Consider the following 56,602-nt stretch of genomic DNA (forward strand, 5'->3'; position numbering starts at 1 on the left):
GTAGAATGGTTGTCCTGCCGAAAATCGGCAGGTGCAGAAAAGCTAGAGCGCGAAAACACAAGACAAGGGGCTGAACGGTTTCGACTTCGCGCATCGAATCAAGGGAAGCGTGCCGGTGCAGGCAAGAGACCACCGTAAGCGTCGTTGCAACCATATAAGCGCCGATTCTCATCAGCGCGACTACGCTCTCGCTGCCTAAGCGAAGCTAGTCTGTCGGACCGGGAACGCCCTCGCCCCGGACCCCGGCATCAGCTAGAGGGATCCACCGATGAGTCCGGTCGCGGGACTCATCGGGACACCAACAGCGACTGGGATCGTCATCCTGGCTAGTTCGCGTGATCAGGAGATCCGAGTAGAGGCATAGCGGACTGCGCACGGAGAAGCCTTGAGGGAATGCCGTAGGACCCGGGTTCGATTCCCGGCAGCTCCACCGAGAATGTGCTGGTCAGGGCCTCAAGGCTCTGACCAGTTTTCATTTTCATCACTATCTCATCGAACTGAGCTCGCCGGCGACGCTGAGTGCGCGCCCATCTTGAACCACCCGTCGGCAAGCCCGTCGGCGACCATCTGCCAGTGTGGTGAGCATGACTGCAAAGAAGCCTGAGATCGACTTCCCCGGCGGGGAGCCGCCCACCGACCTGGTCATCACCGACGTCGTAGTGGGCGACGGCACCGAGGCCACCTCCGGCAACACGGTGGTCGTGCACTACGTCGGCGTGGCGCACTCCACCGGCGAGGAGTTCGACGCTTCCTACAACCGCGGTGACCCGTTGACGTTCCAACTCGGCGTCGGCCAGGTCATCCAGGGCTGGGACCAAGGCGTGCAGGGCATGAAGGTCGGCGGCCGCCGACAGCTGCTTATCCCCGCCCACCTCGCCTACGGCGACCGTGGCGCCGGTGGCGTCATCAAGCCCGGCGAGTCGCTGATCTTCGTGGTGGATCTGCTCGAGGTCAGGTAGCTCGACCCGGGCTAGATAGGCGGTTCGGCCACTTCGCCAAGGCTTCCGGACCAGCCCTCCGTTGCCGGCTGCGGTTTGGCGGGTCGCGGCGGGCCAGGCACGAACCAATGTCCCCGACCACTGCGCACAGGTGGTTTGTACGAGTGCGAGGAGCGCCCGTGGGCGGCAATCGCTTGCTTCTGCTGATCGCGATCGCGGGCGTCGCTGGTTTGGCCGCATGTAGTACAAAGAGCACCACGCCCGCGGAGCCGCCGTCGATCGCCAGCGAGCCGTTCGGTCAGGCGGACGGGACCCCGGTGACCCGTTACACGCTCAACAACGGGCACGGCATGCGCGTGCGAATCCTGACCTATGGCGGCATCATTCAGACAATCGAGGTTCCCGATCGCACCGGCCGTGTCGGCAATGTGGTGCTGGGTTTTCCGACGCTTGACGGCTACCTCAACAACTCCGGAACCGCCAAGACTTATTTCGGCGCGATCATCGGCCGCTATGGCAACCGGATCGCCAAGGGGGCATTCTCGTTGAACGGCAACGAGTATCACGTGCCGATCAACAATAACGGCAACAGCCTGCATGGCGGCAGCGCGGGCTTCGATACGAAGGTGTGGCAGGCCAGTCCGCAGCACACTAGCGACAGCGTGAGCCTGAAGCTCCAATATGTCAGCCCCGCAGGCGAAATGGGCTACCCCGGAACACTGACGACCACGGTCACCTACACCTTGAACCAGAAGAACGAACTGCGCATCAACTACCACGCGACCACCGATGCGCCGACCGTGATCAACCTGACCAATCACAGCTACTTCAACCTGGCAGGTGAGGACACCCTCGACATCTACGGCCACCGGGTGACCATCCATGCCGACGACTACACGCCAACCGACTCCGCGCAGATCCCTACCGGTCAGATCGCCCGGGTGCAGGGCACACCGTTCGATTTCACCTCAGCGACTGCGGTCGGTGCGCACATCGCCGCGAACGACCCACAGCTGTTGTCGGCCCACGGTTACGACCACAACTGGGTGATCAACCGCGGCAACAACACTGGGCTGGTGGAGGCGGCCAGGGCCAAGGATCCGCAGACGGGGCGCACCCTGACCGTCTCCACAACCGAGCCCGGTGTGCAGTTCTATACGTCGAACTTCATCGACGGGGCGTTCACGGGCACCAGCGGGCGCATCTACCGGCAGGGCGCAGGATTCACGATGGAGACCCAGCACTACCCGGATTCGCCGAATCACGCGAACTTCCCGACCACCACGCTCAACCCGGGCCAGACCTACGACTCGACAACGGTTTTCGCCTTCGGCACGGAATGAGGGCCGGTGCGGCGCTCAATAAATGCCGTCGGATTCAGGAGTTGCGAATTCCTTGATGGGCGAGATCAAAGGCCATCTGATCACTCATCAGCTCCTGGCGCCATTGCCATACATTGGACACCCCAGTTCCGCAGCGCTTCGTGACTCTAATCCACGAAGCCAGTAACGCATTTTGGGTAGTTCGAGTTCGACCTCCCCATTATCTCGCAGCCGACCTACCTGATTCAAAGGATTATCCAGTGCTACTGTGCATTTATTCAACCGGCCGTCTGCACGCACCACAAAGGAATTCCCTTGAGCTGCGTAGCAAATCGTTGTGATATCCTCAGTCGTTATATGCGAGACGCTACGAGTAGCGGCACGATGGCTTAGTGATTGCATAATTTTCTTGCCTTCGTGGTACTCAAGAATTGGCAGAGTAGCATCTTTTGCACCGCCCATGCGGGAAAGTTGCCGAAAAAAGATCTTGAACCTACAGTCCGATCCGAACTCCTCGGTAAACTTCCCGACGAGTTCCTCGACTGACGTCAGATTATCACTGGCTACGTGGACCCGAACGAAGACCGTGAAATTTCCGGAAATTTGGCTTACGGCGACTAGGTTGTTCCAAATCCGGTCGAACGTCCCTCGTCCGCTGGCTAGAATCCGCTTTCGGTCGTGTGCGTCCTGTGCTCCATCGAAGGAAACTTGATACTGGGAAACGCCCAATTCTAGGAGCTTGGAAAATAATCCAGGAGATAGCAGGTATCCATTAGTTGACATGTCAGAAAATAGACGCAATGACGGGAATGTGTTGCGCAGCCGAGCGACGTGCTCCAGAATTTTCTCGACAATGTCATGAGCCAACAGTGGTTCGCCGCCAAACCATGAAAGGTGGAGCGCCCGCAGATGTGGAGCGCGTCTGCTGAGCAGGTTGAGCACGCCGGTAACGACGTCGGAATCCATCCGTTGGTACGCGAAGTCTTCGTAGCAGTATATGCAACGAAAATTGCAGGCCTCGGTGGGAAGTAGGATGAGTTGTAACGTGCGATCGTCCATGCACTTCAGAATGTCGCGTCCCGCTATTTGCAACGTTGTCCTCCCTTGACAAGAAACGACAATGCGAGGCGAACTATGGTTGGACCGAGTGGTTAACCGCCGGAGCAGGGCTGGGATACGACAACACAGTAATTCCCAGAATTAGCGAGCGTGACGAATACGTGCCTACCCTTGCGCACATCCTCCTTGACCAGCGTCGCCAACTCAGGATTTGAGATAATTATTCGACCCTCTCCATCAAACGAGATATCGTCGATTGATACCGGCCAGTGAATGGTGCTGCTCTCGCCTTCGGCTCGTACCTCGACATTCTCTGGGTTCTCTGTGGCCATGATGTCTCCTTTAACTTACGAACAGGACCGGAAAGCTGCTGTGGGCCTAGCTTTATTGACAGAGGTTGCTTTGGCTCTACCTGTCTGAAGACGAACGGCGTGACGTCGATAAGTGCCTGCGAAACATCCTTTTTGCCTGCACAAGTGGCTGGACCGCGACTATTACCAGGTATGTCCTGACGTGCATTGGTGACTTCCGGGGTGTCCTGCGTTACACCGGCATGAGGCACCGTGTGCCTTTCCGTTCACCATCTTCGGACAACGGCTGCTGCAATAGCCTGGCAAGTCTTTGCTGTCCTCGGCTTCCTGGCGCGTGGTTCTCATTAGGATCACTCCCTTCGCAACTTGTAGGAACCTCGCAACCGCGATTTTGTGGCTCGCGCGTTCGGTAGAGCTAGTGCCAAAAGTCCTTTTCACACCACACGGGTGGGTCACGCGACCGCCACCAGATCGGTCGTAGCTAGGCTCAAGTCGTCTGTGCCTGGACGTACGAGGCCGCCGCAGGAGTTCTGTGCGCCCGACACCGCATCACGAGGAGCTTTCATGACTTACCGCCGTCTAGCTTGCGCGCTCGGCGCGGTGGTGGTGGCGGTGCTGGCGGCCCTCATTCCGGTCCAGGCCCATGGCCAACCGCCGACGAAGTGTCTGACCAACACTCAGACCGGAAAGCAGGTCTACGTGCCTTGCGATCTGCTCAATGCCGGCGCCAATTTCCCGCCGGGGCAGCGCTGTCCGCCACCGCTCGAGCAGTACCCGAAAGACGTGGCCGACTGGTGTGGCGTAGGCCCCGGCCTGGCGACTCCAACCTCCACCACGCCTACGACTCCGACAACCCCGACGAGCCCGACCGGGACTACCAGCCCCACGAGTCCGACGCGGCCGACGACGTCCGTAAGCCCAACGAGTTCCGTGAGCCCTACGAGTTCCGTGACGAGCTCTGCGACTCCAACGACAACGATCCCTGCGACTCCAACGACTCCCACCAGCCCGGCGAACTCGACCGAGTAAGCGAACTGCCGCCCCGCGGTGCGCAACTCGCAGCGTGCGGTACCCGACGCGCCGGTGGTTCTTCACGCTATCGAGCGAAACGTGCAGCCGCGCAACGATTTCCGTTCGCGATAACCGGGTCTGCAGCCGACGAAGAACCTCCTAGCTTCACCGTGGGCATCCTTCGTTGCGCGAAGTCACCGCGACGCCAGTGCGGCGCTCGCGCTCGGACCAGGATTCTTTCGCGCTCGATTTTCTCCAGACCGAGGCGGCCGTCAGGAGGTCGATGGTGTGGCGGTCGTCACTGCCGAAGGTCCCGCCCGCGCTGGCAGTCCCTCGGCCGCGAGGTGAAAACTGCTGTCGCAATGTGCCACCCCGGGAATCATCCCGGCCGCTGTGGCGTTTGCGCTGCGGTGGCGAGGTCGACGATTTGTCTTAATATCAGCCCATCGGGCATTCGGGGGCGGGGGGCATTCAATTGCTGACACTTCTCAAGCGAGGCTGGGTTGCGGTGGTCGTGGTCGTGGCGCTGATCATCGGCGGCATCGCAGTCGACCGACTCCACGACGTCTTCCCAGGACCCGGCCTGGCCAAGCCCGATCCCCGGGATGCGACGCCGCCGTATGCGGCTAAGACCGCCGTCTACGAAATCTTTGGACCGCCCGGAACGACCGGCGTCGTCAACTGGATGGACGCGGAGTCGCTACCGCAAAAGGCGGACTTCACCACCTTGCCGTGGTCGACGACGATCGTCGCGGAGATGCCCGGTATCTTCGCCTACGTTGTCGCCCAGGGTGACAGCCCCACCATTGGCTGCCGGATCACCGTCGACGGCAAATTGGTCGATCAACAGCAGGTCAACACCCGCGACGCTCAGGTTTCCTGCTTGGACAAGTCCGCATGACGAGCGACGCGCGCGACGCTGACGACACCGCCGATATCCCCGTCGCCGAGCCCTACGAGCTTGAGCATCGACCGCGCCTGGCCCGCACCATCCGCGTCCTGGCGCTGCCGATCGTCGTGGTCTGGGTGCTGATCGCGATCGGGGTGAACGTCTTCGTCCCGCAGTTGGAGAAGGTCGCCGAGGAGATCTCGGTCCCGCTCTCGCCGTCGGACGCACCATCGGTAACCGGGATGAAACACATCGGCGAGAAGTTCAAGGAGTACGACTCCGACAACCTCGTCCTGGTCACCCTGGTCGGTGACAAACCGCTCGGCCCGGACGCCCACCGGTTCTACGACGACCTGGTCAAAAAGATCCAGGCCGACCACGAACACGTCGAGCATGCGCTGAACTTCTGGGGCCAGCGATTCACGTCCTCAGGTGTGGAGAGCTACGACCATAAGGCCGCCTACGTCCAGGTCAACCTCAAAGGCGATCAGGGTGGGGCGATCGGCGACGCATCCGTTGCCGCGGTGCGCAAGATCGTCGCGGACTCCAAGCCGCCCGCCGGCGTCAAGGCCTACGTCGCGGGCCAGGGAGCGCTGACCGCCGACGTAATCGTTGTCGGTGACAAGAGCCTGGCCAAGATCACGCTCATCACGGTCGTCATCATCGCGCTCATGCTGATGTTCGTTTACCGGTCCATCAGCACCGTGTTGCTGACCATGTTCATCCTCTTCATTGGGCTGCTGTCCGGCCGTGGCGTGGTTTCGCTGCTGGGCGAAACCGGCGTCATGGGGTTGTCGACCTTCGCCGTGAACCTGCTGACCTCACTCGCGATCGCAGCGGGTACCGACTACGCGATTTTCATGGTCGGCCGCTACCAGGAGGGCCGTGAACGCGGTCTGGACCGTGAGGCCGCCTATTACGACACCTTCGCCGGTGTCAGCAAGGTGGTCCTGGGCTCCGGTCTGACCATCGTCGGGGCGCTGGCCTGCTTGAAGTTCACCCGGCTGCCCTACTTCAGTTCGCTGGCGTTCCCGTGCGCGGTGGGACTGCTGGTGGTGGTGGCGGCTGGGGTCACGCTGACGCCCGCTCTCATTGCGGTCGCCAGTGGCTTCGGCCTTTTGGACCCCAAGCGCAAGTTCAACTACACCCGCTGGCGCCGCCTGGCGACGGCCATCGTGCGCTGGCCGGCGCCCATCCTCGCGACCTCCGTCATCCTGGCGATCGTCGGCGCCCTTGGTCTAGCGGGCTTCACCCCGCGTTACAACGACCTGTACTACTTGCCGAAGAGCGCGGCCTCGGTGCAGGCGTACGACGCGGCCGATCGGCACTTCACCCAGGCCCGCCTGAACCCGGACCTGCTGATGATCGAATCGGACCACGATCTGCGCAATCCCCGAGACATGCTGGTGTTGGACAAGGTTGCCAGTGCCATTTTCCGGGTGCCGGGCATCGAACGGGTGCAGAGCATCACCAGACCGCTCGGCCCACCAATCGAAGACGGGTCCATTCCATTCCAGCTGAGTGTGCAAACCGCGCCGATCCGCGACAACCTCAATTATTTGAGGGACCGCGTCGGCGACATCAAGAAGATCACCGGGTTCCTCGACACCCAGATCTCTCTGCTGGAACGCCAGTACGCGATCACCCAGAAGCTCGCCGACGCCGCCGACGACAGCTCGAAAACCACCGCGGAGACGGCAAAGATCACGGACGAGATCCGGGACCACATCGCGGATTTCGACGACTTCTGGAGGCCGATTCGCAGCTACTTCTACTGGGAGAAGCACTGCTACGACATCCCGATCTGCTGGTCGTTACGGTCGCTGTTCGACGCGCTGGACGGATTCGATCAGCTGGCCGAAAAGTTCCACGCCCTGACCGGCGACCTGACCAACACGGCCAGCGCCACCCGCGAATTGCTGGCGATCATTCCGGAGAACATCGCCGTCTCGAAGTCGATCCGGGATACGACGCTGACCATCTACAGCTCGTTCAACAGTCTGATCGACCAGTTCGACCGGCTCACCGACACCAATGCCGTGATGGGTAAATCGTTCAACGACGCTCGGGTGGAAAGCCTGTTTTACCTGCCGCCCGAGATCTTCCAGAACCCGGACTTCCAATTCGGGCTGAGCCTGATGGTGTCGCCCGACGGAAAGGCCGCGCGCTTCATCATCACTCACGCCGTGGACCCGGCGACCGCGGAAGGCATCAAGTCCGTCGAGCAAGAGCGCAACGCGGCCAAGGAGGCGCTGAAGCTCACCTCGCTAGAGAACGCCGACATCTACCTCGGCGGCACCGCCGCAACATTCCACGACATCGCCACTGGCGCCTGGTATGACCTGCTGATCGCCGCGGCGGCGTCGATCGTGCTGATCTTCATCATCATGGTGATCGTCACCCGCGCACTGGTAGCAGCGGGGGTCATCGTCGGCACGATCGTGCTGTCGCTAGGCGCAGCGTTCGGATTCTCGACATTGATTTGGCAGCACTTGGGCCACTTCCAGTTGCACTGGGTGGCAACGGAATTCGCGTTGATCGTGCTCTTAGCGGTGGGGTCCGATTACAACCTGATGCTGGTGTCCCGAATCGAGGAGGAAATCGGGGCCGGCCTGAACACCGGGCTCATCCGCGGCGTCGGCGTGACGGGCCCGGTGGTGTCCGCTGCCGGTGTGGTTTTCGCCGTCACGATGGCCGCGATGCTCTCCAGCGATCTGCGGGCGATCGGCCAGTTCGGGTCCACGATCGGTATCGGTCTGATGTTCGACACGTTCGTCGTTCGTACGCTCATCACGCCGTCGATCATGACGGTGATGGGACGCTGGTTCTGGTGGCCGAAACGGGTACGCGTGCGCCCAGCCAGCCAGATGCTTCGCTCCCTGGGGCCACGTCCGTTGGTCCGCGCACTGTTGCACCAACCGCGGCACACGGCTCCGCGGACGCATTCGGAATAGTCCACCCCGTCAATTTGGAAATGTGCCGCGCTGACAACAACCCTTTTACATAGCTTGGTTAACGAATTCGAGAACGGCGCCAACGAATTCGGGTTGTATTGCACGTCACAGAGTGGGGTTTCGCGCGTACTCTGACCGTTATGGTCAAGACCAAGGCCTGCGTGCACTGCGGGCACACGTTTCATCCAGCCGAGCGGCCGCGCGACGTTTCTGATCCGGAATGGCTTCCGACGGCTTCCGCCTATTGTTCGCATGAATGCAGTGACCGGTACCATTGCGAAATGGTGCATAGCTGCTCCACCCATGTGAAAGAGAAGGCTGAGCGCGAGGCCGCCAAAGCGGCACAGGCTCGGCAAGAAGCAATGAGTCGTTGACCGGCCGTCGAACCGTCTGGGCACCCTGAATCTGTTGTGCTGCTCTGGCATTGGGGCCAACACTCTGGATGTGGTTCGGTATCGCCGCACTTAGCTTAGTCGTTCATCGCACGTGTTCATTGCGGCACAGAATTTTTCGCCCTTCATGCTGTCGGCCGTCCATGCGTGGGTCCATGGCGAGCCACGATCACAGAGGACTTGGCACGGTTGACCACCGCAGCGCCGACCGATCCCAGCAACCTGCCACTGAACCAGCCGCAACCGTGGCTGCCGACCACAACCAATTGCGCGCGTTCGGATGCGGCGATCAACCAACGTGCCGGATCGCCAATCTCTATTCTGCGACGGATGCCCACCTCGGGGTAGCGCTCGTGCCAGCCCGCCAGCCGTTCAGCGAGAGTCTCCTCTTCCCGGGACAGCTCGGCGTCCCATTTGGCGTCCTGGATCAACTCCCTGGAACGGGCAGAACGGGGATCCATCCACGCGTGTAGCGCCGTCAGGCCGACACCTCGCCGGGAGGCCTGCTCGAACGCGATAGCAGTCGCCGCTTCCGAGGCCGGTGAGCCGTCGATGCCCACCAGCACGGGCGCCGGTGCGACGTTGGCCGCGATGGCGTGGTCGTCACGGATTACCGCGACGGGGCAATGCGCGTGGTGGACCAATGCCGAACTCACGGAGCCCAGGAAACCGTGTGACACCACGCCGCTATGCCCCCGCCAACCAACCACGACCATCTCGGCGTCTTTGGATAGGTCGACGAGCGTGGGGACGGCGGCCGAATGACACAACGTGCTATCGATCTGTAATGAACCACCGGCGCTCTCCGCGGCGACATTGATCGCCGAATCGATGACGCTGTGCGCCCGCTGTTTTTGCGAATGCCGAGAGCCTGCGAGCCCGGCGAACTCGAACCACTCCGGTAACGGCGTGTCGAAGGCGTGGACCAGCGTGAGGGGCACATTCCGTAGTGCCGCATCGTGGGCCGCCCACCGAACAGCACCGAGTGCCGCTGCGGAGCCGTCAACACCTACGAGGGTCGCGCCATGTGGTGATTGCCGCATTTCGGTTCTTCTCTCTCGGCCCCACCGACAGGATCACTTGCGGAGGCGGTGATCGTCAGGGCCGAAAAGATCCAAGCCGCAGGACTAAAGGCACCCACGCCGTGGACACTGAGATCGTGCGTCCTTCACCCCAGGCCCGCAGTTGACGAATCGTGCCGGCAAATCCATCCGACAGGCCACCGGTCTCGGAATCGTCGCGCTGGCATTCGTTGCGGCGTGCTCGCATGGCGAGGCAGCACACCACCCGTTGAGTCGCGCAGGGCAGGCAACGCAGACACCAGAAGCGGCCCCCGCGGCTGATTTCTCAAATATCTCCGAGCTGATCAACGATTCGATCGCGGCAAACAGACTGCCCGGGGCGGTAGCGGTGATCGGGCACGACGGCAAGGTCGCCTTTCATCAGGCTTACGGCTCGCGCAAGCTTGCGGACGAACCCGGGCTGGACGGGTTGCCCGCACCCGCGGAGCCGATGACTGAGGACACGATCTTCGACTTGGCGTCGCTGACGAAGAGCCTGGCAACGGCGACTGCCGTCATGCAGCTTTACGAACAAGGCCAGATTGCGTTCGACGATCCGGTGCAGCATTACTTGCCTGACTTCAATACCGCGAGCAATCCTCGGCGCGCTCAGGTGACCGTGCGCATGTTGCTCACACACACGTCGGGCCTACCGGGCGATGTCAATCTGGGAGATCCATGGGGACTGGATGGAGCCGATAAAGCAGAGGGCATTCACCGCGCGCTTACCACACCGCTGGAGTCTGGCCCCGGCGACGGCTTTGCTTATTCAGACATCAACTTCGTTCTGCTGGGGGCGCTGGTCGAGAAGGTCACAGGTGAAGACCTGGATGTCTACGTCCAGCGCCGTGTGTTCGCGCCGCTCGGCATGACAGATACCCGCTACCTTCCGCCGGCGAAAGCATGCGGTCCGCACCAGACCATCGGATCGGCCGTCAGTTGGGCTCCGTCGCCTCACGGGTCGGCGCGGGACGCCTGCCCTGCCGGTACCTGGGACGTCGGTCTGCTGCCGCGCATCGCACCGACAGCCCGTGACGAAGAAGGGCGAGCCGATCCCGGCAGAAATCCCGATCTCGATCACCTGCTTCGGGGCACCGTGCAGGACACAACAGCGCGGCGCATGGGTGGAGTGGCGGGGCATGCCGGTGTGTTCTCGACGGCACACGATGTGAGTGTCTTTGCGCAGGCCCTGCTCGATCGGCTCGCGGGCCGTCCGAGTGAATTTCCTTTGCTGCAAACGACTTTGGAGATGATGACAAGTCCGCAGCAGCCGGGGCGCAGCCCGCGACAACTCGAAGCTGCCAATGCCGCCGCCCGGGAAGCTGGACCGAATACGACGAATCCGCTTCTGGCTGACCACTATCCGGCGATCGCGGGTGAAAACCTGCGCGGTTTCGGCTGGGATATCGATACGACCGACTCCACGGCGCGCGGCGCGATCTTCCCGATCGGAAGCTTTGGTCATACCGGCTTTACCGGAACCTCGGTTTGGATGGACCCCGGCTCCGATACCTACATCGTTCTGCTGTCGAATTCGATCCATGTGCGAGGCAGTCCGCCCATGTCGAAGCTGCGGGGCGAGGTTGCGACGGCAGCGGCGCGCGCCCTACATCTTTGAGGGCGTTCGCAGCGGTTCGCCGTCACGCTATTGGCGTCAGATCGACTCAGTCCAGTAGACCGCTGGTCAACATCGTCTGCAGCGCCTTTCGGTTGAGCTTGCCGCTGGGCAACGTGGGAATTTGGTCGCTGGTTGCGATGGCCCAGCGCGTCGGTACTTTGTAGCTGGACAACTGCTTTCGTGCGCGCTCGGCTAGGGATGCAACATCGATCGTCGCGTTCGCCGCTACGACGACTGCGCACACCTCTTCGCCGCGCTCGGGGTCGTCGACGCCGACGACGACGCATTGTGCGACGTCGTCGAAATCCTCGATGACCGCCTCGACCTCGAGCGGAGAGACGTTGGCGCCCGCCGATTTGATCAGCTCACTGGTTCGTCCGACGTAGAACAAGCGCGGGTCGTTTTCTCGGCGATAGACGCGGTCCCCGGTGTGATACCAGCCGTCCGCGTCGAAGGTTTCCCATCTCTCGCGCTTGTTATAGCCGGCCATTGTGCCAATCCCACGGACCAGGAGTTCGCCGGTGGACCCTGGCGGGACGGGTGCACCCTGCTCGTCCACGATGCTCATCTCGGTGCAGACGAAACCGCCGGCGGTCTCAGACATGGTGCGGTGTATGGGAAATCCGTCCGGTGCGTCGATCATCGCCAAGTCCAGCGGACCATCCCGCAGCATCGGCGCGCTGCTCAGGTCGCGACTGGCGAAGGTCGGGTGCTCGCGCAAGCGCTGGGTGAACGCGGGCCATCCGACGATCCCGGTCGCGCGTTCGCGTTCCACCAGATCCAACGCCGTGCCAGCGTCGAGCCGCGCCATCACCAGAAGCGTCACCGGTTCGTGCAAAGCCCCCGTCGCAGCGAGCAAGCCGCCGATCCAGAAGAACGGCATCGCGCAGAGGATTTTGGTCGGGGACGCCGGCCCGGTGAGCGCTCGAATGGCGCTCGGCCACGTCGAGGTCTGCCGGACCACGGTGCCGTGGGTGTGCAGAACACCCTTGGGATCCGCGGTGGACCCCGAGGTGTGCACCATGATGGCCAGATCGGCGGGTGACACTTCGGCCTCCGCTGCGGCCAACACCTCGTCTGTGACTCCCGAGGCGGTATTCCCATCCCAGCGGGTCGCCCATGCCCGTTCGGGCTCGCCGGTGATCACGATGCGACGCAGGTACGGCGCCACCGGTAGGGCCAGACGTCCGGCCTGCTGATCGGACAGCTGAGGCAGCGCGGCTTCCAACTGTGCGGCGACATTGATGTCGAGGACCTGGCTGGGGGCGACCAATAGCCCAATATCAGCCAGCCGCAATACTTTTGCGATCTCCGCCGGGGTGTACATGGTGCTCATCGGGACGGCCACAGCGCCGATTCGTGAGACAGCAATCCACCAAATGATCCACTCCACGCCGTTGGGGAAGAACAGTCCCACCCGGCTGCCCTTGCCGACGCCTTCTTGTAGCAGCCGGCGCGCGATATGCGCCGAGCGCTGTTCTGCCTGCTCGTATGTGAGTCGCTCCGTCGGTGTGACCACGTACGTCTCCCGGCCGAACAGGCGAACACTCTCCGCGAGGAGCGTGCGGATGGTGAGTGGTCGTGGTTGGGTCACACCGGGTCCTATCCAGCAGCGGGGGCAACCCAATTAAAGGCGATCGATCGCTGAGTCCAAAGACGGCTTCCAGGGGTTAGCTTCGCGGTGGCGACCCCCGGCAGCCCCTGAGCTTCGTATGGTGTTCATCGTGGACACCGACATACCTGGCCGCTGCGACGGCGGCGGTGCGCCGGTCAACCGTCGTCGGCTGCTCAAGCTGGCCGGTGGGGCGGGAGCACTGGCGATCGTGAGCGGGTGCTCTCGATCGGTCGTTGAGCCCGTCGTCCCGCTTAGCGCGACTTCTGCCGTCATGTTGTGTCGCGATGCATGGGGTGCCCGGCCCGCCCTGGCCGGCGGCAGGCCTCACACCATCATGCGAATGACGCTTCACCACGAGGCTGTCGTCCTGGGAGACAACCGCAACGCCCCCGGACGTCTCCGTCAGGACCAGCGCTATCACCAAGACAAGGGATGGGTCGACATCGCTTATCACGTCGGGATCGACCGCGACGGCAACATCTACGAACTGCGGACGCCGCAGATCGCCGGGGACACCGCAACGGATTACGACACGACGGGTCACTTTCTGGTCCTCTGCGAGGGAGACTTCGACAAAGAAGCCGTCTCCGAAGCCCAACTCCACGGAGCCGCATTGGCTTTCGCGTGGGCCACGCAAACCTTTCACATCGCCAGCAACACTCTTGCCGGCCACCGCGACCTGGCCCAAACCTCATGCCCGGGTGCAAGCCTGTACGCCCATCTTTCGTCGGGGGACCTCAAGCACCGCATCGACGATCTCGTGGCAGCGGGACCCGTGAATCTCCAACGCATCTGTGGGCCGGACGCGGCGGCAACTGTTGCCGCGATCGAGGCGGGCTGATCGCTTTCAGCGCGACGTACCAGGGATCGCTGCAGCGCTCAGCATTCCCGCCATCGGACGTCGAGGACGAAAGCACGCGAAAAAGGCCGTAGTCTTCCCCCGTGAATGCGATAGACCCGGACAAGCTCGACATTTGCCTGCAGGTGCTGGCCGATGTCGAGTCACTACCGCCCGAGCACCCCGATGCCGTTGCGGTGCGCCGGGCCACCGCGGGCATATTCAAGTCAGTCAGGAAGGCCCGCCGTGCCGCCAAGCGCGACGCAGTGGCAGCCGCCGACGATGCCGTGACCGCGGCTACCGCCACCGGCGCGCCCGGCCGCATCGACGACGAGACCCGGGGCCTGCCGCTCGTGTCGACCGCGGTGGGTGCCAGCGCCGGCACGTTGCTGCGGCCGCGCTCCTGCTACGTGTGCAAGCACCGCTACACGGTGGTCGACGCCTTCTACCATCAGCTCTGCCCCGAGTGCGCCGCGCTCAACCGCTCCAAGCGCGATGCCCGCACCGACCTCACCGGTAGGACGGCCCTGCTCACCGGCGGCCGCGCGAAGATCGGAATGTACATCGCGCTGCGACTGCTCCGCGACGGCGCCCACACGACCATCACCACCCGTTTTCCCAACGACGCCGTGCGCCGGTTCGCGGGGATGCCCGACAGTGCCGACTGGCTGCACCGGCTGCGCATCGTGGGCATCGACCTGCGCGACCCAGCCCAGGTCGTCGCGCTCGCCGACACCGTGGCCGCGCAGGGCCCGCTGGACATCCTGATCAACAACGCGGCCCAGACGGTGCGCCGCGCTCCCGGCTCCTACGCGGCGCTCATCGCGGCAGAGCGTAGCCCGGCGCCCGAACTCGTCGACGTGATCACGTTCGACCGCGTCAGCGACGCCCATCCCGCCGCGCTTGCCGGAAGCCTCGCCGAGCACCAAACTCCGCATGCTGTAACCGAATTGGCCCTTACCGCCCGAAGCGCGTCGCCGGACCGCATCGTCGCCGGCACCGCCATCGACGCCGGTGGCTTGTTGCCCGACACCGCGCCGATCAACAGTTGGACGCAACGCGTGCACGAGGTCGATGCGATGGAATTGCTCGAGGTTCAACTCTGCAATCAGACCGCGCCGTTCATTCTGGTGAGCCGCCTGCGCCCGGCGATGGCCGCGTCACCCGCGCGCCGCAAGTACGTGGTGAATGTGTCTGCGATGGAGGGACAGTTCAGCCGTGCCTACAAGGGCCCGGGGCATCCACACACCAACATGGCGAAGGCCGCACTCAACATGCTTACCCGCACCAGCGCCAAAGAGATGCTGGAGCAGGACCGCATTCTCATGACGGCCGTGGATACGGGCTGGATCACCGACGAGCGCCCGCACCCGACGAAGCTGCGGCTTGCCGACGAGGGTTTCCATGCCCCGCTCGACCTGGTCGACGGCGCCGCCCGCGTCTACGACCCGATCGTCCGCGGTGAGTCCGGCGAAGACCTGCACGGCTGCTTCCTCAAGGACTACTCGCCCAGCAATTGGTAGCTGCGGACACAGCGGCGCCGCTCAGCGCCACGGGCTTCGAACGTCCATGGTCACAAGTCGGTAACGCTGGCATGCCTGGGATCGATGAACAATACGTGGCAACAGGCAACGCGATGGGGAAAATCAAAACTGTCGCCGTGGTCTCGATCGGTGTTTTGCTCATCACGGCTCCCGGGACGGTTGCTGAGTTTGCGGCGCGCGCCGACGGTGCAGGGGCCGCGTTGTACGGCGGCGTCAACCGGGTGCGCGACGCATGCGGGGCAATCGGCGCCGACCCGCGGTTGACAGAAGCGGCCCAGCGGCACGCGGACGACATGCTGCGCAACGGTGTGAACGGCCATATCGGTTCGGACGGTTCGTCACCGCAGGTGCGTATCACCGACGCGGGCTACCGGACCCCCTACAGCGGTGAGGTCGTCTTCTGGGGCACCGGATCCGCGGCGAATCCGAGTCAAGCTCTCGACTTGTGGATGCAAAGTCCTCCGCACCGCGCGATCATCCTGAACTGCGCATACACGGCAGCGGGCTTCGCCACCGCCTCCGACGGCAACAAGATGACCATCGTCGGCGACTTCGCCGCTTGATACCCTCGGTGGCCATACCAAAACGCCTGGTGGAGAATCAGATTCGAATTTCGGCGCAAATCTGAGCCCAGAACGTCAGTTACGCAACACTTTTCCAGTGGGCGCGGGGACCCAGCTTTGCAACGCCCGGCGGCCAATCAGCTGACAACCGTGTGTGTAGGCCAACTGCTTTGCAGCAGTAGTGAACTCCTGATTGCTCACCACGATGCTGCGCGTGCACCCGTGATGGCGCGCACCCGCCACCACCTGCTGGACAGCGGCGACTCCAATCGTCTTACCGTGCCGCTTGCACTGGACCGCCGCATACTGGCCGTCCTTCTGCGCGATCAGGTCGACGCCGTAGTCACCCACGGCAGGGGTGAAGCTGACCTGCCAGCCCGCGCGCTGCATGCGTGCCGCGACGTAATCTTCAAACTCCACGCCGTCCATCGCGTCGATTTCCCCGATGCCCGCATAGGTCCGTAATCGCCGCCGCGACCGACGGTAGGCCGGCTGAATCAAGCCGGCGAAAAGCAGTCCACAACAAGCTCCCACCACACCCAGCGCGACGCGGTGGGTGAAGAATCCAAACAGCAGCCCGAAGTAGAGCGGTAGAAAAGCGAAGGCCGTCCTCATGCCGTCGAGACGTCTCGCAGGCCCCGCGTGCCGGTCGCGGAAGCGACGATCGTTGACGCCCTATTCATGAGCCGATGATAAAGATGAGCGACGACATACAACGTCGTCCGACGACGGGGATGTCGCGCGCTTGAAGTACGTGTCCCGCAACGGGCCGAAAATAAAGGGGAGGACGTGAACTTTCGCTACCGCACGGCGTTGGTTTTGGTGTCGCTGGCGTTGGTCGCGGCCTGCGGGTCAAGCAAGACCGGCGGTTCTCCCGGGTCATCTACGGCGCCCGTGGTCACCGCGCCCGCGACGTCAAAGGTGACATTGTGGGAAACCGGTTCCAAAGATCTCTACCCGCTGATCGATGCCTGGGCCGCGGCGTATCACGTGAAATATCCAAACGTCACGATCACAACGGACGGCACTGTGTCCGCGTTCGGGATCTCGCAAGCGGCCGCCGGAGCAGTCAATATCGGTGCCTCGGGCGCCTACCTGTCCGCTGCCGACGTCGCCGCGCACCCAGGGCTGATGAACATCGCGGTAGCCATTTCGGCGCTGCACATCAGCTACAACCTGCCCGGCATCACCGAGCACCTCAAGCTGGACGGCAAAGTCCTTGCGGCGATGTACCAGGGCACGGTCAAAACCTGGAACGACCCGCAGATCGCTGCGCTCAACCCGGGCGTGAATTTGCCCGCTACCGCGGTGATTCCGCTACATCGTTCCGACGGATCCGGCGACACATTCTTGTTCACCGAGTATTTGTCGAAGCAAGACCCCGACGGCTGGGGCAAGTCACCCGGCGCCGGCACCACCGTCGATTTTCCCGCGGTCCCGGGTGCACGGGTTGAGGACGATGCCGAGGGCAAGGCGGGCATGCTGAACGACTGCGCCGCGAACCCCGGCTGTGTCACGTACCACGGTAGCGGCTACCTCGACGTGGCCCACCAGAAGGGACTGGGTGAAGCCCAATTGGGTAACGCTGCAGGCAATTTCCTGCTCGCCGACCCCCAGAGCATTGGGGCCGCGGCGGCCAGCCTGGCCGCACAGACCCCGCCGAACCAGTCGATCTCGCTGGTCAACGCGCCCGCCGCGGACGGATATCCGATCGTGAGCTATCTGTACGCCGTCGTCTACGGCAACCAGAAGGATCCCGCCACGGCGCAGACGCTGCAGGCGTTTCTGCACTGGGCGGTGACCGACGGGAGCAGTGCCTCGTTCTTGGAATCCGTTCATGCCTACGTTTGGCCCCTGCCCGGCGGGGTTGCGAAGTTGTCGGACGCCCAGATTGCCAAGATCGCCGGCTAGGCGTACGTGCGCCGAATGCCGAAACCCTAAGACACCTACGCGGAGTCCTTGCCCAACCCACGTTCCATGAAGCGCCCCATGGCCATGACGGCGCGGCGGCGTGGCATCAACCGGGTGCTAAGCAAGGTGACGAAGCGGTTCGGGCGTCCGGGCATGACGAGATGCTTACGGCCAATGGCTTTTAGCGTTTCCGCCGCGGCGTCGCGCGGATCGGCGATCTGCCAGCGGGGATACTGCGACAACGCGTCGCCCTGCGTGTCCATCAGTCCGGCGGACATGACGAGTACGTCAACGCCGCTACCGCGGGTTTCGTACCACAGCACCTCACCGAACACGATCTGAAACGCCTTGTTGGCCGCGTACGCGCCGGTGTACGGCGCGGGAATCAGTCCCGCACCTGACGCAACGATCACGATGGCTCCTCGGCCCCGCCGCGTCATCAAATGCGCGAAGCGGTAGATGAGGTTGACGTACGCGCGCGCGTTGATGTCGATCATGGCGTTGTGGACGTCTAACGACATGTCCAGTATTTTCGGCGTGTCCTTCGGGGTGTACATGTGGTTGCAGATAAGGACGTCGACGGTGAGGTCGGCGAGCTGGTCGAGGATCTTCGGATAGACCAACAAGTCGCCGAGATCGGCCGCGATAGTGCGGACTTCGACGCCGTACTCCGTCCGAAGCGCCGTGGCTCGCGCTTCCAGCTCCTCTGCCAGGATGTCAACAAGCACGAGATTGAGACGGCGACTGGCGATTTCGCGCGCATAAGCAAACCCGAGTCCTCGTTCCCCGGCGCTGCCGGTGACCAGTGCCCAGGAACCCGCGTACCGATCAAGCGGATGGTGTTGACTCACGAAACCTCCAAAAACGTGTTCCCGTCCAAGCGTGCGAATCGTACGGCCCAGCTGCCGTGCAAGGTCGGCGACTTGTACAACCCGCCATTGAGGGCGTCGCGGTCGCCTCGGTAAGCGAGGGTGAGGGGCGTCGCCTCGCAAAACCAGCTAAGCTTCACGGCGCGGTGCCGGGGATCGAAGGGGGGGCCATCGTGGCTGATGAATTGGAATCCGATCTCGTCGCGCTGCACGTTGGTAGCAATCACGTGCTCAATGGGATCGGCGAGGCCGCTGTGGACTTCGTCGGCCATGAAGACGGGCTGGCCGACGCCGCGCCGGGTTGGGTGGGGTCCTCGCAGCTGGCGTTGGGTCAACTCGCGGCGCGGTGGGAGGCCCGGCACAGCCAACACAAGCTTCAGGTAGGCGGATTGGGGACGCACGTCGCGGAGGCGCTAGTCGTCTACTCCACGAACGAGGACCGTTCGACCGGCATGCTCAGGTCGGTGCAGGAACAGGGGTAGCGAGTGGGGTCGCTGACTCCCGCGGATGTCAAGCGCTGGGATCTGAACGCGATTCGCGCGGTGTTCGAGACGGCCACCGGACGCGCTAATACGTTGCAGCGCTTGGGGGAAAGCCTGCAGCAGGCCCACAACGTGCTCGCCGAGTGGCAAGGTGAAGCAGGCGACGCATTTCGCGTCGATGTCGGAAAGATTCGGCGCGACATCGAGGCGGACGGCGCGGAATCCCAGCAGGTGGCAGCGGCGGTGTCGCGCGCCGAGGCGGATGTGAGCGCGTGCAAGCGCGAGCTGGATGACGTCGAACGGGCCGCCCAGGCTAACGGTTGGTCCATCACGCCGGACTGGCGGATCGACGTTGGCCCCGGAGGGATTCCCGCGAATCGACTCGATCTCGAGTACAAGCTGCAGAACCTGCAGGGAGAGCTCGACGCCTGCAAACTCCACGCCCACACCGCCGATCACGAGCTTGCCGCGGCGGTGAACGCTGCCGTCGGCGCAGCCCCGCCGGGTGCTCCTGGATCCGCGCCGGGCGGTGCCCCGGCACCGCCAGGCCCGCCGAACCAGGCGCCGGGGGGCAAGCCGAAGACGTGGCAGGACATGTTGGTGCCGGGTGGCGGCGCGGACGCTGCACCGGGCGGCGCTCCGCCGAAGGACGCCCCGGTGCCCGCGGGCAAGCCAAAGACCTGGCAAGACATGTTGATGCCCGCCGACGGTGCTAACACCCCGCCTGGCGGTGTCCCGCCCAAGGACGCACCCGCTCCGGCGGCTGTGGCGCCGGGTGGTACACCGCCAAAGGTGCCGCCGGTTCCGTCAGCTGGGGGCAAGCCGCGGTCGCTCCAGGAAATGCTGTTGCCCGGTGGCCCCGTACCCCTGCCACAGCCGAGCCCGGCGGAGTTGGAGAGCGCCAAGGGGTTGTTGCGCAAGGTGATGCTCGGCGATGGCGTGCCGCCGGATCAGATCGAAGCGCGGGTGAACGAAGTGGTGGCTGGCGCACAGCGGTGGATCGATCAGGGCGGAATACCTCCATACCTCCCTCCCGAGGCAAAGCCGTTGCCACCGCCGGGATTCGGCGAAGGTTTCGCTGACCGCTGGTTCGCCACCGAAGAGAACGTTCACAACCTCCTCGGAGTGGGAAATCGCGGGTTGCCCGGCGCGCTCGACGCGTGGAAGCAAATGATCCAAGGCACTGTCGAGACTGTCCAAAACCCGGCGGGTACGGCGATCGGCGAAGTGCAAAATGCCTTGAACTCGCCGAGTCCGGCCTACTATCTGGGCGGCAAATCCGCCGACGCGGCGGTGTCCTTGCCCGCGATGCTGTTCGGCGGAGAAGGGGCGGCCGCACTTCGTGCAAGCGAACTAGCCGACCTGGGCGGACTCGATGTCGGTCCGGTGGTTTCACAGCACGCGCCCATCGGCTTCGATCACCCCGTTGGCTACCACTCGTGGGCAGAGGGAGCGGCTACCGATCTGAATAACGCGTTTTTGAACGGTGTGCGCACGCGAGGCCTCGCCGAACAACTCGCCGATATGTCGACCCACTACGTCGGGGACAATCCGGACCGAGTAGTCCTGGGCAAATTCGGCGGTCCCGAGGGTGGATACATCGGTGAAGCCAGAGCTGCGGGCGGGATCTACTTCGATACTGGCGATTCGACATGGAAAGCGCTCACCGTGGGCCTGAGTGAATCACAAGAACAAGGCCTGGCGTGGCAAGTCAACGAGCGTTTCCTCCGTACCCAAATGGAGAACGGCGTTCCTCGGATCGAGTTCCGGTTGCCGGAAGGATTCGACAGCGTTGAACAGCTAGCCAACGTGCAGAGGAGATCCTACTCAGCCCTTGAGATTAACTTCTTGAAAGACAATGCTGCGGCGTTCGGGTACGAGCAGCGCGGGAATGTGTGGGTATACATAGGAGGCGGCTAGCTATGAAACCAGCTGAGGTGGAACGGTTTTTGGAGCCCACGTTGACGCGCGCCGGTTTGAAGCTCGACGAAATACAAGGCGATGAGATTTATGGAGATAGGCCCGCCTGGGCAGTTTACTATCGCGGTCATGACAGCAAACTCCAGGTTTGCTGGTCGGCGCGCGATGGTGGGATAGATTTCATGCTGGCACCGCTCGATGCGCCGAACGAGTTCGGATTGCTGAACCGATCAAAAAAATGGCAGTTCATGCTGCTGCTCAGTGCCGCGCACGATGACTTGACGACACCCGGGCTCGACGCCGACGACAACGAAGTGATGTCGTGGCTCGAGGCGCTGTTCAAGATACATTTCGAGGCTGCCCGAGATGCACTGCGATCTCAGGCGGGCACTAGCGACACGCCATGATGCCGAGCGACGACTTGGATTTTAAGCCATGCCATCTGTGTGTACTTGAAGCGTTATCCTGGAACGAATCTGGAGGAGTTCGACTCTCATTACGGCTCGGCGAGTGCCGGCGCGCAGCAACAAGTGCGATCGATACTCAAGCCAAGCTGCCAAATTGGTTGGCGATCGTGCCGCGCGCTTCAAGTACGAGTATCAAGTCCTGAGCCGATTCAATGCTGACTGGGCGAAAAGGCGAGTGCGTGAGCTCGCAGCACTTTTCCGCAACGGCCAGCCCGAAGGCATCGCGCTACTGCCAGACATCGGTGAACCGCTCTAGACCTCGCCGGTGTCTGTCGCTCGGAGGCGGGCATTTACGCACATCCTCCCGCTGCGAGGCCAGTGTGGCTCTGCGACGACCGCGAGTGGCTCGGAATTACCGTTGTGCGTGCGGGCGTTGGTTGACGGGTAGACGACGGATCATCGGCGACAGACAGGGATGAGTATGAAATTCGGTATCGCGACGTTCGTCAACGACGACACCATCGACACGATCTCGCTGGCGCGCGCCATCGAAGAGCGAGGCTTTGAGTCGCTGGTGATCGCGGAGCACACGCACATTCCGGCGAGTCGGGAATCTCCCTATCCGCAGGGTGGCAAGCTGCCCTCGATCTACTACCGCACTCTCGACCCGTTCGTGACGTTGGCCGCGGCGGCCGCGGTGACCTCGTCGATCGAGTTGGTCACCGGGATCGCGCTGCTGATTGAACGGGATCCGATCACCACGGCCAAGGAGGCCGCCAGTATCGACCTGATCTCCGGTGGGAGGTTCGTGTTCGGCGTAGGGGCGGGATGGAACATCGAGGAATTGCGCAATCACGGAACTGACCCGAAAACGCGTGGCGCACTGCTCGACGAACGTATCGAGGCCATCAAAGCGCTGTGGACAACCGAACCCGCCGAGTATCATGGCAAGTACGTCAACTTCGACGCTTCCTATCAGCGCCCCAAGCCGGTTCAGAAACCGCATCCGCCGATCTTCATCGGCGGCGACTCGGACGCCACCGTCAAACGAGTGATCCGCCATGACGCCGGTTGGATGTCCAACCCGCTTCCGGTGGAGCGATTGACCAAGCGGATCGACCAAATGCGTGAGGCCGGGGGCAAGGCGGTTCCGTTGGCGACGTTTGGCACGCCGGCCGATCCTGACTATTGGGACTCGCTGGCGGGCTTGGGATACGAGCGAGTCGCATTGTTGTTGCCGACCAAGCCGCTTGACGAATCGCTTCGGATACTCGACGACCACGCCTCAAAGGTCGCCAGCTACAACGGTTAGGCCACGGTTTCGTCGCTCCACTATCAATATGCGAATTCGGATAAATTCGCTCGGGTTGGTGATCACGGCATTACACTCCGACCATGGAACTCGAGGCCCGAGAGTTGCGTCCTTCGCGGCTTGGGACTCTCAAAGCGAAATTCATCCAGTTCGTATACCAATATTTTTATCCCTACCTGACCCGTCGGCTTCGCGCCGACGACGTTCTGTTCCTCAATTACGGGTACGAGGAAGATCCGCCGTTAGACATACCGCTGTCGGCCTCCGACGAGCACGACCGCTACTTCATCCAGCTCTACCACCGGGTTGCGACCCAGGTTGACTTTGCCGGCAAGCGGGTGCTGGAGATCGGCTGCGGCCACGGCGGCGGGGCCTCCTACCTGATGCGTACCGCACGTCCGGCCTCTTACACCGCATTGGACTTGAACCCGGTCGGGATTGCTTTCTGCCAAGAACGGCACCGTCTGGCCGGCCTGGAATTCATCAAAGGTGACGCCGAGCATCTGCCCTTCCCCGACCAATCATTTGACGCGGTCATCAATATCGAATCCTCACATCTCTACCGCGACTTCCCGCGTTTCCTCGATGAGGTAAGCCGTGTGCTACGCCCCGGAGGCCATTTCTTATATGCCGACTTCCGCTTCGCCGACACCGTTGCCGACTGGGAAAAACAACTGGCGAACGCGCCGATGACGATGCTTTCGCAGACGACAATCAATGAGCAGGTCGTCCGCGGCATGGAAAAGAATTCACAGTGGTGGGTACGTGCGGTCGATCGCCTGGTGCCGGCGCTCCTGCACAGGTGGCTTCTGGTCAACGGGTACGTGCTGGTGTGGCGGGTTCACCAAGACATGAAAAGCGGCGGATCCACCGACTACCGGATGTACTGCTTCGCCAAAGCATGACACCTGCCCGAAAAGGTTGGCGGAAACTGGATTTCAGGCTGGGACTAACCGACGTGCGGTACGTGCCAATCGGGACGGTTTGAACTGCCAGACTTCGTCCCAGATATCCCACGCATACGTGGGCGTGTTGTCAGTCAAGAGGTCGCGAAGACCCGGCAGGCTCAGCTCGTCGGAGGACCACTCGTAGAGGCGACCCCATCTGGGCTGGATGACTCCGATGTCGAGCATGTGACCGAAACCGTGCTCGAGCGCGATGTAGGTTTCCACGTCATCGCCCAGCGGATAGCGGTCGGGAAGGATGCGCGAGAGCGACAAGAAGATCCCGGTCATACCCAAGCGGGGGTCACCGAGGGGCCGCCCAAACGGGGCGAGCCAGCCCAGGGCCAGGCGCGGCGCGGCCACCAGGGCGTGGGCGTAGAGCACCCGGATGAGGACGACGTTGATGAAGAACCGTTCCACCCGCGTTTCCTGACGGGCCAGTTCCTCATTGGCCAAATAGGCGGCGGCAATCGAGGCGTTGTGCGCGCGGTACCAGTTGCGTGCGGTTGGTTGCCGGATGAATGCGAGGTGGGTGCCGACCGCGGATGAGCTGGGCTCGCCCGAATGCCCGAATGCGAACGCCCGGGCTTCGGCGGTATCGCGCAACAGGGTCTCGTTCACCGCCCGCCACCACGGGCTCCCCGGGCAAGAGTCGTCCTGAGGATTGAGCAGCCCGCGGCGCAGCTGCCACCCCATGAACGCCGATGCCGCGCGGCGGTAGGGCAAGTAGCCCTGGTCGACACCGCGCGGAACTTCGTATAGCCGACGCATCAGCGTCAGCCTCGCCGCCGGGTCATCCCGCACGGCCGCTACGAGCGATTCCGCGTGTTCTGCGGCCGAAGCGCGTGACGCACCTGGATCGTCAAACGGCATGTCATCCGTCTTCACCCCGACGATTTGATCGGCGGGCGACCGGTTCGTCAAGCGTCGGGGTCGGGCGCCCATCGGGGTGGGCGCACATCTGGCCGGTGCGCCGAGCGCGCCGCGGCGAGCGTCGCGGCGCGCTGACCGTTGATCGCGGTCAGCGGGGGAGGCTGACCCTTGCGCAGCGTCGCGATCAGCTCGCGGTAAGGCCCGACGAGGTAGACAGTGTCGCCGGCCTTCAGTCGGGCGTCGCGGCGAGGGCGCAACCTGATCGGCCCTTCGGGTCGAGTGATCGCGATGACGCGCGTCTGGGTCGACAGTTCGACCATTTGCAGGCCATCCAGCTCACTGCCCGCCGCCACCAGCATTCCACCGACCATGAAGGAGCGCTGCCCGACCCAAAACGTCCCCAGCACCTGCAACCCCATCGCCGCGCCGATGAACCAGGGCGCTGCCAGATCGACGATCGACCGCACGTTCTCGAAACCGAACCGCCGATGGACCGCGGTGCCGAGTGCGCGGCCCTGAACGCGCATCACGATCGGCACCTTGGTGTCGGCACCCAAGATCTCCAGCAAGACGATGCCGGTCTCGATGTTCTCCATGTCGTCCTTGGTCACCACCGCCACGCCCCGGGCCCGCTCGACGTGCGCCGATTCCAGCGTCTGCCGCATCGTTGAATCCCCGAAGATCACCGGCACATCGAGTTCGGCGATGGTCGAAAGGAACCGGTTGTTCTCGTTCGGCTCGATGACCAGGACGTCGTATCCGGCAGCGGTCAGGTCGGTCACTACACGGACGCCAATTGAGCCCAGTCCGACCACGACGACGTGGTCGCGCATATGACGTGCTCGCCGCAGCCCGGCCGTTTGGACGAATCGCCGCGACAGGAGCAGGTCGGCCAGGAATGCGACCGGGAGTGCAGTGACTATGACGCCGCCGAACATCACCGCGACGGCGAACAGCCGCAGCCAAGAAGATTGTTGCGCGAAGCTGAAATCGCCGTAGCCCACGGTCGTAATGGTCTCGGAGGCGAAGTACAGGGCATCGATCCACGACATTTTCGGGTGCTGGTAGTAGAACCGAACCACGGCGGTCGAGCCGAGCGTCAATAGCAGCGCGAAGGCCAGCGAGGGAAACAGCATCGGGTTCACGTCGTCGCGCATGGCGCGCAAAGCGTCGATGACGCGTCGCACCCGGGAATGACGAGAGCGCCTGGCGGTGGCAGGAGGCACCGTGATCCCGCGGGCCTGCAATTCGTCTTTGACGCCGATCATCGACGTCCAGTCGCCGGCGTAGACCCGCAGATCCCGTCCCGGGCAGGGCACTACCTCGCCCGGTGCGGGTGAGTTCTTGCCGTGGACCACTGCCACGGGTGCCAGGTCAGCATGGATCTCGCGAAGCGTTGCGTCGTAGGGCGCTTCGGACCCCCAGACGACGAATTCGATGCCGGCCGTGTCGAACTGGTGCGCGTTGCGTGACAGCACCGCCTCGACGAGGGATGGCGTCGCGAGGTCGGCGACGTCCAAGATCGCGCCAGGGCCGTTGACGGCGGTAACCGCGTCGCGCAGCACGTCGTTGGCCAGCCGGGCTACCACCCGGACATTGGGGCTGTATTCGCGTGCCAGCAAAGCGATTTCGAGGTTGACCGCATCATTGGGTCCGGCACAGACGACCGCGCGGGCGCGATGCACCCCGGCGCCGAGGAGATCGGCGGCAGTGTTGATCTTGATGATCCGCGCGCCTGCGCCTCTGAGCTCCTCAGCGATCGTCTTGGACAGCGGGTCGTCGCCGCTCACGATGATTTCGCGATGGAATTGGAAGACTTCGCCCATTTCGCGTGATCGTTCGTTTCTTTGCCGCCAGCAGATCGCGACGACTAGTCGACACAGGTCTGCGGTAGGTGTTCGGGCTGTTTGCCATTCGGATGTGGCTTTGCGTTCTGCGCCATGAGTACTCCGACCTCTACTTACACCAGCTTCGGCTGGCTCATATGACTATCGGGCACAACGCCGGATAGCGCCACCGGAGGAGCGAGTGAAAGCCAACCCCGATCTTTATGAGGCGCAACAGGTTCGACTCGAATGCGTCACGCGGACGAAATAGTTGAGGCGTAGAAAGCGCTGTCGCGCCATCAAGAAAAGGAGCATTCCTTGTCCGACAAGACGCCCGACGACATCTTCAAACTCGCCAAGGACCAGAACGTCGAGTACGTCGATGTTCGCTTCTGCGATCTGCCCGGAACCATGCAGCACTTCACGATTCCGATCTACGCCTTCGACGAGAACGTATTCGAGGAGGGCTTGGCCTTCGATGGTTCCTCGATTCGTGGGTTCCAATCGATCCACGAGTCCGACATGTTGCTGCTTCCCGATCCGGAGACCGCGACCATCGACCCGTTTCGTGCGCGCAAGACACTCAACGTCAACTTCTTCGTCCACGACCCCTTCACATTCGAGGTGTATTCGCGTGACCCGCGCAATGTCGCGCGTAAGGCGGAGAACTACTTGATCAGCTCCGGCATTGCGGACATCGCGTATTTCGGCCCGGAAGCCGAGTTCTACATCTTCGACTCGGTAAGCTTTGACTCCCGCACCAATGGGTCCTTCTACAAAGTGGACGCGACGTCGGGGTGGTGGAACACCGGAGAGGCGAACGAGGCCGACGGCACCCCCAACCTCGGGTATAAGGTTCGGCCGAAAGGCGGGTACTTTCCGGTGGCTCCCACCGACCATTACGTCGACCTGCGCGATGAGATTCTCACCCATCTCACGAACGCCGGGTTTGCTCTGGAGAAGGGCCACCACGAAGTCGGCAGCGGCGGTCAGGCCGAAATCAACTATAAGTTCAATACATTGCTGCATGCGGCTGACGATCACCAGATGTTCAAGTACATCGTCAAGCAAACCGCTTGGCAGGCAGGTAAAACCGTGACGTTCATGCCCAAGCCGCTGTTCGGTGACAACGGCTCCGGCATGCACTGCCACCAGTCGCTGTGGAAAGACGGCACCCCACTGATGTACGACGACACGGGTTACGCGGGCCTGTCTGACCTCGCGCGCCACTACATCGGCGGATTGCTCTACCACGCGCCGTCGCTGCTGGCGTTCACCAACCCGACCGTGAATTCCTACAAACGGCTGGTGCCCGGCTACGAGGCTCCGATCAACCTGGTGTACAGCCAGCGCAACCGCTCGGCGTGCGTGCGTATCCCCATTACCGGCACCAACCCGAAGACCAAACGGCTGGAGTTCCGTTGTCCCGACTCGTCGGGCAACCCGTATCTGTCGTTCGCGGCCCAATTGATGGCCGGGTTGGACGGGATCAAAAACAAGATCGAACCCCCACCCCCGGTCGACAAGGATCTCTACGAGCTGCCGCCCGAGGAGGCCGCCGAGATTCCGCAGGCGCCCACTCAGCTGGCCGCGGTGATCGACCGGCTGGAGGAAGATAGTGAATACCTCACCGAGGGAAGCGTTTTCACGCCCGACTTGATCGAGGCGTGGATCAGCTATAAACGCGACTACGAGCTTGCGCCGTTCAATCTCCGGCCGACCCCGTACGAATTCGAGCTCTATTACGACGTCTAGGCCAGCCGAGCCGGCCGCTCAGGCTCGCTCATCGCGTCGCACCCTGCACCATGCGAAGCCCCCGAAGGCAACGGCCAGCGCGCCCAACATCGTCATGTCGAGAAGCCATGTCGACGCGGCGTGGTGCCAGTGGGAATCGTCTGCGATGCCCACGACCAGGTGAGTCAGGTCCGCCGTCGACGCGGTGGCCGCGAAGCCCCATCGCCCGGGCGTGAACCAGGCGAGGGTCTCGAACAACGGCCGGCCGGTCACGGGGATGAACCCACCGGCGAGCACCAGTTGCGCCATCAGCGTCATCGCCAGCAGCACGATGACCTGATCGCTGGTACGTGCCAACGCCGAAATCGCAAGCCCCGCAATCATCGCCACCACGCATGTCGCGGCGACACTGACGAAAAGTTCCAGCATCGGGCTGCCCATCGCCGCCGCCGTCGACGGTCCTGGCTTGCCGATCCCAGGTGCGGTGACGGTCAGGACCAGGATCGCCGACTGCATCGTCGCAACCCCGCCGAAGACCGCGATCTTGCTCAGAAGGTATGCAGTGGAAGATAATCCGGCCGCATGCTCGCGGCGAAAGATCGGACGTTCACCGACGAGGTCGCGCGCGGTGAGGGTGATGCCCATCAGGATTGCGGCGAAGCTCGTCAGTGCAATGACATGCTTCGCTTCCAGCGGCACGGCGGCATCCGCATGGCCGAGTCCCGCATGACCGGCCACGGTCAGTGGCAGCAGCCCGACGATGAACGGCAGCACGGTGAGGAAAGCGGAATAGCCGCGGTTGGCGACAAGGAGCCGAACCTGCCGGTGCGCGAGCGTCGACAGCTGACGCCATAGGCCGGCCCGCGCGGCATCAACCGGCGCTGCGGGCTGGGCGCAAATGAGCTGTACCGCAGTCATTTCCCCCCGCGACCCAACGCCTTCGGTGAAGCGCCGTCGAACGCCGTCGGGATCGGCGCACACGATGTTGAAGATGTCGGCCCAGTCGTCGGCTCCGATGGCCGATGCGATCTCGTTGGGGCGACCGCAGAACGCGGTCTTGCCGCCGGGCGCCAGTAACAGCACCTGGTCGCACACCTCGAGGAAGGTCAACGAGTGCGTCACCACCACGATCACGCGGCCCGCGTCGGCGAGCCGGCGTAGCATCGTCATGACGGCGCGGTCCAGCGCCGGGTCCAGCCCGGTCGTGGGTTCGTCGAGCACGAGGAGCGCGGGATGCGTCAACAGCTCCAAGGCAATTGAGACGCGCTTGCGTTGCCCGCCCGACAGCTTTTCGATGCGCGTCGCGACGTGAGCTGTCAGCTCCAGTTCCTCGAGGACCGATGCGATCACCTGGCGGCGATCGCCGCCGGCGATGTCGGCGGGCATCCGCAGTTGCGCCGCGAACTCCAGCGCCTGGCCGACGGTCAACCGACCATGCACGACGTCGTCTTGGGGCACCATCCCGATCCGGTTGCGCAACGCCGCGCCTGCGGTGTGGAGGTTACGACCGTCCAACGACACTGCGCCGTTGCTCGGACGTGCGGCTCCGGTGATCACTCTGGCGAGGGTGGACTTTCCCGCACCCGAAGGGCCGATCACCGCAGTCAACGTACCCGGGCGTGCGGTGAACGAAATTCCCTCCAGTGCAACGATATTGCGCTCCAGTTTAAGGCTCACGTCACGTACGTCGAGGCCGCCGACCCTGGTGGTCGGCGGGATACGGGTGGCGAAGGCGGGTGCCACAGAACAGGTCATCTGATTCCTTATCCGAGTAGGTAGGCCAGCGGGAGTACCAGCAGCAACGAGTCGATCCGGTCGAGCAGGCCTCCGAAGCCCGAGAGCCAGCAGCCGGCATCCTTCACCTGCGCCTGCCGCTTCAACATCGACTCCAGCAGGTCGCCGAAGAGGCCGCCGAGGGAGACGGCGACAAGCAGTCCGATCGAAATCGTGCCCAGCAGCGAGAGGACCACGAACGCTCCGATGATCGCTCCGGCCATCCCGCCTACGGTCTTGTTGGGGCTCAGTGGAGACAACGGACGACGCGCCCAAGCCATGCGGCGCAGCCCCTTTCCGCCACACCACGCGGCAACGTCAGTGGCCGCGACGGCGAAGCACAGTAGATACGCGTCCGGCCACACCATCACGAGGTGTGCCAACGACCAGCAGATCCACACCGATCCGAAGCCGGCGAAAGCCGTGCGCTTGGCGCCGTGATCCACGTCGCCACCGAGCACCGAAGGGGCCGAGCACAGCAGCACGACGACGGGCGCGAGTTGCAACAGCGACGGACGCAACCACGCCGCGATCGGGTAGAGCATCGCCAGTGCCACGAGCAGGTAGGTATCCAGTCGGCGCAGCCTAACCAATCGCGCGTACTCGGTCACCGCGACGACGGCCAGTGCGGCCGCCAGCGCGGCGGTGGTTCCGTGGCCGATCCACACCGGAAGGCCGACCGCAGGCGCGATCAGCGCCCAGGTGCGCCACTTCTGGATCAGCTCACGCTTGCGGGAGACGAGGACGACGATGCCGGCCAGGGCCAGGATCGCCACCGTGACCCACAGCAGAAACACTGCCCGGGAGTAGAGGTGGATGTGCAGGGGACCCAGGTCGACGTTGAGCGGCATGCGCCGATCCCGGCGGACGAAGGACAGGTAGTTCTCGACGATCGCCATGTCAGGATGCCAGCGCGTAGCGGTCGGCGGCGTCGGCAACGGCGCCGTCGCGCAAGGCCAGCACGTGTGCCCTTAGTTGCGGGGCCGACGTGGTGTGCGGGTCCAGCGGCGCGCCCACCTGGACGTGCATCGGGGCGGGGGAGTAGCGGCCGTCCTTGGGCAGCACGTCGGCGGTCCCCGTGATCGCGACGGGCACGATCGGCACACCGCAGTCGCGTGCCAGTCGTAGTGCACCGGAACGGAACTCGCCGATGGTGCCGTCGGTCGAACGGGTGCCCTCGGGGTAGATGACGACGGTACGGCCGGCCATGAGCGCGGGGCGGGCCGCAGCGAGCAACGCGGCATAGGTGCCGTCGCCGGAGCGCCGGACCGGCAGGATCCCCGCGAGTGACGTCGCGACGTAGCGCCGCACGGGCACGTCGAACCAGTAGTCGGCCGCGGCGCCGAATACCGGGCGGGCCGTCGGCGGAAGCGCCGCCAGCAGCACCGCGGTGTCGGCATGCGAGCTGTGGTTCGCTACGACCACGCAACCACCCGCGACGCTCCAGCGCCCGCTCACGGTCAGCCCACCCGAGGCGGCACACACGATCCGCCAGAGCCAGTGCCGGAGCACGCTCTGCATCCGGTTGGTGGTCATGCCGCCACTCCGGTAAGGGGTTGCGTGACGAGGTTCAGCGGTTGGGTGATCGTGTTGATCGGCTGCGTGACCGCATCGAAATGCTCCACCAAGACGACACGCTGGGACAGCTGGTCGCTCAGGCGGGATTCGTTGCCCCGCTGGGCATTTAGCTCGCGGCGCGTCGCCCGAAGCCGCAACACCGTGGTGATCAGCGAACCGTTCACCAGCTGCGCCAGCAGTACGGGCATGATGACCGGAAACGCCGTGGCCAGCACGACGAACAGGCACCGCTCCGTTTTGCCCAGCGGACCGCCGTTGCGGCGAGTTGCGCCCGCAGCCGCCGCGGCCAGCGACGCGAATGTCGGTAGCGTCGCGGCAAGCGCGGCGATGAGGACCTGAAACTCGAGCCAGGACAGCCAGTGCAGTCCGGGGCCGTGCTGACGCGCCGCCCACACCGCCAAACCCGCGAAGGCGAACAGATCCGCGGCGCGGTCGCCGAGCTCGTTGACGACGAATCCCCATGGCCGGCTCACGCCACGGGCGCGGGCCACGGCGCCGTCGAGGTTGGCTCCGGCCAGCCGCAGCACCATGAACAGCGCCGCGAGTGACCAGCATCCGAACGCGACCGCTACGCCCGCTGCCGCGGCGGCGGTGACGCCGGCAGCGGTGAACACGTCCGGGGAGACCCGTCGCGCCACGGCGGCGTCGACGATGGGTGTCAACCGCTTGGTGAACCAGGGCTTGAGCGCATAGAGGCCAGACATTCGAGATCCCCGGCGCATCGGGGACGGGGTGGCGACGTTCGTACTGATGGCTGACTCCTTTCGCGTTGTCGTTCTGCACATTCGCCGCCTCGGCGGCGGCGTGATTGCGACGAGTACATCGAGCCGCAGCGACTACCGATCCCAAAAAACCTCGACGGGACAACGGCGCCGGCTTATAGGAAGATGAAGCGATGCGAGGGGTTATCGTTTTTGCGAGTTTCGCCGCTGTCATCGCCGTTGCTGCACCGGCGCAGGCCGATCCCAGTCCGGATACGAACTTCTTGACCGAGCTGAAGAATGCCGGCATCAGCTATCAGACGCCGAGCGTCGCCATCGGGGTCGGCAAGAGCGAATGCAAACTAATGGATGAGGGCATGCCCGAGGCCGAGGTCATCAAGGACCTCGAGGAGAGCAATCCCGCATTCAAGGGAGACAGCCCCGTCCAGTTCACCACGATCGCGGTAAAGGCCTACTGCCCCCAACACGAAGGGGAACTGACTACCCAACCGGCGCCCGCCGCGTAGTCAAACTGCTATTGGGCTTGGCTGACCTCTCCAGCCGGCCGTGTTCGCAATTCGACCGGTAGGCGTTTGAACCCGTGCAAGGTGACCAGCTCAAGCGGTTCGGGCTGTTCGCGCAGGCTCAGGGTGGGGAACCGCTCGAATAAGGTGCGCAGGGCGATCACGCCCTCGACCCGTGCCAAGGCCGCGCCGAGGCAACCGTGAATTCCGGAGCCAAATGCCACGTGGTCTCGCGCATTGGGCCTGGTGATGTCGAACCGGCCGGGATCGCTGAAAACCCGTGGGTCGCGGTTGGCGCCGCCCATCAGCAGCACGAACATCGAGCCGGCGCGGATGTGCTCCCCGGCGATCTCCGCATCGCGGCGTGCGCTGCGCACCAGCATTTGCACCGGGCTTTCGAATCGCAGGATCTCTTCGACCGCCGCGGGCCACAGTCCCGGGTCGTCGCGCAACAGGGCCAGCTGGTGTGGATGCTGAAGCAGCAGCACAATTCCGTTGCCGATCAGGTTCACCGTCGTCTCGAACCCGGCTCCGACCAGAAGTGCGGCGTTGGCAGCGAATTCGCGATGGGTCAGCTCACCGCCGGCCGCCACGCGGCCGAACGGGTCGTCGCGCGAGTCACCGGCACGCGCCCGCTCGATGAAAGCGGCGGCGTAGCTGTCGACCTCGTGCAGACGCTCAACGGCGTGGCGAAACGTCTTCCAGCTGGTGCCGAAATCCAGAAGCGGGGCCAAACCGTAACCCCATTCGCGTACCTGCGGGCGCGCATCGACCGGCAACCCCAGGATTTCGGTGATCACGGCGACCGGCAGTTCCGTCGCGAAGTCGGCGACCAGATCGGGGCGCGGGTTGCGCTCCAATCCGTCCAGCAGTTCCGCCGTGATCTCCTCGACCCGCGCGCCGAGCCGGTCGATGGCCCGTGGTGTGAAGCTCTGCGCAAACAAGCGCCGATAGCGGGTGTGATCCGGGGGATTGGACATCACCATCGCCGGGCGCTCCACGGGATTCGGCAGGCCGGGATCCGTTCGGTCCAGCAATGCCGGAAATGGCTGCGGCAGAGGCGCATTCACGATGTTGGTGACCCCAAAGCGGTCATCGCGCAACACCATCCGGCAGATTTCGTGGTCGGCACTCACCCACACGAAGGGCCGGCGCACCAGACGTCCCTGCTGTCTGATGTCGTCGACCAGGCGATACATCTCGTCTCCGCGGGCCCGGCCCAGCAGGAACCGGGCCAAGGGTTGTCCGCGGCGGGCCTGCACCGCCAGGAATGCGCGCGGCGCACCGTACCTCGCCATCCAGCGAAACCAGATGCTCGTCCGGATAACGATCCTCCTTGGCGAGGCGGCGACGTCGTCGCCGGAACATATCACCGGCGCTCCGGTCACGCGCGGTACAGGTAATCCATAGGCGCGACACAGCCATTGCCCACGGTACGGCAGCACGATGTAACCAGACGTAGTTCGACCGCGGGATGACTAACACGTGACGGTAGGCGGGCCAGTGGTGAGGGGGACCATGGTTAACCAAGGCAACTCGGTTGCCCTCACGAGGCCGCGGTTGCGCGGATGGATCCATCTCTATTGCGCCGTAGCTGCCTTCATCGCCGGTACGGCGCTGGTGGTGGTGTCGTGGGCGCTGGAATCGAAGCGGGCCGGGCATTCGACGCTGACCTATACCTTGTCAATCGTGGCGATGTTCGCCGTCAGCGCCATATATCACCGCGTCTACTGGGAGTCGGCCACGACCCGAAAATGGATGCGGCGGCTCGACCACTCGATGATCTTCGTGTTCATCGCCGGCAGCTACACACCGTTTGCCAGACTGGACATGCCGCGCGGGACCGGATACGTGGTGCTGGCGATCGTGTGGGGTGGCGCGGCGGCCGGAACCGCGCTGACACTGTTCTGGCCGTCGGCGCCGCGGTGGCTCGGTGTGACGCTGTACCTACTGCTGGGCTGGGTTGCGATCTGGTACAGCCCGTTGATTCTGCACAACGCCGGAGTGGCCGCGACAGTCTTGCTGGCGGTCGGCGGCGCGCTGTACAGCGTCGGGGCGGTGTTCTACGGACTGCGCTGGCCCGACCCGTGGCCGAGGACATTCGGCTACCACGAGGTCTTCCACGCGTGCACCGCGGTCGCGGCGATCTGCCAATACATCGCGATGTGGTTCGCCGTTTTCTAACTGGCTTCAGTAGCGCATGCGAAATAGCGCTTCAGATATGTTCTAGCTCAACCTCTTTGGTCGGGTTGATCGTCGGATTCGCATGCCTCGCGCTGCTCCGGCTGCTGTCGCCGGCTCGGCGCGGTCGTTACGGCCCGCTGCCGACCAGGTTATTGTGCTGCGGACAGTAGGCGTGGACCGAGGTGGTCACGTACGCCTCGGCATGGCCGGCAAGCGCGGGGTTGCTCGACCGGAAGTCCGCGATGATCTGCTGCACTGTCATGCCCAGACGGATGTTCTCGCACACCATCTTGCCGTTGTAGATGGCGGCGTCCGGATTGGCGAAGGAAATTCCCTGGTCGTTGAGGTCCTGAACGTACTTATTGTCCTGGCCGGGTGTGGACACAATCGACGACGGGGCGGCCGTCGACGCGGTTCCCGGTGCCGGGGCCGCTGCGGATGTCGGGGTCGCGGCCGGCGGAGGCGCTGCGGCCTTGGGATGCGCGGCCAGCAGCGAGCGCCCCAGGACGATCGCACCGGCGACCACCAGTCCGGCCGCCAGCACGGCGGCGGCGATTCGCCAGGTAGCCCGCCATGATTGACGCGGATTCGCCGCGTCGCCCGGCGCCACGGCGTCGTCATCGTCGCGCGACCACGCCAGGCCGGCCGAGTTCGCCGAAGTGGCCGTTTCGGGTTCAGCGGCAGTAGGCGCGGCAACCGTTTCGCCACCGTTGAGCTCGGCAGTCTTGTCGGTAGCTGGTCCCGGCTCGGGCATGACGGCCATGGTACGGGCAGCGAACGTCGACCCGGGGTGTTAGTCCGGCGCCCGGGTGCCCAGCAGTTCGCGGACCTGCGGGCGGGTGCCCTCGGACCGCAGCAGGTAACTGGCCGGTCGCGGCCGCACCTTCAACGGCCACCAGAACCAGCGTCGCAGCAGCGCGGCAACCGATGGCGTCATGAAGGCGCGCACGATCAAGGTGTCGAACAGCAGGCCCAGACCGATCGTGGTCCCGATCTGGCCGATCACGGTCAGGTCGCTGACCACCATCGAGGCCATGGTGACGGCGAACACCAGGCCCGCAGCCGTAACGACCTTTCCGGTGCCGCCCATTGCCCGGATGATGCCGGTGTTGATACCGGCGCCGAGTTCTTCTTTCATTCGTGAGACGAGCAGCAGGTTGTAATCGGACCCCACCGCCAACAGGATGATCACCGACATCGGCAACACGAGCCATTCCAACCCGAGCCCGATGATGTGCTGCCATAGCAGCACGGACAATCCGATGGACGCGCCCAGCGAGGTCACCACGGTACCCACGATCACCATCGCGGCCACAAAACTTCGCGTGATCATCAGCATGATCGCGAAAATGAGGCAGAGCGAAGCAATTCCGGCGATCATCAGGTCGTAGCGGGAGCCGTCATGCAGGTCTTTGTAGGTCGCGGAGACGCCGCCGACGTAAATACTGGTGTTTTCCAGCGGAGTCGACTTCAGTGCTTCCTCGGCCGCGGTTTTAATCGCTTGGACACGCGCGATGCCTTCGGGAGTTGCGGGGTCGCCCCGGTCCGAAATGGTCATGCGTGCCGCTTTCCCATCCGGTGACATGAACAGACCCATCACCTTCTGGAAGGTGGGGTTCTTAAAGACCTCCGGCGGCAGGTAGAACGAATCGTCGTTCTTCGCCGCGTCGAACGCCTCACCCATCTCCGTGGAGATACTGCCCTGCGAGTCCGCCTGGCCGATGATGCCGCTCATGGTGGAATGCATGGTCAGCATCATGGTGCGCATGCTCTTCATGGTTTCGATCTGAATCGGAAGCTCGGCAGCCAGTTTCGGCATCAGCACATCGATCTTGTCGATGTTCACCACCAGTTCGCCCAGCTTGTCGTTGATCGCGTCGATCCCGTCGAATGAATCGAAAAGCGACCTGATCGCAAAGCACACGGGAATGTCGTAGCAGTGTTTTTCCCAGTAGAAGTAGCTGCGGATCGGCCTCAGGAAATCCTCGAAATTCGAAATCTGGTCTCGCAATTCGCCGGTGATGGCCTGAACTTCGTGCGTCCTGCCGGCCAGATCATGGGTGACGGCGTTGAGCTGCAGAATCAGGTGATACAGCGTGGTGGTGATCCCGATCGTCTTGTTCAGCTCATCGGCCTGCACGAGCATGTCGTTCATGCGGGCTTTTTGATACTCCATGTTGACCAGCTGGCTCGCGTTCATCACGCCGAACCTGAACGGAATCGTCGTATGCGCCATCGCGGTCCCCGAGGGCCGGGTAACAGATTGCACCCGGGAAACGCCCGGAACCGCGAGGACACCCTTGGCCAATCGTTCCAGCACCAGAAAATCTGACGGATTGCGCATATCGTGATCGGCTTCGACCAATACGAACTCGGGCAACATCCGGCCGAGCGGGAAGTGCCGATTCGCGGCCGCGTATCCCTGGTTGGTCGGAAGGTCCTCAGGCAGATACACCCGGTCGTGGTAATTGGTCGTGTATCCGGGCAGCGCGAGCAAGCCGACCAGAGTAACCGCGCACGCCGCCGCGAAAATGGGTCCGGGCCAGCGGACGACCGCCGTGCCGATCCGTCGCCAGCGCCGATCCGAGATCGTTCGCTTGGGCTCCAACAGGCCGAAGCGGCCACCGATCGCAAGAACCGCCGGAACCAGCGTGAGCGCGATCGCCACGGCGACGAGCATGCCTATCGCGCAGGGGATACCGATCGTTTGGAAGTAGGGCATCCGGGTGAAGCTGAGGCAGAAAACCGATCCGGCGATCGTCAAACCGGAAGCCAAGACAACCTTCGCGGTGCTGCGGTAGGTCGTGTAGAAGGCCGCTTCCACATCTTCACCGGCCTGGCGAGCCTCCTGGTACCGGCCGACGAAAAATATGCCGTAGTCGGTTCCGGCCGCCAGCGCGAGCGTGACCAGCAGATTAACGGCGAAAGTAGAGAGGCTGATGGCGCCAATATTGCCGAAGAATGCGACGATCTGCCGCGCCACCTGGAGCTCTATTCCGACCATCAGCAACAGCAGAATGACGGTGATGAGCGACCGATAGACCATCAGCAGCATCAGGAAGATCACCGCCAGGCTCACCAGGGTGACCTTGAGGATTGTCTTCTGGCCGCTGTGATTCAGGTCCGAAATGAGCGGCGCCGGACCGGTGACGTAGACCTTGACATCTGGCGGCGGAGGAACCCGATTGACGAGGTCGCGGACGGCGTCCGCTGATTCGTTCGCCAGGCTGGTGCCCTGGTTGCCGGCCAGCTTCAGCTGTACGTACGCGGCTTTACCGTCGTCACTCTGGGCACCGCTGGCCGTGACCGGATTTCCCCACAGGTCCTGAATATGCTGAATATGCTCCGGATCGCTTTCCAATTGCTTGAGCAATTGGTTGTAGTAATGGTGAGCATCGTCGCGCAGCGGCTGCTGGCTCTCCAGCACGATCATCGCCAAAGCGTCCGAATTGGATTCTTTGAAGTCCTGGCCCAGGCGCTGCATGGCCTGAATTGACGGCGCATCCTTGGGGCTCAGCGACACCGAACGCTGTTGCTCCACCTTATCGAGCGAGGGGACCGCCATCGTCACGATGACGGTGAGGGCCAGCCACGCCAGGATGATGGGCACCGACAACGCATGGATCGACCGTGCGACGAAGGGCGTGCGGCGTTCACCGGCCACGCGTGGATCGCTCATGCGGCCCTCGGGCAGCAGAAGTTGTCGGCGTTCACATCAGGCGTGGTCCCCCATGACCACCCCGTCCACCCCGGTGCGCCAGCAGCTGCTGTCACTATTGCTCGTCTCCTCTGGTGATGCGATCAACCCGCCGCGAGACGGGTGACTTCCAGGTAAGGCTTCCAAAGTCTCTCATTGATGCATCGGCCGCGACAGGAAACCTATTACAGCCGACCGTAGCGGCCCGCCGACCCGGGCGCTCGCCAGGGCAATGAGCTGCGATAACGGGTCCAAGTTCGCCCATCAGATGGCGGCGCCTCTGATGGGCAAGTAAGTTCGCGTGGGGGTTAATCGGGCAGTTTCAGCGCGAAATTTCGCGCGAGGACGGGTGTCAATGCATTGGGCGATCACCGGCGCGACCGGGTTTCTCGGGATTCACATCCTGGGCGAACTCCTCCGCGGGGACGAAACCTTCACCCTGCTGACCCGGCCGCAGTCGGACCCCGTCAACCGCATCGCCAAGGCGCTCCCGCTGGCGGTCACCGATGGGCAGGTGTGGACCGAGGAGGAGCTGCGCGAACGGCTCACCGTCGTGCCGGTCGATCTCGTCGCACCCAAGTTGGGGCTGCCTGACGAGCGATTCCAGGAACTTGCCGACAGCGCGGATGCGATATTGCATTGTGCCGGCAGCATCGAGCTGGACGCCGACCTTGCCGAGCTTCGCCTGACCAACGTCGGTGGAACTACCCGGATCCTCGAACTCGCCGAGGCCGGATCTCGGGAGCCGGATCTGTTCCACGTGTCGACCGCCTTCGTGGCCGGGAAGCGTCGGTCGGGTCTGATCTACGAGACGGAGCTAAGTGACGTCCAGGGCTTCGAGAACAACTACGAGCAGTCCAAATTCGAGTCCGAGTCGCTGGTGCGGGACTGGGCGCAGCGCACCGGGCGCCGGGTGGTGGTGCTGCGACCGAGCGCCCTGATCGTCGATCGCCCACCACATCCGGACTTCCCGCTGCACCCGCTTTCCTTTCTGTCGACGTCCGCGGACAGCGGTATGCGTCTGTTCTCGGTCTCCGGGCGGCCGATGCGCACCAAGATGTCGATCAGGCTCCGAGGCGACCTCAACGGTCATCTGAACTACATGCCTGCCGACGAGGCCGCCGACGAGATGGTCCGCCTGATGCGGCTGGCCCCCGAAGGCCTGAATACCTACCACGTCGTCCACCACCAGGACGTCGCGGTGCAGACGCTGGTGGATCTGTTCAATGCGCTCTCACCGATCCCGCTGACGTTGGTCGAGGGCCCGATCGAGGACCCCAATCTGCTGGAGCGGCGGCTGCGGTGGGCCAGCGGATTCTTTCCTTACCTCGCGCACAGCCGGACTTACGACACGACCGGTACGCGAGCGGTCATTGGCGAGCCACATCGCCGCACCATCGTCGACTTCGACTATCTCCTGGGCAGCGTGGGACGGTACAAGCGCTACCTCACCTTCAGGCCCGAGAAGCATGAACCCCGGGAGTCGGCGTCAACGATCGCACCCCTGGTCTCGGTCGAGGGACCATTCGACGTCAGTGCCCACAGTGCTGACGCGCCACGCCCGATACGAGGGCTGACATTCATCGTCACGGTAGGACGAAGCGGATCGACCGCGCTGTCGCGCATCCTCACCGCTCACCCAGATGTGCTCAGCCTCAACGAGTTCTACCTCTCGGTGCGGGCGTCCTCTGCGGCCGGCCAGATGCTGTCGGGCGAGCAGTTCTGGCGGATGCTGGCCGAACCTCACCCGATTTTCGACTCCATGGTCCGGGGTGGTTCGGCCATGCCGGAATTCATCTACCCGCGGCTGCGCGGAACCCGATTCGATGCGAGCACCACCGGGATCCCCGCGATTTCGATGATGACGCTGCCGCATCTGTCGTCGGACCCCGACGCAGTGTTCGATGCCCTTGCCGCAGAGGTTCCGACGTGGCCGGAGCAGACGTCGCGACTGCATTATGAGCGGCTGTTCGCTTGGCTTGCAAGGCATTTCGGTGGGACCGTGGTGGTGGAGCGCTCGGCCATGTCGTTGAGCAGTGTCCCGTGGCTGCGCGAGACGTTCCCGGACGCGAAGTTCGTGCACCTGTACCGCAACGGTCCGGATACGGCCGTCTCGATGAGTGAGCACACCGGATTTCGCTTGATGGCGCTGATTCAAGACGCGCTGGAGCTGCTCGATCTCGACCCGGAGCGACGGCACCCTGGGCTGCGGTTGGATCCCACGGCGATACCGATCGAGCTCGCGTCGCTGATCGGCGACACCTGCGAGGTGGACACCCTGATGGGGCAGAACCTGCCGATCACCCGCTTCGGCCGGATGTGGAGCGAGCTGATCGCCACCGGCGAATCCGAGCTCGCCGACCTGCCCGCAGACCGCTACCTTCCGTTGTCGTATGCGGACCTGGTCGCTGACACCCGCTCGTCGCTGGCGCGGCTGGCGAGTTTCCTCAGCGTCGAGGCGGACCCGAAGTGGCTGGAATTCGGGACCAGCGTGATCGACCCGAAGTTCACCGGCGCCTCCGCTCGATTGTCCGCCGACGACCTGCGGGCAGTCATCGAAAGCTGTGCTCCCGGCGCGGCCTGCCTTGCCAAGCACGCCGTGGGCGCCGGAGCGGATGGGGTTACCGCGGCCCGGTGAGGCAGGGATAGGCTGCGGCCATGCCGATCGACCGTGCCGCGCTCGTCGCGGGCAGTATCCGACTCGCCTCAGGTGTCCATTTTCTCGTCGATCCCCTCGGTGCCAACAAGCTCTGGGGCGACCCAGGGGAGCCGACCCCGACGGCGCGGCTGCTGCTGCGATCGATGGGCTACCGCGATGCGTTGATCGGCGGGCTGCTTTTGTCGGCGGCGTTGCGCGGCAAGAACACTCGCGGCTGGTTCCTGGCATCCGGTGGGGCCGACGCGGCAGATCTGCTGGGCGGACTCAGTGTCCACAACGAGCTCAAACGATCACAGCAGGTGATCGGCCTCGGCGGCGCCGCCATCGGAATAGGCGTCGGGTTGTGGGGCGCGGCGCGGCCCGGACCTAAACCGGTGCAGGCCCCCGCGGACTGAGCCCCGGCACCGGGCCAGCGGCTCGGACCCGCAACCAATTGCGCTGTTCGCGCTCGGTCATGTGGTTCGAAGTGATCGCACCGAAGCGGGCGGCATCGCGGGCGAACCGCTCGGCGGCGTCGGGCAAGGCGTCCGGCCCCTCGAGACGGAAACAACTCGGTGCCAGCGGACCGAACAGCAGCGCGCGACGCAGCCGTGGCCAGTTATTCAGGTCGGGCTCGACCCCGGCGGCTCGGGCGAAGGTGAGTGCCGCGAGGTCCATCCGGGTTTTCTGCGGCGTTCCGCGATTGGCGCGGTACGCATCGATCGCCGACCGTTGGGCGCCCGCACTGATTGGCGGGATCGTGCCTCCCCAGGTGTACGCGATCCACCGAGCCTGAAGTTCCAGCGGCACAAAGTATCCGCCCGACTGGTCCCACAGGCCCATGAACGCCAGGCCGGGAAGGTCGGGATGAAAGGTGTAGCGGTCAACATTCATGTGCACCGCATCGAGGTCGAGGATCGCCCGGATGTCCTCACTGAGGAACGGCAGGCGCAGTTGGTAGCCGGTGCCGAACACGATTGCGTCGAAATCCTCGGCGCGCTCGTCGGCGAAGGTCACGGTCGGGCCCGCGACGGATTTCATCCACGGGCGCGCGGAGATTCGGCCCTCGGCCACCAGAGGAAGGTAGTGCTGACTCAGCGTCACACCGGCCACGGACAACGAGGGATCAGGCGCGGGTGCTCCGTACTGATCCGGGCTGCCCGCGGCGCCGACGACGATCTCCTTGAGGAATTCGTCGACGTCGGCCGTGGTCAGGGCCTCGGTCGCCAAGGCGCCGTAGCGGGTGTAGAGCCGGTTGTCGGACGGGACGCCGGCGGCGAACTTCGGCACGATGTAGCGTTGCCGCCGCTGAGTTACGACGACGCGCGCCGCGCCGAGTTCGGCGACTTCGGAGGCGATTTCCAGGGCGCTGATCGCGCAGCCCGCGACGAGAACTCGCTTGCCGTGATACGCCAACCCGCCGCGGTAGTGATACGTGGAGATGGCTCCCGCCGAGCCGGAGAAGGTCTCGAGTCCTGGCACGGCGGGGACGGCGGCGGCATGAAACCGCCCGCTGGCCACCACAATTCGGTCAAAGTGTTCATTGGCGCCAGCATGGGTCACGACCCAGTCGACTCCATTCCTGCTGACCAGTCCGACCCGGGTGCCCAGGCGGATACGCGGGGTGAGCCCGAACGTGTCGGCGTAGCGGTGCAAGTAGTCGAGAACTTCCCGATTGGACAGGTAGACGTGGTCCGTCGTGTGTTCGAGGTCGCTGAAGGCCGTGAGGGTGCGGCTGCTGTTGGTGTGCATGCTCGGCCAGACGCCACTATGGCCGTCCAGGCCGGTCCATTGCCCGCCCAACATCGGAGCTTGCTCGAAGATCGTCGGTTCAAATCCCTGCTGTAACAGCCAACGGGCGGCGACCAGTCCGCTCGGCCCGGCGCCGATCACCGCAACGTCGTTCGTCATCGGAGAAACTGTCGCACGACTTCGGCCCACCCGGGACCTGATCCGATCACATGCGAGACGCTTCGTCTTTGGACGGGCCGCGGGACGAGATCGTCGAGCTAGCGTAAAGCTAAGTACCGCAGAAGGTTCGGTAGCTGCCGAAATCCTCGGGGGCCGGGCTCGTGTAGCGCTCGAGGCCCGGCCGTTCGTCGTATGGGGCGGCCACGACGTTCAGCAGCTGGCGAACCGGGTCGAGGTTGCCCTCCGTCGCGGCGGCCAGGGCTTCCTCGACCAGATGATTACGCGGAATGTAGATCGGGTTGGCGCGATCCATTGATTCGGCGTCGGGGCCCAACCGGCGCCAGCGCGCCATCCATTCATCGAAGCCGGCGAGGTCGATGAAGAGGCCGCGCGCGGGTTCGGCATCCCCTCGGGCTGCCCGGCCCAGTTGGCGGAAAAACGAGGTGTAGTCGACTCGGCTTTCCCTGAGCAGGCGCAGCAACTCGTCGACCAATGACGCCAGCGTCGCTGCCTCCGTGTCCGCGGGCAGGCCGAGTTTGGCACGCATGCCCGACGACCACGTGGCGTCGTATTCGGTCTGAAATACCCCGAATGCCTTCTCGGCGAACGCAATTCCCTCGTCGAGGTTGTCGGCGAGCAAGGGCAACAGAGCCTCGGCGAACCGGGCCAGATTCCACCCGACAATGGCGGGCTGGTTGCCGTACGCGTAGCGGCCCCAGTGGTCGATCGAACTGAAGACCGTGTCGGGGTCGTAGGCCTCCATGAACGCGCACGGACCGTAGTCGATCGTCTCGCCGGAGATGGTGGTGTTGTCGGTGTTCATCACCCCATGGACGAATCCGATCAGCATCCACCGCGCGACCAGGCAGGCCTGGACACCGACCACCGCTTCGAACAGCTCGCGGTAAGGATGTTCGGCGTCGGCCGCCGCGGGATAGTGGCGTGCGATCGCATGGTCGGCGAGGCGTCGCAGCAAGTCGGCGTCGCGGGTCAGGGCCGCGTATTGGAAGCTGCCGACGCGGAGGTGACTACTGGCGACCCGAACGAGCACGGCGCCCGGCAGCAGTGTCTCGCGCTGTACCGGTCGCCCGGTGGCGACCACGGCAAGGGAGCGCGTCGTCGGCACACCCAGCGCATGCATCGCTTCGCTGATCACGTACTCGCGCAGCATGGGGCCCACCGCCGCGAGGCCGTCGCCGCCGCGCGCGAACGGCGTCGGGCCGGAGCCTTTGAGGTGGACGTCGCGAATCCGTCCCAGCTCGTCGGACAGCTCTCCCAGCAGCAACGCGCGTCCGTCGCCCAGCCGCGGCTGCAGGCCACCGAATTGGTGCCCGGCGTAGGCCTGCGCCACCGGGACCGCGCCGGGCGGTACCAGGTTGCCAACGAGAAATCGCAGGCCGTCGGGGCCGGCCAGCCAAGACGCATCGAGGCCTAGCCCGGTCGCCAGCGACTCGTTGAGAACGAGCAGCCGCGGGTCCGGGGAGGTCTCGGACTGCCAGCGCACACCCATCTCGGGCAGTTCGCGGGCGAAGCGGTCTTGCAGGGGGACGCGGATCTCCGATGCAACACTCACGTCGTCCAGCCTACGAGCATTGGGTTAGCCGATGACTTGGCGCAGCGCATCGCGAGCACGGTCGAGCATCGATGCGAACGGCCCGAGCGCGAAATTCAACTTCGCCGATTCCACACCGGGATGGGGGTGCGTCGGGGCGATCGCCTGGGCCGCCTTAACCGCTGTGGTCATGCGCTTGAGATCGTCTGCGTCCAGAACCTTTTCCAGAAACGGGAATTCGTTGTTCTCCTCGTTTGCCGCATGATCGAGAACGGCCTCTCGCAACTTGGTGAGTTCGTCGATGAACTTTTGCGAGGTGATGTCCAGCTTTTCGATTTGCGATAGCAGCTCTTTGGCTTGGTGCTCCTCTTCGAGTCGAGCATCGACGACTGCGTCGCCGGCATCGGCCTCGCGCCGGACCCGAGGATGTACCACCATTTCCTCGGCGGTCTCATGGACGGCCAGCAATTGACGCAAAGCGGCGAACGGCTTCTCCCGGGCTTGGGGGTCCGATGCGAACAGCACCTCGTCGAACATGTCCTCGATCAGGTTGTGCTGCGCTTTGAGAAATGCGATCACTTCATCGGGGGATTCGATGATCATCTCGGTCACGGGTACCTCCGGAATCAGGGCGGTATAAAACTGTCGGCGCCGGGCTGGGCGCCGTCGGTTAACGCGTACCCGGGTGAGGCCTAAATAAACGCCCGTGTGCTGATCAGCACCCCTTTTCGCGCTACCGGGCCGAACTGACCGATAACTCCGCGCTCGACGAGCTGCGCGAGCTGACCAGGAGCCCGGCCGTGACGCTGGTTACCGCGGGGCGCGAGCTGAATGGTCGCCACGCGCAGGCCTAGGCGAAGTTGCTCAACGGCCGCTGAATCCCGGCGTGAGACCATCGTGCGATGCAGCTCGGATTGCACGCGCTGGGAATCGGGGCCGGCGCTGACCGCGCGGTGATCGATGCGGTGGCGTCCAGCGCGGACGAATGCGGTTTCGCCACGCTCTGGGCGGGCGAGCACGTCGTCATGGTGGACCGATCCGCCTCGACCTACCCCTACTCGGACGACGGTGTCATTGCCGTTCCGGCACAAGCGGATTGGCTCGACCCGATGATCGCGCTGGCGTTCGCCGCGGCGGCATCGTCGCGGATCAACATCGCGACGGGCGTCTTACTGCTGCCCGAGCACAATCCGGTGGTAGTGGCCAAGCAGGCCGCGAGCCTGGATCGGTTGAGCGGCGGGCGGTTGACCCTCGGAGTGGGGATCGGGTGGTCCAAAGAAGAATTCGCCGCTCTTGGAGTGCCTTTCGAGCATCGCGCGGCGCGCACGGCGGAATACGTTGCCGCGATGCGCACCGTGTGGCGCGACGACGTGGCCTCGTTCGGCGGGAAGTTCGTCGGTTTCGACTCGATCCGGGTCAATCCCAAACCGGTTCGTGGTTGTCGCATCCCAATCATGTTGGGAGGCAACAGCGATCCGGCACTACAGCGGATCGCAAGCTGGGGCGACGGCTGGTACGGGTTCAACCTCGACGACGTGGCGGCGGTGCGCGAGTGCATCGGCAAGCTGAGTCGACTGTGCGGCCAGGCCGGTCGCGACCGTGCCGAACTGCGGCTGGCGGTGGCGCTGCGCAGTCCGCGCGAGAGTGACGTCGAAGCGTTAGCCGAATTGGGCGTCGACGAACTGGTCGTGGTGGCTACCCCGCCCGAGCGCGCGGACGCGGCGGCCGCCTGGGTTGCCGCGCTCGCCGACCGATGGCTCAGAAGTTGCAGTTAGCCTGCGGCGACGGGGGTAGGCTGCGCGGAAGACATGTCAGACTTTGAAGTGCTTCTGCCCCGGCAATTGACCGATATCAGCGCCGAGGTTCGCAATGTCGCACCGCCGCCGATGCCGCAATTGCCCGAGCCGTACGGTTTGCGTCTCGTCGATCCGGATGCGGATGCCGAGATGATCTCCGAGTGGATGAACCGACCGCATCTGGCCGAATCGTGGGAGTATCCCTGGCCGGCGGAGCGCTGGCGCCGCTATCTGCGTGCGCAACTCGAGAGCGGCTTCTCTCGCCCGCTGCTGGCCAGCCTGGAGGGGGTAGACCGCGGGTACCTGGAACTGTATAGGGCAGCAAAGGATTCCATCGCGGCCAGATATGACTACGATCCCCACGATTTGGGCCTGCACGTCGCGGTGGCCGATTTGGACTACATCAGTCAGGGACACGTCAGCTACTTGCTGCCGCACTTGGTGGTCAGCATCTTCAGCCTTGAACCGCAATGCCGCCGAATCATGTTCGATCCCGACCACCGCAACGTCTTGGCGCGCAAGTTCTGTGAGCGGGGTGGCTGCGCTTTTCTCGGCGAGCACGACATGTCCAACCGGCGGATGGCGCTGTACGTTTTGCCCCGCACGCCCGACGACGTGCCCCGGGCCCGCGAGAGCTGAGCTGTCTCTGCGAAAGTGAGTAGCCATGTGGGCTCGGCTTGTGGTGGCGCCGTGGTGGGTGCTGTGGTTGGTAAATGCGGCAACGTTCGCGATCACGCTGTCGGTGATTGTTGGGCTGGGGCTGCCCGGCTTTGGGGCCTCCGGCTGGGCCTGGCCGCTGCTGTGGGTGCTGGTGTTCAGCCTGATCGTGACCGCGCTGCTGACGGGCGCCCGGCGTCCGATTCAGCAAAGCTACGCGCGGACCGTGGCCGGCCTGGACTTGGCGCAGCGATCGCAAGCTGTCAAGGCGCTGCGCTGTGGTGAGGTTCCGTCGGACCCGGCCGTGTTGGCGGCCGCCATCCGCATCGGTGACCTTTCGATGGCGTACCAGCGCCGAGTGCCGGTATGGCAGCGCAGGATGTCATGGGTCGTCCCCGTCCTGTGGGCGGTTGCCGCGGTGCTGGAATTCATCGGCAACGACTTGCGGGCCGGGCTGACCTGGAGCGGGTTGGCGTTACTGGTGGCGACTCGAATGGCCTGGGCGATGCACAAAGTGCGCGAGTTGCCCGGACGTCTGCAGCTACTGCGCTCGGCGGCCGATTCCAGCCCGCAAGCGCTCTCGGTGCTGGCCGAGGCGCACGACTGCGCAGCGCCGCCGCCGAATCGGCGGTTTCGGCTAGCCCTTGTCGTCGTTGTCGTGATCGCGGTGGCCGGAGCAGTTTTCGCGGCGTATCGGCAGGGACAGCCCAGCCGGGACTGCCGCACCGCCGACGCGGTGGTGGGGTTCATCCACGAGCACCCCGACATGCTCGATGCCTCATTGATCACGCCCGGCGGCCCCGGCCTGGATAAATACCAGGACTGGTCGGATCGGCTCGTCGCGTACTCGCAGCAGGTGTCAGCGCCGGATCTCGCACCGCACCTGCACCGCATCGCCAAGATTTCCACCGATGCGGTGGGGGTGGTGACCGACGCGCGACGTGACTCGTTCGCGACCCAGTCCACCGACGAAATGCTTGCTCGTCGAGATGCTTACCACGGCCTCGTCAGCCAGCTGATCGATGAGGACAAGGCCCTCATTCCGCCGTGTCATCCGCGCCGTTAGCGGCTGTCCCGCAACCGTTTTGGCGTCAGTAGTCGTGCTGGGCCAACGAGATGTCGCCCAGGCGCTGCGTCTCGTCGAGTGACAGCACCGCCGGAACCATTTCGCTGGTGACCAACCCGTGGCGGCCGGTCAGCTCGTCGACGATGTCGAAGCTGCGCGCGATCGATTCCGGCGTGTCGACGACGATGGTCGTGACCGGAACCCGTCGCGCAACCTGAAATAGTCTGTCCCCGTGCGGTTTATGGTCTCCGTGAAACCCCCACATGCCACGCAGCACGGTGGCACCGCGCGCCGTTCCCGAACTCATCAGGCGATGCACGAGGGCACGATGGATCGGCAGCGCGTCGTGCCGGGTGGCTTCGGCGGTGTACACCATCAACTTTTGCCACAGGGTGCGTCCCTGGTCGTCGGTCATCGGCAGCTGCTGGGGGCGGACGAACATCTCACCGTCGCGTTTGCACAAGCGCACCCGTTCGACCGTCAGCAGGGGTTCAGCCAGCACGTCGGCCAATTCCGTTGCGGCAGCACAAACCTGCTCGGTCGACCCGATGCCGATGATCATCATCGGGACATTGGCGTTGCGGCCGACGAATCGCGCCCGCCGGCGTTGTCCGTGGACGGTGCCATCGACCCCGAGAAGCGCTATGGCACCGGCAAATCCGTGCCGATACATCCGTTCGCAGACCGCGTAATATGCCGCCTTCCCGGCGACGCGCTCTTGCCGGCCGACATACACCGTCAGTTTTGCGGCATCGCCGTTGTGCGCGTCGAAGTCGCCGAGCGCGTCGGTACCCCGTTGCCGGGTGACCAGTCGCGCCCGCTCCAGCGTCAGCAGCCCACGTCCCGTCAGCGCGGCGACTTCGTCGACCAGGGAGCGGATCTTCGGCTCCACGTCGACCGCGGCGACCGCGACAGCGGGATCTTCGGACAAACTCAACGACACGTCGCTGCGCAGCTCATGGCTCGGCCCGAAACTGGCGATGCCGCGCAGCATCACGCTGGTCGCAACATCGTTGGCGCCGAACAAGTCGAACATCGCGTCGGCCAGGAAGCGTCTGGCGTCGCCAACGGCGCGCTGGCGTTCGCCGAAGTATGCGGTCAACTTGAGGCAGGGCTGGTTCATAGCTGCTCCGCCAACCATTGTCCGAGTAACGCCGCCGCGATGCCGAGTACGACGCTGACCACGATGTTGGCAATCGCCGCCCACGTCCGGCGCTCTTCGCCGAGCCGCTGAGTCTCCAGCATCCAGGTGGAAAAGGTGGTGTAGGCGCCGACGAACGCGGTGCCCGTCAGCAACGCCGCATCCTTGCTCAACGCCAGGCCGCCGAGGAATCCGAGCAGCGCGGCGCCGCTGATGTTCACCGCCAGCGTGCCGACCGGAAAAGGCCGGCCCACCCGGCGGGTGACCGTGCGGTCCACCAGGAAACGAGACACCGAACCGATGCCGCCGATCAAAGCGACCCCGGCCCAGACCAAGAACGTCGTCATGAGCGCACCCGCACCCGGCGCACCAACGCGGTCGCCAGGTGTGCGGCCAGCAACCCGAGCACGATGCTGGATACGGTGTAGGCCAGTGCCAGCAGCCAGTGGCCGTGTTGGAGCATCTTCAGCGTCTCGACCTGCATGGTCGAAAAAGTCGTTAAACCGCCGCACAATCCGGTGCCGAGCAGCGGTCGTCGATAACTCGACAGCGGCAACCGTTCCAGCAGGCGCGTGGTGAAGTAGCCGACCAGGAAGGCGCCCACGATGTTGACGACGAACGTCGGCCATGGCCACGTCGCCGGGTCCGGTTGGGCGAGCGTGCTCAGGGCCGCGCGGGCGACCGAGCCCACCGCTCCGCCGGCAAAAACCGCGCCCAACTCGCGATAGTCAGGTCGTGCCACCGGTTGGTTCCCTTTCGTTTGCCAATGCGCTACGCAGCGTAGAGCGACGTGCGCGTCCGACACGGGCACAATCTGTAGACATGGCCAACCCGCGAGCCGGTCAACCGGCCCAGCCCGAAGACCTCGTCGATCTATCCCATTTAGTCACCGCGTACTACACCATCCAACCCGACCCCGACGACGTCGCGCAGCAGGTGGCCTTCGGCACATCCGGTCATCGCGGCTCGGCTTTGGGTGGCGCGTTCAACGAAGCCCACATCTTGGCGATCACCCAGGCGATCGTCGAATACCGGGCCGCGCACGGCACCACCGGCCCGTTGTTCATCGGCCGCGACACCCACGGCCTCTCCGAGCCGGCGTGGGTGTCGGCGCTCGAGGTGCTGGCCGCCAACGACGTGGTCGCCATGATCGACTCGGCCGACCGCTACACGCCGACTCCGGCGGTCAGCCACGCGATTCTGCGCTACAACCGCGGCCGCACCGATGCGCTGGCCGACGGAATCGTTGTGACGCCGTCGCACAACCCGCCCTACGATGGCGGTTTCAAGTACAACCCGCCCAACGGCGGCCCGGCGGACACCGATGCGACGAACGCAATTGCCAAGCGTGCCAACGAAATTCTGCGTGAGGGCGGCTCGGGGGTGAATCGGGTGCCGCTGGCGCGCGCGCTGCAGACCGCCCAGCGCCACGACTATATGGACGCCTATGTCGCCGACTTGCCGAACGTGGTCGATCTCGACGCGATCCGCAAGGCCGGGGTGCGGATCGGCGCCGACCCGCTGGGCGGGGCAAGCGTGGACTACTGGGCCGCCATCGCCGAACGGCACAACCTCGACCTGACCGTGGTCAATCCGCTCGTCGACGCGACGTGGCGGTTCATGACGCTCGACCACGACGGCAAGATCCGGATGGACTGCAGCTCGCCGAATGCGATGGCCTCACTGATCGCCAACCGGGACCGCTACCAGATCGCCACCGGCAATGACGCCGACTCGGACCGCCACGGCATCGTCACGCCCGACGCCGGGCTGATGAACCCGAATCACTATCTGGCCGCGGCCATCGAGTACCTCTACACCCATCGGCCGTCCTGGCCGGCGGGCATCGCGGTCGGCAAGACCGCGGTCAGTTCGTCGATCATCGACCGGGTGGTCGCCGGTATCGAGCGCAAACTCGTCGAAGTGCCGGTCGGATTCAAGTGGTTTGTCGACGGATTGATCGGCGGCACCATCGGTTTCGGCGGTGAGGAGTCGGCCGGGGCGTCGTTTCTGCGGCGCGACGGGTCGGTGTGGACCACCGACAAGGACGGCCTCACCTTGGCACTGTTGGCTTCCGAGATTCTGGCCGTCACCGGATCCACGCCGTCGCAGCGGTATCAGGCGCTGGCCGACAAGTACGGCACGCCCTTCTACGCCCGGGTCGACGAACCGGCCAACCGCGAGCAGAAGGCGCGGCTGGCCAAGCTGTCGGCTGACGAGGTGACCGCGACGGAGTTGGCGGGGGAGCCGATCACCGCGAAGCTGACCGCGGCCCCCGGAAATGGCGCCGCGCTGGGGGGACTGAAGGTGACGACGGCCAATGCGTGGTTTGCTGCGCGCCCTTCGGGTACCGAAGACGTGTACAAGATCTATGCCGAATCCTTCAACGGCCCCGAGCATTTGGCCGAGGTGCAGGAAACTGCGCGCGAGGTGGTTAATAAAGTCATTGGGTGACCTTCACCCTCTGTCGTGCCCGCGCAACGGGGCGCGGGTCCCGTTCGGCTCGCCTGCCGCGCGAGGTTTGGATTCTGAGCTGGGCGAACATCATGATCGCGCTGGGCTATGGCGTCGTCTCACCGGCCTTGCCGACCTTTGCACGTACCTTTGGGGTGAGCATCAAGGCGGTGACATTCTTGGTCACCGCCTTTTCGTTGGCCCGATTGTGTTTCGCACCGGTAAGCGGGTTACTGGCGCAGCGGTTGGGTGAGCGGCGCATCTATATCGGTGGTTTGCTGATCGTGGCGTTGTCCACAGCCGCATGTGCCTTTTCCCAGACGTACTGGCAACTGTTGCTTTTCCGCGTTCTCAGTGGCGTCGGGTCGACGATGTTCTACGTCTCGGCGCTGGGGCTGATGATCCACATCAGCCCGGCCGACGCACGCGGGCGGATCGCGGGTCTGTTCACCACCTCATTCATGATCGGCGCCGTCGGCGGACCCGCGGTCGGCGGCCTGGCGGCGGGCTGGGGGCTGACCGCTCCGTTTGTCGTCTACGGCGTCGCACTGCTGGGTGTGGCCGTGGTGCTGTTCTACAGCCTGCGCAATTCGGTGCTGGCCGCGCCGCCGCCCCCCACGCGTTCGACGGTGACGATGCGGCAGGCGCTCCGGGTGCGCGCGTACCGGTCGGCGCTGCTGTCCAATTTCGCGACGGGCTGGTCCGCGTTCGGGCTGCGCATCGCGCTGGTCCCGTTGTTCATCTCCGACGTGATGCACCGCAGCGTCGGCGTCATCGGCGCCGTGCTCGCGGCGTTCGCCGGCGGTAATGCCCTGGCGGTGGTCCCCAGCGGCTACCTGTCCGACCGGATGGGCCGGCGCATGTTGTTGATCGTCGGCCTGGCGGCATCCGGCGCCGCGACGGTCTGGCTGGCCTTCGTGTCGTCGTTGCCGATGTTTCTGGTCGTAGCGGGCGTGTCCGGTGCGACGACGGGCATCTTCATGTCGCCGCTACAGGCCGCGGTCGCCGACATCCTGGGCAGCGAGGCCCGCGCGGGTCTTCCAGTGGCAGCGATTCAGATGGTGACGGATCTGGGCGCCATCGTCGGGTCCATGGCGGTCGGTTGGGTGGCCGAGCAGCTGAACTTCGGCTGGGGCTTCACCATCAGCGGCATCGCGCTGCTGATCGCGGCCATCGGCTGGGTGGTGTCGCCCGAAACGCGGCCGGCGTTGGATCCCGATGCTGACCTCGCAGCGTCTGAGGTGGACGTCGAGCCGGTCTGATCAGCGGTTTTGAAGGACCGTTGCCAGTGGTGTAGCTTCGATTGGCACAACTTCTCGGGGCTATGGCGCAGTTGGTAGCGCACCACACTGGCAGTGTGGGGGTCAGGGGTTCGAATCCCCTTAGCTCCACCAGGTGTGATGAGTCGAGTCATAGGTGACAGATGAGTCGCGTCATGGGTTACAGATTCCCCGGCTATCGGCCGGGGTTTTTGTTTTGGTTGCGCCAGTAGGTTTTTTGTCGGGGTCGATGGTGTGGCTGCTCAGGACGTGGTGGCCGGTTTTGCTGATGACGGTGACGGTCTGGTCGGTGACCAGGATCAGGGCCGCAGTGCCGGCGTGGGTGCGGCCGATGCCCAGGTGGTGCAGGTGGCTGCCGTGGCGCAGGGTGAGTTTGCCGAATTGGTCGATGGTGTCGTGGCGGATGCGGAACTGCGGGTGGGGTTGGCCGTTCGGGCTGGCTTTGGGCAGGGCCAGGTAGGCCTGTTCGGGGGTGAGCCGGCCGGGGTGCGCGCGATGAGTACGCGCGGTGTTGTAGATGGTGCAGAACGCGTCGAGCAGGTTTTGCAGGTCGGCCAGGCTGGCGGGGCGCGGGCGTGCGGCGAGCCAGCGTTTGAGGGTTTGGTGGAAGCGTTCGATTTTGCCTTGGGTTTGGGGGTGTCCGGGGTGGCCGTTTTTCTGGGTGATGCCCAGACTGGCCAGCAGGCGTTCGAAGTCGTTGTGGCCGTGGGTGAATCGTGAGGTGTAGACCGATCCGTTGTCGGTCAGGGTGGACGCGGGCAGTCCGTATTGGGTGGCGGTGGCAGTGAAGGTGGCCACCACGTCACCCCCGCCGACGCGGCGGTAGGCGACACAGCTCAGCAGGTAGCGGGAGTGGTCGTCGAGCCAGTTGAGGATCTCGGTGTCGGTGCCATCGGCCAGTGTCCAGTGGGTGAAGTCCGATTGCCAGCATTCGTTGGGTTGCTCGGCGGCAAAGCGGTGATAGGAGCTCTTGGGCCGCTTGCGTGGTTGCGGGGTGATCAGGCCGTGGTGGCCCAGGATGCGCCGGATCGTCGAGGTCGACGGCACCGGCAGGCCCTGGTGGGCCAGATGCCCTTGCAGGGTGACCGGGCCGGCGTCGAGGCCGTCGGCGACAAGCTGTTTACGGGTGAGCACGACGGCGGCGATCACCTCGTCGCTGACCGCACGGGGGTTGCTGGCCGGGCGCCGCGAGCGGGGATCAACGGCCTGCAGACCTCCTTGGTGATAGCGCTGCAGCAGCCGGTAGATGTGTTGCCGCGACAGCCCATAGGTGTGGGCTGCCGCGGTCACTGACAGACGACCGCTGCTGACTTCAAGGACGACCACACGCGCTTTGGACATCCGTCATGACTGTCACCTATGACGCGACTCAACTGGCATCGACACAGGTGTAACCCATGACGCGACTCATCTGTCACCTATGTCGTGAACTCACACACCCTTAGCTCCACCAGGCATTTATTCGGGTACTTGGTGGGTTTGTCGATACTCCGGTAAGACAGCTGCCTACTCAGCTCCGCGTGTGAGCGCTCTTCGTCAACACCAGTGCTGCTTCGTTGTAGGGGAACAGCCGATAGAACAGCCGGGGCGCTGGCGCGACTAGGGGTGCAGCCTCAGTCTTACTTGAGATCCGCGGGTTGGCCAACGCGATGGCTTTGCCCCGCTTGTGCAGTACCGTTGGGCCGCCGGCCAATATGTTTTTGAGCCAATCCGTTTCAGGCCCGTAGCCGATGAGAATGACGAAGCCGTCGCGGGTCTTGAATACCAAGAGGGGCGTTCGATAGTGCTTGCCGGAATTGCGGCCGACGTGCTCGAGCGTGCCGAGGCAGGGGAGCCACGGTGTGACAGACCGAGCCGTTGGGTTCGTGACCCGGCGGTTGAAAGTGGCGACAGCACGAGGCATTCGCATGGAAGTCCTTTCCTAACGACGTGACTCGTGATGTCCCGACTCATGCAGTGGCGGGCACCAGGGTGCTGATGTCCTCGCCTTGAAGGAGTTTGACTATCAGATTCAGGTCGAAATAGTCGGTCCAGCGAGTGATCTTTCCGTCGTCGCTGACGACGAAGGCGCCCATTACCGGGATGGCCGGCTTGCTTCCATTCGGCGCCTGGATGTAGTCCAGGCGTTCGGTGAGCACCACGGAACCCTCGCTGGCGAGGTTGATGATTTCGAAGGCGTAGGCGTCGGGGAACATCGAAAACTGGGCGGCCATGTTCTCCACGATGGCATCAGGTCCGCTGACCGCGGGCATTCCCACGTTCTGATAGACGGCGCCGTCGGCGAGCAGGGGGCGCAACGCTTCGGCGTCCCGCTGCTGCATCAACGCGCAGAACTGGCGGACGACATCAGCTGGCGAAGACATGAGTGGAATCCCTTCAACGAGTAGATGAATGAACTTGGGCCGTTTCCCGAAGGTTCAGTGGTCGTGGATGATCACGCCGCGGATGTTGCGGCCGGCGAGCATGTCGTCGTACGCCTCATTGATGTCGTCGAGCTTGTACTCGGTGGTGACCGTTTCGTCGAGCAACAGCTTGCCGCTGCGATACAGGCTGATAAGCCGAGGAATATCGGCCCGCGGATTGGCTTCGCCGTACAGGCTGCCCAGAAGACGCTTCTGGAACAGCGTGAACAACGTCAGCGGCAGCGTCGGCGTCACGTCGGCCATCGACGCCAGGGCAGTGGCCACCACGGCCCCACCCTTGCGTACCGCGTTGAGCGCATCGTTGATCATCGCGCCTTCGAGAACGCCCGGCGTGAGGATAGCCGAGTCGGCCATGACCCCCCGCGTGAGTTCGCCGACTAGCCCGGTGGCCTCCTCCAGCGAGGTGCAAAAGTGCGTGGCGCCGAACTCAAAAGCCTTGTCGCGCTTGCCCGGCTCGATATCGACGACAACAATTTGCTCCGCGCCGGCCAGCCGCGCACCCTGAATGGCGCCGCTGCCGATGCCTCCGCAGCCAACCACCACGACGACGTCGCCTGGACTGACGTTGGCGGTATTGACGGCCGAACCCCAGCCTGTGGTGACGCCGCAGCCCAGAAGGCACGCGCGCGAAAGCGGTACATCGTCGTCGATCTTGACCACCGAGGCTTCCGACAACACACCCCACTGTGCGAAACTGCCGACGCCGGAAAGGGCTCCGATGCCCCGCCCTCTGGCTCGGCGCCGGAAGGTGCCGTCGGCCTGGACTCCCGCCAGGATGGTCGCGCCGAAATCACAGAGGTTCTGCCGGCCCGTGGCGCACCAGCGGCAGCGACC

50 protein-coding genes, 1 tRNA gene, 1 other RNA gene and 1 pseudogene (1 of these 53 running past the window's edge) are annotated in these 56,602 nt (G+C 64.1%); 28 read left to right on the forward strand and 25 right to left on the reverse strand.

All coding sequences use genetic code 11. The features are described from left to right. Window positions 1–66: 66 nt before the first annotated feature. From ssrA to MAAFP003_RS07125, 3 genes are all read left to right on the forward strand, one after another. Window positions 67–433, forward strand: a transfer-messenger RNA (tmRNA) gene (gene ssrA, locus MAAFP003_RS07115). A gap of 151 nt (window positions 434–584) precedes the next feature. After that, a complete protein-coding gene (locus tag MAAFP003_RS07120; RefSeq protein ID WP_096285644.1) occupies window positions 585–959 on the forward strand; it encodes an FKBP-type peptidyl-prolyl cis-trans isomerase in 375 nt (124 codons plus the stop codon). Window positions 960–1,117: 158 nt separating this feature from the next. Then, entirely contained in the window at window positions 1,118–2,281 is a 1,164-nt protein-coding gene (locus tag MAAFP003_RS07125) for an aldose epimerase family protein (protein ID WP_096285646.1), read from the forward strand. Window positions 2,282–2,368: 87 nt separating this feature from the next. On the opposite strand, the gene MAAFP003_RS07130 is transcribed toward MAAFP003_RS07125, so the two are convergent. Then, a complete protein-coding gene (locus tag MAAFP003_RS07130) occupies window positions 2,369–3,319 on the reverse strand; it encodes a radical SAM protein (protein ID WP_133160825.1) in 951 nt (316 codons plus the stop codon). 92 nt (window positions 3,320–3,411) lie between these two features. Next, entirely contained in the window at window positions 3,412–3,651 is a 240-nt protein-coding gene (locus MAAFP003_RS28925) for a hypothetical protein (RefSeq protein ID WP_133160826.1), read from the reverse strand. A gap of 1,468 nt (window positions 3,652–5,119) precedes the next feature. Here MAAFP003_RS28925 and MAAFP003_RS07140 point away from each other — a divergent pair. The 3 genes from MAAFP003_RS07140 to MAAFP003_RS07150 all read left to right on the forward strand — a co-directional run bounded on the left by MAAFP003_RS07140 (window position 5,120) and on the right by MAAFP003_RS07150 (window position 8,858). Beyond that, a complete protein-coding gene (locus MAAFP003_RS07140; RefSeq protein ID WP_207768518.1) occupies window positions 5,120–5,542 on the forward strand; it encodes an MmpS family transport accessory protein in 423 nt (140 codons plus the stop codon). Then, a complete protein-coding gene (locus MAAFP003_RS07145) occupies window positions 5,539–8,484 on the forward strand; it encodes an MMPL/RND family transporter (RefSeq protein ID WP_096285652.1) in 2,946 nt (981 codons plus the stop codon). Before MAAFP003_RS07140 ends, MAAFP003_RS07145 begins: the two co-directional genes overlap by 4 nt. Before the next feature lie 140 nt (window positions 8,485–8,624). Then, the gene (locus MAAFP003_RS07150; protein ID WP_096285654.1) at window positions 8,625–8,858 is read left to right on the forward strand and encodes a ferric uptake regulation protein; all 234 of its coding nucleotides are present in this window, start codon (window positions 8,625–8,627) and stop codon (window positions 8,856–8,858) included. Window positions 8,859–9,001: 143 nt separating this feature from the next. On the opposite strand, the gene MAAFP003_RS07155 is transcribed toward MAAFP003_RS07150, so the two are convergent. Further along, window positions 9,002–9,919 (reverse strand): universal stress protein, encoded by a 918-nt coding sequence (locus MAAFP003_RS07155; RefSeq protein ID WP_096285656.1) that lies wholly within the window; start codon window positions 9,917–9,919, stop codon window positions 9,002–9,004. Between the two features lie 142 nt (window positions 9,920–10,061). Here MAAFP003_RS07155 and MAAFP003_RS07160 point away from each other — a divergent pair, with 142 nt between their 5' ends. Then, the gene (locus MAAFP003_RS07160) at window positions 10,062–11,555 is read left to right on the forward strand and encodes a serine hydrolase domain-containing protein (RefSeq protein WP_243393806.1); all 1,494 of its coding nucleotides are present in this window, start codon (window positions 10,062–10,064) and stop codon (window positions 11,553–11,555) included. Window positions 11,556–11,601: 46 nt separating this feature from the next. Here the strand turns inward: MAAFP003_RS07160 and MAAFP003_RS07165 are convergent, their stop codons facing one another. Further along, window positions 11,602–13,149: a class I adenylate-forming enzyme family protein gene (locus MAAFP003_RS07165; protein ID WP_096285658.1), complete on the reverse strand. Its 1,548-nt coding sequence runs from the start codon at window positions 13,147–13,149 to the stop codon at window positions 11,602–11,604. Window positions 13,150–13,510: 361 nt separating this feature from the next. Between MAAFP003_RS07165 and MAAFP003_RS07170 the strand changes: the two genes are divergently transcribed. From MAAFP003_RS07170 to MAAFP003_RS07180, 3 genes are all read left to right on the forward strand, one after another. Continuing rightward, window positions 13,511–14,011: a peptidoglycan recognition protein family protein gene (locus MAAFP003_RS07170; protein ID WP_243393807.1), complete on the forward strand. Its 501-nt coding sequence runs from the start codon at window positions 13,511–13,513 to the stop codon at window positions 14,009–14,011. 101 nt (window positions 14,012–14,112) lie between these two features. Then, on the forward strand, window positions 14,113–15,531 hold the full coding sequence (locus MAAFP003_RS07175; protein WP_096285662.1) for an SDR family NAD(P)-dependent oxidoreductase: 1,419 nt from the start codon (window positions 14,113–14,115) through the stop codon (window positions 15,529–15,531). 113 nt (window positions 15,532–15,644) lie between these two features. Then, window positions 15,645–16,115 carry a CAP domain-containing protein gene (locus tag MAAFP003_RS07180; protein ID WP_165796378.1) on the forward strand — a complete coding sequence of 157 codons (471 nt, stop codon included), beginning with the start codon at window positions 15,645–15,647 and terminating at the stop codon, window positions 16,113–16,115. A gap of 75 nt (window positions 16,116–16,190) precedes the next feature. Here the strand turns inward: MAAFP003_RS07180 and MAAFP003_RS07185 are convergent, their stop codons facing one another. After that, complete coding sequence (locus MAAFP003_RS07185; protein WP_096285664.1) at window positions 16,191–16,730, reverse strand: restriction endonuclease; 540 nt, start codon at window positions 16,728–16,730, stop codon at window positions 16,191–16,193. Window positions 16,731–16,904: 174 nt separating this feature from the next. On the opposite strand from MAAFP003_RS07185, the gene pstS reads away from it, so the two are divergent. After that, complete coding sequence (gene pstS, locus MAAFP003_RS07190) at window positions 16,905–18,026, forward strand: phosphate ABC transporter substrate-binding protein PstS (protein WP_096285666.1); 1,122 nt, start codon at window positions 16,905–16,907, stop codon at window positions 18,024–18,026. A gap of 35 nt (window positions 18,027–18,061) precedes the next feature. On the opposite strand, the gene MAAFP003_RS07195 is transcribed toward pstS, so the two are convergent. Then, a complete protein-coding gene (locus tag MAAFP003_RS07195) occupies window positions 18,062–18,877 on the reverse strand; it encodes an SDR family NAD(P)-dependent oxidoreductase (RefSeq protein ID WP_165796324.1) in 816 nt (271 codons plus the stop codon). A 191-nt stretch (window positions 18,878–19,068) separates the two neighbouring features. On the opposite strand from MAAFP003_RS07195, the gene MAAFP003_RS07200 reads away from it, so the two are divergent. From MAAFP003_RS07200 to mtf2, 6 genes and pseudogenes are all read left to right on the forward strand, one after another. Further along, the gene (locus tag MAAFP003_RS07200) at window positions 19,069–19,377 is read left to right on the forward strand and encodes an RNA 2'-phosphotransferase (protein WP_243393809.1); all 309 of its coding nucleotides are present in this window, start codon (window positions 19,069–19,071) and stop codon (window positions 19,375–19,377) included. Between the two features lie 3 nt (window positions 19,378–19,380). Continuing rightward, complete coding sequence (locus MAAFP003_RS29095; protein WP_165796325.1) at window positions 19,381–21,297, forward strand: hypothetical protein; 1,917 nt, start codon at window positions 19,381–19,383, stop codon at window positions 21,295–21,297. Between the two features lie 2 nt (window positions 21,298–21,299). Continuing rightward, the gene (locus tag MAAFP003_RS07215; protein WP_096285672.1) at window positions 21,300–21,704 is read left to right on the forward strand and encodes a hypothetical protein; all 405 of its coding nucleotides are present in this window, start codon (window positions 21,300–21,302) and stop codon (window positions 21,702–21,704) included. A gap of 136 nt (window positions 21,705–21,840) precedes the next feature. Then, a pseudogene (locus MAAFP003_RS30085) lies at window positions 21,841–22,020 on the forward strand (hypothetical protein); the annotation flags it as partial. 165 nt (window positions 22,021–22,185) lie between these two features. Next, a complete protein-coding gene (locus tag MAAFP003_RS07225) occupies window positions 22,186–23,016 on the forward strand; it encodes an LLM class F420-dependent oxidoreductase (RefSeq protein WP_096290934.1) in 831 nt (276 codons plus the stop codon). 83 nt (window positions 23,017–23,099) lie between these two features. Next, window positions 23,100–23,921, forward strand: a complete 822-nt coding sequence (mtf2, locus tag MAAFP003_RS07230) for a fatty-acid O-methyltransferase Mtf2 (RefSeq protein WP_096285676.1) — start codon at window positions 23,100–23,102, stop codon at window positions 23,919–23,921. Window positions 23,922–23,954: 33 nt separating this feature from the next. Here mtf2 and MAAFP003_RS07235 read toward each other — a convergent pair whose 3' ends face one another. Together MAAFP003_RS07235 and MAAFP003_RS07240 are read right to left on the reverse strand one after the other, a co-directional pair. Continuing rightward, entirely contained in the window at window positions 23,955–24,731 is a 777-nt protein-coding gene (locus MAAFP003_RS07235) for a hypothetical protein (RefSeq protein WP_243393811.1), read from the reverse strand. Window positions 24,732–24,880: 149 nt separating this feature from the next. Next, window positions 24,881–26,659: an NAD-binding protein gene (locus tag MAAFP003_RS07240; protein ID WP_096285678.1), complete on the reverse strand. Its 1,779-nt coding sequence runs from the start codon at window positions 26,657–26,659 to the stop codon at window positions 24,881–24,883. A 318-nt stretch (window positions 26,660–26,977) separates the two neighbouring features. Between MAAFP003_RS07240 and glnA the strand changes: the two genes are divergently transcribed. Beyond that, entirely contained in the window at window positions 26,978–28,414 is a 1,437-nt protein-coding gene (glnA, locus tag MAAFP003_RS07245; RefSeq protein ID WP_096285680.1) for a type I glutamate--ammonia ligase, read from the forward strand. An 18-nt stretch (window positions 28,415–28,432) separates the two neighbouring features. Here glnA and MAAFP003_RS07250 read toward each other — a convergent pair whose 3' ends face one another. From MAAFP003_RS07250 to MAAFP003_RS07265, 4 genes are read right to left on the reverse strand one after another with little or no spacing between them, the layout of a single operon-like run. Further along, the gene (locus MAAFP003_RS07250) at window positions 28,433–30,148 is read right to left on the reverse strand and encodes an ABC transporter ATP-binding protein/permease (RefSeq protein ID WP_096285681.1); all 1,716 of its coding nucleotides are present in this window, start codon (window positions 30,146–30,148) and stop codon (window positions 28,433–28,435) included. Between the two features lie 8 nt (window positions 30,149–30,156). Beyond that, complete coding sequence (locus tag MAAFP003_RS07255) at window positions 30,157–31,065, reverse strand: phosphatidate cytidylyltransferase (RefSeq protein WP_096285683.1); 909 nt, start codon at window positions 31,063–31,065, stop codon at window positions 30,157–30,159. Between the two features lies 1 nt (window position 31,066). Beyond that, window positions 31,067–31,702, reverse strand: a complete 636-nt coding sequence (locus tag MAAFP003_RS07260) for a lysophospholipid acyltransferase family protein (protein ID WP_096285685.1) — start codon at window positions 31,700–31,702, stop codon at window positions 31,067–31,069. Beyond that, window positions 31,699–32,448, reverse strand: coding sequence for a CDP-alcohol phosphatidyltransferase family protein (locus MAAFP003_RS07265; protein WP_096285687.1), 750 nt, complete (start codon window positions 32,446–32,448; stop codon window positions 31,699–31,701). The genes MAAFP003_RS07260 and MAAFP003_RS07265 overlap by 4 nt, the downstream gene beginning before the upstream one ends. A gap of 191 nt (window positions 32,449–32,639) precedes the next feature. On the opposite strand from MAAFP003_RS07265, the gene MAAFP003_RS07270 reads away from it, so the two are divergent. After that, window positions 32,640–32,972, forward strand: a complete 333-nt coding sequence (locus MAAFP003_RS07270; RefSeq protein ID WP_096285689.1) for a DUF732 domain-containing protein — start codon at window positions 32,640–32,642, stop codon at window positions 32,970–32,972. Window positions 32,973–32,980: 8 nt separating this feature from the next. Here the strand turns inward: MAAFP003_RS07270 and MAAFP003_RS07275 are convergent, their stop codons facing one another. After that, on the reverse strand, window positions 32,981–34,267 hold the full coding sequence (locus MAAFP003_RS07275) for a cytochrome P450 (protein ID WP_096285691.1): 1,287 nt from the start codon (window positions 34,265–34,267) through the stop codon (window positions 32,981–32,983). A 205-nt stretch (window positions 34,268–34,472) separates the two neighbouring features. Between MAAFP003_RS07275 and trhA the strand changes: the two genes are divergently transcribed. Further along, a complete protein-coding gene (gene trhA / locus MAAFP003_RS07280; protein WP_423790861.1) occupies window positions 34,473–35,153 on the forward strand; it encodes a PAQR family membrane homeostasis protein TrhA in 681 nt (226 codons plus the stop codon). A 127-nt stretch (window positions 35,154–35,280) separates the two neighbouring features. Here trhA and MAAFP003_RS07285 read toward each other — a convergent pair whose 3' ends face one another. Together MAAFP003_RS07285 and MAAFP003_RS07290 are read right to left on the reverse strand one after the other, a co-directional pair. Beyond that, window positions 35,281–35,907, reverse strand: coding sequence for a DUF732 domain-containing protein (locus MAAFP003_RS07285; RefSeq protein ID WP_243393813.1), 627 nt, complete (start codon window positions 35,905–35,907; stop codon window positions 35,281–35,283). Between the two features lie 39 nt (window positions 35,908–35,946). After that, entirely contained in the window at window positions 35,947–38,832 is a 2,886-nt protein-coding gene (locus MAAFP003_RS07290) for an MMPL/RND family transporter (RefSeq protein WP_096285696.1), read from the reverse strand. 373 nt (window positions 38,833–39,205) lie between these two features. On the opposite strand from MAAFP003_RS07290, the gene MAAFP003_RS07295 reads away from it, so the two are divergent. Both MAAFP003_RS07295 and MAAFP003_RS07300 read left to right on the forward strand, forming a co-directional pair. Next, window positions 39,206–41,488, forward strand: a complete 2,283-nt coding sequence (locus MAAFP003_RS07295; protein ID WP_096285698.1) for an SDR family oxidoreductase — start codon at window positions 39,206–39,208, stop codon at window positions 41,486–41,488. 20 nt (window positions 41,489–41,508) lie between these two features. Next, window positions 41,509–41,904 carry a DUF4267 domain-containing protein gene (locus MAAFP003_RS07300; protein WP_096285700.1) on the forward strand — a complete coding sequence of 132 codons (396 nt, stop codon included), beginning with the start codon at window positions 41,509–41,511 and terminating at the stop codon, window positions 41,902–41,904. Here the strand turns inward: MAAFP003_RS07300 and MAAFP003_RS07305 are convergent. The 3 genes from MAAFP003_RS07305 to MAAFP003_RS07315 form a co-directional block, all read right to left on the reverse strand. Further along, on the reverse strand, window positions 41,876–43,399 hold the full coding sequence (locus MAAFP003_RS07305; RefSeq protein WP_096285702.1) for a flavin-containing monooxygenase: 1,524 nt from the start codon (window positions 43,397–43,399) through the stop codon (window positions 41,876–41,878). The genes MAAFP003_RS07300 and MAAFP003_RS07305 overlap by 29 nt on opposite strands. 109 nt (window positions 43,400–43,508) lie before the next feature. Continuing rightward, window positions 43,509–44,909, reverse strand: coding sequence for a protein adenylyltransferase SelO (locus MAAFP003_RS07310; protein ID WP_423790885.1), 1,401 nt, complete (start codon window positions 44,907–44,909; stop codon window positions 43,509–43,511). An 87-nt stretch (window positions 44,910–44,996) separates the two neighbouring features. Then, complete coding sequence (locus MAAFP003_RS07315; RefSeq protein WP_423790886.1) at window positions 44,997–45,554, reverse strand: hemerythrin domain-containing protein; 558 nt, start codon at window positions 45,552–45,554, stop codon at window positions 44,997–44,999. 299 nt (window positions 45,555–45,853) lie between these two features. Between MAAFP003_RS07315 and MAAFP003_RS07320 the strand changes: the two genes are divergently transcribed. Genes MAAFP003_RS07320 through MAAFP003_RS07330 form a run of 3 tightly spaced genes read left to right on the forward strand, consistent with a single transcriptional unit; the run spans window position 45,854 to window position 48,470 of the window. Next, window positions 45,854–46,726 carry an LLM class F420-dependent oxidoreductase gene (locus MAAFP003_RS07320; RefSeq protein ID WP_096285708.1) on the forward strand — a complete coding sequence of 291 codons (873 nt, stop codon included), beginning with the start codon at window positions 45,854–45,856 and terminating at the stop codon, window positions 46,724–46,726. Window positions 46,727–46,759: 33 nt separating this feature from the next. After that, window positions 46,760–47,386 (forward strand): GNAT family N-acetyltransferase, encoded by a 627-nt coding sequence (locus MAAFP003_RS07325; RefSeq protein WP_096285710.1) that lies wholly within the window; start codon window positions 46,760–46,762, stop codon window positions 47,384–47,386. Between the two features lie 25 nt (window positions 47,387–47,411). Further along, entirely contained in the window at window positions 47,412–48,470 is a 1,059-nt protein-coding gene (locus MAAFP003_RS07330; protein ID WP_096285712.1) for a hypothetical protein, read from the forward strand. Window positions 48,471–48,495: 25 nt separating this feature from the next. Here MAAFP003_RS07330 and MAAFP003_RS07335 read toward each other — a convergent pair whose 3' ends face one another. From MAAFP003_RS07335 to crcB (MAAFP003_RS07345), 3 genes are read right to left on the reverse strand one after another with little or no spacing between them, the layout of a single operon-like run. Then, a complete protein-coding gene (locus MAAFP003_RS07335; protein ID WP_096285714.1) occupies window positions 48,496–49,593 on the reverse strand; it encodes a DUF190 domain-containing protein in 1,098 nt (365 codons plus the stop codon). Continuing rightward, window positions 49,590–49,958: a fluoride efflux transporter CrcB gene (gene crcB / locus MAAFP003_RS07340; protein ID WP_096285716.1), complete on the reverse strand. Its 369-nt coding sequence runs from the start codon at window positions 49,956–49,958 to the stop codon at window positions 49,590–49,592. The genes MAAFP003_RS07335 and crcB (MAAFP003_RS07340) overlap by 4 nt, the downstream gene beginning before the upstream one ends. Further along, window positions 49,955–50,353, reverse strand: a complete 399-nt coding sequence (gene crcB / locus MAAFP003_RS07345; RefSeq protein WP_096285718.1) for a fluoride efflux transporter CrcB — start codon at window positions 50,351–50,353, stop codon at window positions 49,955–49,957. Before crcB (MAAFP003_RS07345) ends, crcB (MAAFP003_RS07340) begins: the two co-directional genes overlap by 4 nt. 80 nt (window positions 50,354–50,433) lie before the next feature. On the opposite strand from crcB (MAAFP003_RS07345), the gene pgm reads away from it, so the two are divergent. The 3 genes from pgm (at window position 50,434) to MAAFP003_RS07360 (ending at window position 53,459) form a co-directional block, all read left to right on the forward strand. Continuing rightward, complete coding sequence (gene pgm, locus MAAFP003_RS07350) at window positions 50,434–52,065, forward strand: phosphoglucomutase (alpha-D-glucose-1,6-bisphosphate-dependent) (protein WP_096285720.1); 1,632 nt, start codon at window positions 50,434–50,436, stop codon at window positions 52,063–52,065. A 92-nt stretch (window positions 52,066–52,157) separates the two neighbouring features. Then, window positions 52,158–53,327, forward strand: coding sequence for an MFS transporter (locus MAAFP003_RS07355; RefSeq protein WP_096285722.1), 1,170 nt, complete (start codon window positions 52,158–52,160; stop codon window positions 53,325–53,327). Window positions 53,328–53,383: 56 nt separating this feature from the next. Then, window positions 53,384–53,459: transfer RNA gene (locus MAAFP003_RS07360), tRNA-Ala, on the forward strand. A gap of 39 nt (window positions 53,460–53,498) precedes the next feature. On the opposite strand, the gene MAAFP003_RS07365 is transcribed toward MAAFP003_RS07360, so the two are convergent. From MAAFP003_RS07365 to MAAFP003_RS07380, 4 genes are all read right to left on the reverse strand, one after another. Beyond that, on the reverse strand, window positions 53,499–54,686 hold the full coding sequence (locus tag MAAFP003_RS07365) for an IS481 family transposase (RefSeq protein ID WP_207768477.1): 1,188 nt from the start codon (window positions 54,684–54,686) through the stop codon (window positions 53,499–53,501). Between the two features lie 169 nt (window positions 54,687–54,855). Further along, window positions 54,856–55,254 carry a nitroreductase family deazaflavin-dependent oxidoreductase gene (locus tag MAAFP003_RS07370; RefSeq protein ID WP_096285724.1) on the reverse strand — a complete coding sequence of 133 codons (399 nt, stop codon included), beginning with the start codon at window positions 55,252–55,254 and terminating at the stop codon, window positions 54,856–54,858. A gap of 40 nt (window positions 55,255–55,294) precedes the next feature. After that, window positions 55,295–55,708 carry a limonene-1,2-epoxide hydrolase family protein gene (locus tag MAAFP003_RS07375; protein ID WP_096285726.1) on the reverse strand — a complete coding sequence of 138 codons (414 nt, stop codon included), beginning with the start codon at window positions 55,706–55,708 and terminating at the stop codon, window positions 55,295–55,297. Between the two features lie 54 nt (window positions 55,709–55,762). Then, window positions 55,763–56,602, reverse strand: partial view of an NDMA-dependent alcohol dehydrogenase gene (locus MAAFP003_RS07380; RefSeq protein WP_096285727.1) — the 3' portion only. It continues 276 nt past the right edge of the window; 840 of the gene's 1,116 nt are visible here — the last part of the coding sequence; the start codon falls outside the window, past its right edge — the gene reads right to left on this strand; it ends in the stop codon at window positions 55,763–55,765.

Origin of the sequence: Mycobacterium ahvazicum (genome assembly GCF_900176255.2) — a bacterium.
Lineage (GTDB): Bacteria > Actinomycetota > Actinomycetes > Mycobacteriales > Mycobacteriaceae > Mycobacterium > Mycobacterium ahvazicum.

What these genes read in the sequence shown, in the direction of transcription:
- MAAFP003_RS07240 (WP_096285678.1), bottom strand. Translation starts at nt 26,659, where the DNA reads ATGGGCGAAGTCTTCCAATTCCATCGCGAAATCATCGTGAGCGGCGAC.
- MAAFP003_RS07265 (WP_096285687.1), bottom strand. Translation starts at nt 32,448, where the DNA reads ATGTCTGGCCTCTATGCGCTCAAGCCCTGGTTCACCAAGCGGTTGACA.
- crcB (WP_096285716.1), bottom strand. Translation starts at nt 49,958, where the DNA reads ATGACGACGTTCTTGGTCTGGGCCGGGGTCGCTTTGATCGGCGGCATC.
- MAAFP003_RS07215 (WP_096285672.1), top strand. Translation starts at nt 21,300, where the DNA reads ATGAAACCAGCTGAGGTGGAACGGTTTTTGGAGCCCACGTTGACGCGC.
- MAAFP003_RS07180 (WP_165796378.1), top strand. Translation starts at nt 15,645, where the DNA reads ATGGGGAAAATCAAAACTGTCGCCGTGGTCTCGATCGGTGTTTTGCTC.
- MAAFP003_RS07130 (WP_133160825.1), bottom strand. Translation starts at nt 3,319, where the DNA reads ATGGACGATCGCACGTTACAACTCATCCTACTTCCCACCGAGGCCTGC.
- MAAFP003_RS07325 (WP_096285710.1), top strand. Translation starts at nt 46,760, where the DNA reads ATGTCAGACTTTGAAGTGCTTCTGCCCCGGCAATTGACCGATATCAGC.
- MAAFP003_RS07330 (WP_096285712.1), top strand. Translation starts at nt 47,412, where the DNA reads ATGTGGGCTCGGCTTGTGGTGGCGCCGTGGTGGGTGCTGTGGTTGGTA.
- MAAFP003_RS07310 (WP_423790885.1), bottom strand. Translation starts at nt 44,909, where the DNA reads ATGGGTGTGCGCTGGCAGTCCGAGACCTCCCCGGACCCGCGGCTGCTC.
- MAAFP003_RS07145 (WP_096285652.1), top strand. Translation starts at nt 5,539, where the DNA reads ATGACGAGCGACGCGCGCGACGCTGACGACACCGCCGATATCCCCGTC.
- MAAFP003_RS07355 (WP_096285722.1), top strand. Translation starts at nt 52,158, where the DNA reads ATGATCGCGCTGGGCTATGGCGTCGTCTCACCGGCCTTGCCGACCTTT.
- MAAFP003_RS07150 (WP_096285654.1), top strand. Translation starts at nt 8,625, where the DNA reads ATGGTCAAGACCAAGGCCTGCGTGCACTGCGGGCACACGTTTCATCCA.
- MAAFP003_RS07235 (WP_243393811.1), bottom strand. Translation starts at nt 24,731, where the DNA reads ATGCGTCGGCTATACGAAGTTCCGCGCGGTGTCGACCAGGGCTACTTG.
- MAAFP003_RS07255 (WP_096285683.1), bottom strand. Translation starts at nt 31,065, where the DNA reads ATGGCGATCGTCGAGAACTACCTGTCCTTCGTCCGCCGGGATCGGCGC.
- MAAFP003_RS07375 (WP_096285726.1), bottom strand. Translation starts at nt 55,708, where the DNA reads ATGTCTTCGCCAGCTGATGTCGTCCGCCAGTTCTGCGCGTTGATGCAG.
- MAAFP003_RS07270 (WP_096285689.1), top strand. Translation starts at nt 32,640, where the DNA reads ATGCGAGGGGTTATCGTTTTTGCGAGTTTCGCCGCTGTCATCGCCGTT.
- MAAFP003_RS07185 (WP_096285664.1), bottom strand. Translation starts at nt 16,730, where the DNA reads ATGAGGACGGCCTTCGCTTTTCTACCGCTCTACTTCGGGCTGCTGTTT.
- MAAFP003_RS07370 (WP_096285724.1), bottom strand. Translation starts at nt 55,254, where the DNA reads ATGCGAATGCCTCGTGCTGTCGCCACTTTCAACCGCCGGGTCACGAAC.
- pgm (WP_096285720.1), top strand. Translation starts at nt 50,434, where the DNA reads ATGGCCAACCCGCGAGCCGGTCAACCGGCCCAGCCCGAAGACCTCGTC.
- MAAFP003_RS07285 (WP_243393813.1), bottom strand. Translation starts at nt 35,907, where the DNA reads ATGCCCGAGCCGGGACCAGCTACCGACAAGACTGCCGAGCTCAACGGT.
- MAAFP003_RS07260 (WP_096285685.1), bottom strand. Translation starts at nt 31,702, where the DNA reads ATGACCACCAACCGGATGCAGAGCGTGCTCCGGCACTGGCTCTGGCGG.
- MAAFP003_RS07365 (WP_207768477.1), bottom strand. Translation starts at nt 54,686, where the DNA reads ATGTCCAAAGCGCGTGTGGTCGTCCTTGAAGTCAGCAGCGGTCGTCTG.
- MAAFP003_RS07315 (WP_423790886.1), bottom strand. Translation starts at nt 45,554, where the DNA reads ATGATCATCGAATCCCCCGATGAAGTGATCGCATTTCTCAAAGCGCAG.
- MAAFP003_RS07295 (WP_096285698.1), top strand. Translation starts at nt 39,206, where the DNA reads ATGCATTGGGCGATCACCGGCGCGACCGGGTTTCTCGGGATTCACATC.
- MAAFP003_RS07300 (WP_096285700.1), top strand. Translation starts at nt 41,509, where the DNA reads ATGCCGATCGACCGTGCCGCGCTCGTCGCGGGCAGTATCCGACTCGCC.
- MAAFP003_RS07225 (WP_096290934.1), top strand. Translation starts at nt 22,186, where the DNA reads ATGAAATTCGGTATCGCGACGTTCGTCAACGACGACACCATCGACACG.
- MAAFP003_RS07305 (WP_096285702.1), bottom strand. Translation starts at nt 43,399, where the DNA reads ATGACGAACGACGTTGCGGTGATCGGCGCCGGGCCGAGCGGACTGGTC.
- mtf2 (WP_096285676.1), top strand. Translation starts at nt 23,100, where the DNA reads ATGGAACTCGAGGCCCGAGAGTTGCGTCCTTCGCGGCTTGGGACTCTC.
- MAAFP003_RS28925 (WP_133160826.1), bottom strand. Translation starts at nt 3,651, where the DNA reads ATGGCCACAGAGAACCCAGAGAATGTCGAGGTACGAGCCGAAGGCGAG.
- MAAFP003_RS07250 (WP_096285681.1), bottom strand. Translation starts at nt 30,148, where the DNA reads ATGACCTGTTCTGTGGCACCCGCCTTCGCCACCCGTATCCCGCCGACC.
- MAAFP003_RS07335 (WP_096285714.1), bottom strand. Translation starts at nt 49,593, where the DNA reads ATGAACCAGCCCTGCCTCAAGTTGACCGCATACTTCGGCGAACGCCAG.
- MAAFP003_RS07155 (WP_096285656.1), bottom strand. Translation starts at nt 9,919, where the DNA reads ATGCGGCAATCACCACATGGCGCGACCCTCGTAGGTGTTGACGGCTCC.
- MAAFP003_RS07170 (WP_243393807.1), top strand. Translation starts at nt 13,511, where the DNA reads ATGACGCTTCACCACGAGGCTGTCGTCCTGGGAGACAACCGCAACGCC.
- MAAFP003_RS07320 (WP_096285708.1), top strand. Translation starts at nt 45,854, where the DNA reads ATGCAGCTCGGATTGCACGCGCTGGGAATCGGGGCCGGCGCTGACCGC.
- MAAFP003_RS07120 (WP_096285644.1), top strand. Translation starts at nt 585, where the DNA reads ATGACTGCAAAGAAGCCTGAGATCGACTTCCCCGGCGGGGAGCCGCCC.
- MAAFP003_RS07275 (WP_096285691.1), bottom strand. Translation starts at nt 34,267, where the DNA reads ATGGCGAGGTACGGTGCGCCGCGCGCATTCCTGGCGGTGCAGGCCCGC.
- MAAFP003_RS07290 (WP_096285696.1), bottom strand. Translation starts at nt 38,832, where the DNA reads ATGAGCGATCCACGCGTGGCCGGTGAACGCCGCACGCCCTTCGTCGCA.